42 protein-coding genes and 1 pseudogene are annotated in these 41,645 nt (G+C 66.7%); 15 read left to right on the top strand and 28 right to left on the bottom strand.

Annotated features, from left to right (window positions below; genetic code table 11):
* The 3 genes from ABE488_RS15845 to ABE488_RS15835 form a co-directional block, all read right to left on the bottom strand.
* A partial coding sequence (locus ABE488_RS15845; RefSeq protein ID WP_346449391.1) for a class II D-tagatose-bisphosphate aldolase, non-catalytic subunit occupies positions 1–915 on the bottom strand: 915 nt, incomplete at its 3' end.
* Between the two features lie 32 nt (positions 916–947).
* Positions 948–1,859: a DMT family transporter gene (locus ABE488_RS15840; protein WP_346449390.1), complete on the bottom strand. Its 912-nt coding sequence runs from the start codon at positions 1,857–1,859 to the stop codon at positions 948–950.
* Positions 1,856–3,952: a glycoside hydrolase family 36 protein gene (locus ABE488_RS15835; protein ID WP_346449388.1), complete on the bottom strand. Its 2,097-nt coding sequence runs from the start codon at positions 3,950–3,952 to the stop codon at positions 1,856–1,858. The genes ABE488_RS15840 and ABE488_RS15835 overlap by 4 nt, the downstream gene beginning before the upstream one ends.
* A 118-nt stretch (positions 3,953–4,070) precedes the next feature.
* Between ABE488_RS15835 and ABE488_RS15830 the strand changes: the two genes are divergently transcribed.
* On the top strand, positions 4,071–5,171 hold the full coding sequence (locus ABE488_RS15830; protein WP_346449387.1) for an amidohydrolase family protein: 1,101 nt from the start codon (positions 4,071–4,073) through the stop codon (positions 5,169–5,171).
* 15 nt (positions 5,172–5,186) lie between these two features.
* Here ABE488_RS15830 and ABE488_RS15825 read toward each other — a convergent pair whose 3' ends face one another.
* From ABE488_RS15825 to ABE488_RS15800, 6 genes and pseudogenes are all read right to left on the bottom strand, one after another.
* Positions 5,187–5,966, bottom strand: coding sequence for a DeoR/GlpR family DNA-binding transcription regulator (locus ABE488_RS15825; protein WP_346445593.1), 780 nt, complete (start codon positions 5,964–5,966; stop codon positions 5,187–5,189).
* A 166-nt stretch (positions 5,967–6,132) separates the two neighbouring features.
* Complete coding sequence (locus ABE488_RS15820) at positions 6,133–7,179, bottom strand: LD-carboxypeptidase (protein ID WP_346445594.1); 1,047 nt, start codon at positions 7,177–7,179, stop codon at positions 6,133–6,135.
* 70 nt (positions 7,180–7,249) lie between these two features.
* Positions 7,250–9,427, bottom strand: a complete 2,178-nt coding sequence (locus ABE488_RS15815; protein ID WP_346449385.1) for an EAL domain-containing protein — start codon at positions 9,425–9,427, stop codon at positions 7,250–7,252.
* Positions 9,428–9,549: 122 nt separating this feature from the next.
* Positions 9,550–9,648 (bottom strand): annotated as a pseudogene (locus ABE488_RS15810) (methyltransferase); the annotation flags it as partial.
* Positions 9,649–9,928: 280 nt separating this feature from the next.
* A complete protein-coding gene (locus ABE488_RS15805; RefSeq protein ID WP_346449383.1) occupies positions 9,929–10,804 on the bottom strand; it encodes an ABC transporter substrate-binding protein in 876 nt (291 codons plus the stop codon).
* Positions 10,805–11,047: 243 nt separating this feature from the next.
* Complete coding sequence (locus tag ABE488_RS15800; protein WP_183425521.1) at positions 11,048–11,320, bottom strand: hypothetical protein; 273 nt, start codon at positions 11,318–11,320, stop codon at positions 11,048–11,050.
* A gap of 550 nt (positions 11,321–11,870) precedes the next feature.
* On the opposite strand from ABE488_RS15800, the gene ABE488_RS15795 reads away from it, so the two are divergent.
* Positions 11,871–13,055, top strand: a complete 1,185-nt coding sequence (locus ABE488_RS15795) for a S1 family peptidase (protein ID WP_346449381.1) — start codon at positions 11,871–11,873, stop codon at positions 13,053–13,055.
* 60 nt (positions 13,056–13,115) lie between these two features.
* Here the strand turns inward: ABE488_RS15795 and ABE488_RS15790 are convergent, their stop codons facing one another.
* Positions 13,116–13,613, bottom strand: coding sequence for a hypothetical protein (locus ABE488_RS15790; protein ID WP_346449379.1), 498 nt, complete (start codon positions 13,611–13,613; stop codon positions 13,116–13,118).
* 115 nt (positions 13,614–13,728) lie between these two features.
* Between ABE488_RS15790 and ABE488_RS15785 the strand changes: the two genes are divergently transcribed.
* Positions 13,729–13,959 carry a helix-turn-helix transcriptional regulator gene (locus ABE488_RS15785; RefSeq protein ID WP_346449377.1) on the top strand — a complete coding sequence of 77 codons (231 nt, stop codon included), beginning with the start codon at positions 13,729–13,731 and terminating at the stop codon, positions 13,957–13,959.
* 69 nt (positions 13,960–14,028) lie between these two features.
* On the opposite strand, the gene ABE488_RS15780 is transcribed toward ABE488_RS15785, so the two are convergent.
* Positions 14,029–14,481: a lipocalin-like domain-containing protein gene (locus ABE488_RS15780; protein ID WP_346449375.1), complete on the bottom strand. Its 453-nt coding sequence runs from the start codon at positions 14,479–14,481 to the stop codon at positions 14,029–14,031.
* A gap of 48 nt (positions 14,482–14,529) precedes the next feature.
* Here ABE488_RS15780 and ABE488_RS15775 point away from each other — a divergent pair, with 48 nt between their 5' ends.
* From ABE488_RS15775 to ABE488_RS15755, 5 genes are all read left to right on the top strand, one after another.
* The gene (locus tag ABE488_RS15775; RefSeq protein ID WP_346449374.1) at positions 14,530–14,754 is read left to right on the top strand and encodes a hypothetical protein; all 225 of its coding nucleotides are present in this window, start codon (positions 14,530–14,532) and stop codon (positions 14,752–14,754) included.
* A gap of 30 nt (positions 14,755–14,784) precedes the next feature.
* The gene (gene rlmF / locus ABE488_RS15770) at positions 14,785–15,765 is read left to right on the top strand and encodes a 23S rRNA (adenine(1618)-N(6))-methyltransferase RlmF (protein WP_346449372.1); all 981 of its coding nucleotides are present in this window, start codon (positions 14,785–14,787) and stop codon (positions 15,763–15,765) included.
* Between the two features lie 140 nt (positions 15,766–15,905).
* On the top strand, positions 15,906–17,066 hold the full coding sequence (locus tag ABE488_RS15765; protein ID WP_346449370.1) for an SPFH domain-containing protein: 1,161 nt from the start codon (positions 15,906–15,908) through the stop codon (positions 17,064–17,066).
* Between the two features lie 20 nt (positions 17,067–17,086).
* A complete protein-coding gene (locus ABE488_RS15760) occupies positions 17,087–18,403 on the top strand; it encodes a TFIIB-type zinc ribbon-containing protein (protein WP_346449368.1) in 1,317 nt (438 codons plus the stop codon).
* Entirely contained in the window at positions 18,400–18,696 is a 297-nt protein-coding gene (locus tag ABE488_RS15755) for a hypothetical protein (RefSeq protein ID WP_346445608.1), read from the top strand. Before ABE488_RS15760 ends, ABE488_RS15755 begins: the two co-directional genes overlap by 4 nt.
* A gap of 133 nt (positions 18,697–18,829) precedes the next feature.
* On the opposite strand, the gene ABE488_RS15750 is transcribed toward ABE488_RS15755, so the two are convergent.
* The 5 genes from ABE488_RS15750 to ABE488_RS15730 form a co-directional block, all read right to left on the bottom strand.
* Positions 18,830–19,291: a hypothetical protein gene (locus ABE488_RS15750; RefSeq protein WP_346449367.1), complete on the bottom strand. Its 462-nt coding sequence runs from the start codon at positions 19,289–19,291 to the stop codon at positions 18,830–18,832.
* The gene (locus ABE488_RS15745; RefSeq protein ID WP_346449365.1) at positions 19,288–19,860 is read right to left on the bottom strand and encodes a UDP-N-acetylglucosamine acyltransferase; all 573 of its coding nucleotides are present in this window, start codon (positions 19,858–19,860) and stop codon (positions 19,288–19,290) included. The genes ABE488_RS15750 and ABE488_RS15745 overlap by 4 nt, the downstream gene beginning before the upstream one ends.
* A gap of 128 nt (positions 19,861–19,988) precedes the next feature.
* Positions 19,989–20,627: a hypothetical protein gene (locus ABE488_RS15740; RefSeq protein WP_346449363.1), complete on the bottom strand. Its 639-nt coding sequence runs from the start codon at positions 20,625–20,627 to the stop codon at positions 19,989–19,991.
* A 144-nt stretch (positions 20,628–20,771) separates the two neighbouring features.
* Entirely contained in the window at positions 20,772–21,752 is a 981-nt protein-coding gene (locus ABE488_RS15735; RefSeq protein ID WP_346449361.1) for an alpha/beta hydrolase, read from the bottom strand.
* Between the two features lie 142 nt (positions 21,753–21,894).
* On the bottom strand, positions 21,895–22,350 hold the full coding sequence (locus ABE488_RS15730; RefSeq protein WP_346449359.1) for a DNA methylase: 456 nt from the start codon (positions 22,348–22,350) through the stop codon (positions 21,895–21,897).
* A gap of 133 nt (positions 22,351–22,483) precedes the next feature.
* Between ABE488_RS15730 and ABE488_RS15725 the strand changes: the two genes are divergently transcribed.
* Positions 22,484–22,933 carry an FKBP-type peptidyl-prolyl cis-trans isomerase gene (locus tag ABE488_RS15725; RefSeq protein WP_346449358.1) on the top strand — a complete coding sequence of 150 codons (450 nt, stop codon included), beginning with the start codon at positions 22,484–22,486 and terminating at the stop codon, positions 22,931–22,933.
* Between the two features lie 230 nt (positions 22,934–23,163).
* On the opposite strand, the gene ABE488_RS15720 is transcribed toward ABE488_RS15725, so the two are convergent.
* The 8 genes from ABE488_RS15720 to ABE488_RS15685 form a co-directional block, all read right to left on the bottom strand.
* A complete protein-coding gene (locus tag ABE488_RS15720) occupies positions 23,164–23,535 on the bottom strand; it encodes a YajD family HNH nuclease (protein WP_346449356.1) in 372 nt (123 codons plus the stop codon).
* 61 nt (positions 23,536–23,596) lie between these two features.
* Positions 23,597–24,214, bottom strand: a complete 618-nt coding sequence (locus ABE488_RS15715; RefSeq protein ID WP_346449354.1) for a hypothetical protein — start codon at positions 24,212–24,214, stop codon at positions 23,597–23,599.
* 160 nt (positions 24,215–24,374) lie between these two features.
* Positions 24,375–24,644, bottom strand: a complete 270-nt coding sequence (locus ABE488_RS15710) for a hypothetical protein (protein WP_346449352.1) — start codon at positions 24,642–24,644, stop codon at positions 24,375–24,377.
* 366 nt (positions 24,645–25,010) lie between these two features.
* Positions 25,011–25,682 (bottom strand): hypothetical protein, encoded by a 672-nt coding sequence (locus ABE488_RS15705; RefSeq protein ID WP_346449351.1) that lies wholly within the window; start codon positions 25,680–25,682, stop codon positions 25,011–25,013.
* 321 nt (positions 25,683–26,003) lie between these two features.
* Positions 26,004–27,653 (bottom strand): DUF4041 domain-containing protein, encoded by a 1,650-nt coding sequence (locus tag ABE488_RS15700; protein WP_346449349.1) that lies wholly within the window; start codon positions 27,651–27,653, stop codon positions 26,004–26,006.
* Between the two features lie 106 nt (positions 27,654–27,759).
* The gene (locus tag ABE488_RS15695; RefSeq protein ID WP_346449347.1) at positions 27,760–28,659 is read right to left on the bottom strand and encodes a restriction endonuclease; all 900 of its coding nucleotides are present in this window, start codon (positions 28,657–28,659) and stop codon (positions 27,760–27,762) included.
* Between the two features lie 109 nt (positions 28,660–28,768).
* On the bottom strand, positions 28,769–29,611 hold the full coding sequence (locus ABE488_RS15690; protein WP_346449346.1) for a DUF4435 domain-containing protein: 843 nt from the start codon (positions 29,609–29,611) through the stop codon (positions 28,769–28,771).
* Positions 29,612–30,925, bottom strand: a complete 1,314-nt coding sequence (locus ABE488_RS15685; RefSeq protein ID WP_346449344.1) for an AAA family ATPase — start codon at positions 30,923–30,925, stop codon at positions 29,612–29,614.
* Positions 30,926–31,454: 529 nt separating this feature from the next.
* Between ABE488_RS15685 and ABE488_RS15680 the strand changes: the two genes are divergently transcribed.
* The 4 genes from ABE488_RS15680 to ABE488_RS15665 all read left to right on the top strand — a co-directional run bounded on the left by ABE488_RS15680 (position 31,455) and on the right by ABE488_RS15665 (position 33,976).
* On the top strand, positions 31,455–31,649 hold the full coding sequence (locus ABE488_RS15680) for a hypothetical protein (protein ID WP_346449342.1): 195 nt from the start codon (positions 31,455–31,457) through the stop codon (positions 31,647–31,649).
* Between the two features lie 66 nt (positions 31,650–31,715).
* Entirely contained in the window at positions 31,716–31,892 is a 177-nt protein-coding gene (locus ABE488_RS15675) for a type II toxin-antitoxin system HicA family toxin (protein WP_082132466.1), read from the top strand.
* Between the two features lie 9 nt (positions 31,893–31,901).
* Positions 31,902–32,294: a type II toxin-antitoxin system HicB family antitoxin gene (locus ABE488_RS15670; protein ID WP_346449340.1), complete on the top strand. Its 393-nt coding sequence runs from the start codon at positions 31,902–31,904 to the stop codon at positions 32,292–32,294.
* A gap of 530 nt (positions 32,295–32,824) precedes the next feature.
* Positions 32,825–33,976, top strand: a complete 1,152-nt coding sequence (locus tag ABE488_RS15665; protein WP_346449338.1) for a cytochrome P450 — start codon at positions 32,825–32,827, stop codon at positions 33,974–33,976.
* Between the two features lie 48 nt (positions 33,977–34,024).
* On the opposite strand, the gene ABE488_RS15660 is transcribed toward ABE488_RS15665, so the two are convergent.
* From ABE488_RS15660 to ABE488_RS15645, 4 genes are all read right to left on the bottom strand, one after another.
* Positions 34,025–36,103, bottom strand: a complete 2,079-nt coding sequence (locus ABE488_RS15660; protein ID WP_346449336.1) for a C1 family peptidase — start codon at positions 36,101–36,103, stop codon at positions 34,025–34,027.
* A gap of 137 nt (positions 36,104–36,240) precedes the next feature.
* Positions 36,241–37,023 (bottom strand): 3-oxoacyl-ACP reductase, encoded by a 783-nt coding sequence (locus ABE488_RS15655; RefSeq protein WP_346449393.1) that lies wholly within the window; start codon positions 37,021–37,023, stop codon positions 36,241–36,243.
* A 337-nt stretch (positions 37,024–37,360) separates the two neighbouring features.
* A complete protein-coding gene (locus ABE488_RS15650; protein WP_346449334.1) occupies positions 37,361–38,053 on the bottom strand; it encodes a DTW domain-containing protein in 693 nt (230 codons plus the stop codon).
* Position 38,054: 1 nt separating this feature from the next.
* Positions 38,055–38,546, bottom strand: coding sequence for an Lrp/AsnC ligand binding domain-containing protein (locus ABE488_RS15645; protein ID WP_346449333.1), 492 nt, complete (start codon positions 38,544–38,546; stop codon positions 38,055–38,057).
* 152 nt (positions 38,547–38,698) lie between these two features.
* On the opposite strand from ABE488_RS15645, the gene ABE488_RS15640 reads away from it, so the two are divergent.
* Positions 38,699–40,015: a D-amino acid dehydrogenase gene (locus tag ABE488_RS15640; protein ID WP_346449331.1), complete on the top strand. Its 1,317-nt coding sequence runs from the start codon at positions 38,699–38,701 to the stop codon at positions 40,013–40,015.
* Positions 40,016–40,040: 25 nt separating this feature from the next.
* Positions 40,041–41,117, top strand: a complete 1,077-nt coding sequence (gene alr / locus ABE488_RS15635; RefSeq protein ID WP_346449330.1) for an alanine racemase — start codon at positions 40,041–40,043, stop codon at positions 41,115–41,117.
* Positions 41,118–41,645 lie beyond the last annotated feature (528 nt).

The raw sequence follows: 41,645 nt of genomic DNA, 5'->3' as shown, positions 1-41,645 counted from the left end.
GCGCTCGATCGCATCCAGCGCCCACAACGCCTCGCGCAGCGCGAAGGTCAGGCCGGGGCCGACCTTGAGGATCGCGAAGTGGTCGCGCACCAGCGCGGCCAGCGCCTCGGGGGTCTGGTAGTCGGTCGAATGCGCCTCGAACACCAGGCCCGGGACCTGTTCGATCGCGGCGCTGAGGGCGCGTGCGGCGGCCGGCACGTAGTCGATGACCTGGTGGTGGTCGAACTCCACGCCCGGCTGTACCACCGAGGCGATCACCCGCGTCCACGCGGCTTGCAGGCCGGCGGCTGCGAACGCGTCCCGGTGGGCCTCGATCGTCGCCAGCGCCGCCGCGGGCGCAGTGACCGCCAGGCCGTCGATGGCCTCGGTCGCGCCACCGGGCACCGGCACCTCGGTGCCGATCACGTAGACCGGCGGCTCGCCGCCGGCCCGGGCATGCGCGGCTTCGGCCGCGCGGCACAGCCGCACCGCACGTTCGACGATCGTCGCCTCGGGCAGCGGTACCGGATCGCCCGCGCAGGCCATCGAGCAGTCGAGATGGAGCTTGCGGAAGCCCGCGGCGACGTAGGCGGCGACCATCGTCTCGGCCTTGGCCATCGCCGCCTCGGCCTTGAGCGCGGTCCAGGGATTGGGACCCAGGTGATCGCCGCCGAGCGCGATGCGCGCCGGATCGAAGCCGACTTGCCGGGCGATGTCGCCGACGAAGGCGACGAAGTCGGCCGGGGTCATGCCGGTGTAGCCGCCGTCCTGGTTGACCTGGTTGCAGGTCGCCTCGATGAGCACCAGCGGCAGGGCGTGGCGCTGGGCATGGCGCAGCGCGGCCTCCAGCACCAAGGGGTGGGCGCAGCAGAGGGAGGGGATACCGGCGCCGTCACCACGCGTGTGGCGGGCGATCAGCTCGAGCAGGGCGTGCATCGCGGTCCTCGTCGTATCTCGGAAAGAGGGCGTCAGTCGGCCGGGGTCGGGCGTTCGGGCTCGAGCGCCAGCAGCACCGAGGCGACCAGCGCCATCGCCAGCCCGACCAGCTTCAGCGGACCGGGCACCACACCGGCCAGCACCAGCGACAGCGCCGCGGTGATCAGCGGGCCGCCGGCATTGGTCAACGGCGCGACGACGATCGCCTTGCCGTAGCGGAACGCGTAGACCAGGCACAGCGCGCCGACCGCATTGAGCACCTGGATCGCGGCGACCAGCCACGGCCCCTGCAGACCGGTGGCGATCGGCTGGCCGAAGTCGGTCATGCGCCAGGCCACCGGCACCAGCGCCAATGCGCCGACGGTCATGTAGAAGAAGATGCTCTCGGCGCGCACGACGGTGTTGGCGCGCTTCATGAAGTAGGCCTGCACGCCCCAGGCCAGCATGATCAGCAGCGACAGCACGAACCAGCCCAGGCCCTCCCCCTCTGCGCTGCCCAGCGACAGATCCAGCAGCGGCAGCGCCAACAACGCGAGCACCACGCCGACCGCACCCACCCGCGTGGTGCGCTCGCGCAGCAGCGTGAACGACAGCGCGATCGTGATCACCGGCGACAGCGAGATGATCGGGAAGATGAAGTACGCCGGCCCGCCGGCCAACGCCTTGAACAGCAGCATCTGCCCACCGGCCCCGAGCAGGCCGATCAGCAGCCCGTAGACGATCGCCCGTGGACTGCGGTCCACACGCCAGCCGTTGCGCCACAGCACGAACAGCGCCGGCGGCACCATCGTCAGCGCCCACACGCAGTACACCAGCGTTTCGGGAAAGGCCGGGCTGGCGGTCAGGCCCGACAACGTGCCCCACACGCCCCACAGCACCACCGTGGCCATCGCAAAGCCCAGCCAGGCACGGCCACCGGGCAGCGCTGCGGCGACCGCGCTCATGCCGCGCCGTCCGGCGTAGCCTGCAACAGCGCGAAGGTCTCGAAGGGCACCGAGGCCAGCGTATCGCTGCGCGCGTCGACCGTGCCCAGGTCGGCACCGTCGAACAGGTTGCGCACCCGGTAGCGGCCGCGGCCGAGCCCACGCAACTGCAGCGGGCCGTCCCAACGCTCGGCGTAGAACGCGTAGTACAGCGCGCCGTCCTTGCCGATGACATGGGTCTCGGGTCGATCGAACCCGATGTCGTACAGCGTGCCCAGATAGTCGCCCTTGGGCAGCATGTGCGCGCGATACAGGTCGATCCACTTGCGCCACAAGGCTTCCTTGTCGGCGCCCAGCACCAGCCCGCCGGGCGGCATGTCCAGCTTCGGCTCGGGGATGTCGGCCGGCCAGGTGAACTTGGTCGAGATCACCGCGCCGATGCCGACACTGGATGCGAAATCCGCGCCGCCGTCGGCCAGTTCGACGTGATCGCCAGCGTAACTGCCGCGCTTGCCGATCAGCGCCTTGATCGTCTTGCCCTTGTGGCGCACCTGCCACGACGACAGCGGATCGGACGACGGGTACTGGTCGGTCGCCGGCAGGTTGTGGAACGCGAACGCGGTGCCGCAGGGACACAACTCGACCACCGCATCGGGATTGGCCGCATGCGCCGCGTCGTAGATCGCCTGCCAGAACGTCGCGACCGCTTCGCACGATTCCATCGGGTCGGCGTGGTGGTGCGCCGGGTTGTAGCAGGGCGCGACCGCATTGAGATGCTGGCCGTCGAGCTTGAGGCCCTCGAAACCCCATTCGCCGATGATCTTCGTCACCAGCGCCACGTAGAAGTCCACCGTCGGCTGGTAGCCGGGGCACTGGGTGAACGCGTTCCACCAGGTCACGTTCTGGCTGGCGCCATCGCGGTCGAGCAACAGCATGTCGGTGTGGCGATAGAGCACTTCGCTGCCAGGATCGGCGGCCAACGGCGCCAGCCACAGCCGCGGGCGCAGGCCCTGGGCCTTGATCGCCTGCACGAAGGCGATCATGTCCGCCTCGCCACGCGGGAACTTGCGCGTGTCGATCTGCCAGTCGCCCTCGTTGGTCTGCCAGCCATCGTCGAGCACCACCCACTCCAGGCCCAGCTCCTTCACCTTCGGCAACGTGCCCAGCACCTGCTCGGTGGTGAAGTCGCGCTCGTAGCCCCAGGCGCACCAGATCGGCGCGAACGCCGAGGCCGGGACGTCCGGGGCCGCGATGCCTTCGTCGGCCATCCAGCGGCTGTAATGCTGCAGCACGCCGAAGTAGTCGCCGGTATGGACGGCGAGGAAGCAGCGGTCGCTGTCCAGAACCTCGCCCGGCGCCAACGTGCCGGCGCGCGTGCTCTCGATCGCGATGCGTGCCCCGCCGTCGACATCGCGCGACACCGGCAGGTCGAGCAGCCGCGGCTTGGGCTCGACATGGCCCACCGCCAGCCCTACGTCACGGCGCCAGATGTTGGCGACCGGCGTGCCGCCGCCGTAGTCGGAGGAATCCATTGCCAGCGTGTTGCGCTGCGCGAACCCTTCGGTCAGCGGCTGTACCCAGTCGCGGCGGTCCGTATGCGTGGCACCCGAGAAGCTCCAGAAGCCGTCGCCGGCGTCGGCCATCGCGTGCGCCGCGTTGCGCCAGCCGGCGATTTCCAGCGGCGTCTGGCCGCCATTGCGGTAGCGCGTGCGCAGCACTGCCAGCCCCGGATGGCGTTCGTGGAACGTCAGTTCCACCGTCTTCTCGATGCCTTGCGCCGAGCGGCCACGCACCACGTGCCGCCGTCCGGGGCCATGGCGTGCACTGCGGACCCGCTCCACCCGCTCGTCGACGAATGCGAACTGCTCGATCGCGCTGCCATCGGCCAGCAACAAGGCCTCGCTGGCGTCGAAGCCGGTGATCGGTTCGCCACGCGCCAGCACCCGGCTGCGCATGGTCGCATCGAATTCGACCGACAGCAGGCTGTCGTGTGCGAGCGCGCGGGCCTGGGCGGCGATGGCCGGCGAGGCGGCCTGGACCAACGGCAGCGCAGCGGCGTAGGCCGCGGTGCCGGAGACGAGCTTGAGAACGGTGCGACGTCGGACGGGCAGCATGTGCCGGGCTCTCCCCTTTCGTTCGGTTTCGCCGAGTCTGCGTCAAATCCGGCGCACATCGCAACACATTTGTTTCGTTGTGTGCTAAAAAAGTTTCGATATCGAACTGGAGACCGGCATGCCCTTCCCGTCCCGGCTTGCGGCGCTCGTCGCCGCCTGCGTGCTCGGCGCCTGCGCCGCGCCCCGCGCCGACACCTCGTCAACGGCCCGCTATGCGATGGACGATTTCGCCACAGTCCGCAAGTTCGATGCCCATGTGCACGCCAATGCCGACTCGACCGCGTTTGTCGAGCAGGCGCGTGCCGACGGCTTCGAACTGCTGTCGATCAATGTCGACTATCCCGCATTCCCGCCGGTGGATACCCAGCACACGATCGCGCTGAAACAGGCCGCAGCCGATCCGGTCCGGTTCCACTGGGCGGCGACCTTCCGCATGACCGGCTTCGACAGCCCGGGCTGGTCGGAGGCGGTCGGCGATGCGCTGGCGGCCGAGGTCGCGCGCGGCGCGCTCGCGGTCAAGATCTGGAAGAACGTCGGGATGGTGGAGACCGACGCGCAGGGCCGGCCGATCATGCTCGACCACCCGGCGCTGGCCCCGATCGCCGAACGCATCCGCGCGCTCGACATTCCACTGATCGGCCATCAGGGCGAGCCGCACAACTGCTGGCTGCCGCTCGAGCAGATGACCACCGACAACGACCGCGAGTACTTCGGCAACCATCCCGAGTACCACATGTACCTACACCCCGATCAGCCCGGCTACGAGACCCACATGGCGGTCCGCGACCGCTTCCTGGACGCGCATCCGCAATTGCGCTTCGTCGGCGCGCACATGGCCAGCCTGGAATGGGATGTCGACCGGCTCGCCGCCTTCCTCGACCGCTACCCCGATGCCACGGTCGACCTGGCCGCGCGCATGGCCCAGGTGCAGTACCAGGCCGTCCGCGACCACGACAAGGTGCGCGCGTTCTTCATCGCCTACCAGGACCGCCTGCTCTACGGCACCGACCTGACCCAGGCGCCGGACACCGACCCCGAGGCATTCCGGCAGGCCGCGCATGCGACCTGGCGCTCGGACTGGATGTTCCTGGCGACAGCGCAGTCCCAGCGCATCGACACCATCCGTGCCGACGTGCGCGGGCTGGCGTTGCCGCGCGCGGTCGTCGACAAGGTGTACTACAGCAACGCAATGCGCGTGTTCGCCCCGCACCGGCGTTGAACGCCGGAGGCGACGTCAGGCCAGCAGCAGCTCGAAGCCGAGTTGCCGGCTGGCCTCGCGCACATCGTCGGGCGCGCCCGAATCGGTGATCAGCGAGTCCAGGTCCGCGACCGGCATGATGCGGTGCAGGCAGATGCGCCCGAACTTGGAGCTGTCGGTGATCGCCACCACCTTGCGCGCGGCCTCGATCATCTTGCGATTGAGCATCGCCTCGGGCTCGTAGTGAGTGGTGATCCCACGCTCCAGATCGAAACCGTCGACCCCGAGGAACACCACGTCCACGTGCAGCGCATCGATCGCGTCGACCGTCATGCCGCCGTAGAAGGCCATGTTCTTGCGGCGCAGTTCGCCGCCGAGCATGACGATGTCGACGTTGTTCTTGGGCGTCAACGCCGTCAGCACGCCGAAGTCGTTGGTGACCACGGTGACCTGGATGTTGGGCATCGCCTCGGCCAACTGGATGGCGGTGGTCCCCGAGTCGATCGCGATCGTGTCGCCGACCTTGATCAGCGTCGCGGCCAGCCGGCCGATGCGGCGCTTGGCGTCCAGGCGTTCGCTGCGTTTGACCTCGTAGGCCGGCTCGGCCGTCGGACCACCGACCACGCTGCTGTCGATGGCGCCGCCGTAGGCCCGCGCCATGACACCGCGCTCGGCGAGATAGCGCAGGTCCTTGCGGACCGTCTGCACGCTGACCCCGAACAGCTCGGCGAGCGAGGCGACCTGCACACTGCCGTGCTGACGCACCAGCTCGCTGATCCGCAACCTGCGCTGGCTGGTATCCCGGCTTCCTGTCATGGACGTTTTCACAATGCGGCGAAGTATGCCCGTTTTCGTTAAATTTCGCCATTGAGCGGATAACGAAACATCGGGCCGGAGCGGAGATGGCCGCATGCGCGGCAGGCTGCCGATCGGGGCGGCGGGTTCAACGGAAACTCGAGGCCTCGACGCCAGGAGGTGTCGCTCAGGCCAGCACAGGTCCCAGCAGGCGGAACTCGCCAGCATCGGCATCCATCGCGACGCGGCCACCCACCGGCACGATGAACTGCTCGCGCACATGACCGATCATCGCGCCGCGATAAGCCGGAATGCCCAGCGGCCGGACATGATCCTCGAGGATCTGCGCCAGCGTCAGCGATCCGTAGCCCGGGCCCGGGTCGCAGTCGGTGCACTGGCCGAAGATCAGGCCGGCGATCCGATCGAGCGCGCCCATCAGCTTGAGCGTACTGAGCATCCGGTCGATGCGGTACGGCGCTTCGTCCACGTCCTCCAGGAACAGGATCTTGCCGTCGAAATCGGGCAGGTACGGCGAGCCGGCGAGCGCGCTGAGCACAGTCAGGTTGCCGCCGACCAGCACGCCCTGCGCGCGCCCGCCGGTCATGGTCGTCGTGCGGTTGCGGCGCGGCACCAGTTCGTCGGCATCGTCCACCGCATTGCGATAGACCATCGCCTCGCGCGCGAAGAACAGCCGGCGGAACTGATCGGCGTTGAAGCGGTTCCAACTGCCGCTGCCGTTGGGGCCGTGGAAGGTCACCAGCCCAGTGCGTGCGTGGATCGCGCTGTGCAGCGCGGTGATGTCCGAGTAGCCCAGCAGCACCTTGGGATTGCGCGCGATCGTGTCGTAATCGAGCAGGGGCAGCAGCCGCGCCGCGCCCGAGCCGCCCCGCACGCAGATCACCGCCCGCACCTGGGGATCGGCGAACATCGCGTTGAGGTCCCCTGCCCGCTCGGCATCGCTGCCGGCCAGGTGGCCGCGTCGGCCGGCGAAATGCGCCCCGGTCTTGACCTTGAAGCCCAGCGCGCGCATCACCTCCTGCGCCAGTTCGAGATCGACCGGCTCATCCACCGGCGATGACGGACTGATCAGGCCGACGGTGTCGCCGGGCCGCAGCGCCGGTGCGAGCAGCGCGCCGGGCGACATGGCCCGTGCCTGTTGGGCGAGCGCGCCCAGCGGCAGCGCGGACGCCAGCGCAGTCAGTGCGGCATTGGAGAGGAACTGTCGCCGGTGCATGTCGCTCTGTCGATCGGGAGTTGCCGCAGCCTAGCAATCGCGACGCCCGACACCAATCCCCGCCGATCGCTCAGGGCAGGACCGCCGCACGCGCCAGTTCAGACGTGAACGCCTGCGCGGTCATCGGCCGTCCGAACAGATAGCCTTGCGCCTGCGTGCATTGGTTCGCGGCCAGGAAGTCGAGCTGCGCCTTCGTCTCCACGCCTTCGGCGATGACCTCCAGACCGAAGCTGCGCCCCAGGTAGATCACCGCGCGGACGATGGCCGCGTCCTCCGGATCGCTGATCAGGTCGCGCACGAACGAGCGGTCGATCTTCAGCCTGCTCACCGGAAAACGTTTGAGCAGGCTCAGCGATGCGAAGCCGGTGCCATAGTCGTCGAAGGCCAGGCCCAGGCCCATCGCACGCAGCGACTGCAGCAGCTTCAGCGTCGCGGCGTCGTTGCGCATCATGGTGTTCTCGAGCAGTTCCAGTTCCAGCGCCTCGGGCGCCAGGCCGGTCTCGCCCAGCACGCGCTCGACGACGTTGCGCAACTGCGCAGAGCGCAGCTGCGCCTCGAACAGGTTCACGCCGATCCGGAATCCCGGCACCCGTTCGCGCCAGGCACGCGCATGGCCGCAGGCCGTGCGCATGATCCATTCCCCCACCGCGGGCGCGATCGGCTTCTGCGCCAGCACATCGATGAACGAGACCGGCGACAACAGCCCGCGCGTGGGATGCTGCCAGCGCAGCAGCGCCTCGGCGCCGCAGATCCGGCCATCGCGCGTGACGACCTGCGGCTGATAGAGCAGCACGAACTGGTCCTGCTCGAAAGCCCGCCGCAGTTCGCGTTCGAACTCCCGGCGCGCCACCGCGACCTCGCGGAATGCGGGTTCGAACACCACGTAGCGGCCCTTGCCCGCCGCCTTGGCCCGGTACAGCGCCAGGTCCGCTGCGCCGAGCAGATCCTCGGCGCGCGTGCCATGCGCCGGGTACAGCGAGATCCCGACGCTGGCGCCAATCTCGAACGCGTGCCCCGGCAAGTCGTAGGGCCGCGACAAGGCATGCACCAGGCCACCGGCCAGCGCAGCGGCCGCGCGGCGGTCGTCACCGGCCAGCAGCAGCACGAACTCGTCGCCGCCCAGTCGCGCGATCATCCGCGCGTCGGGACATTCGGCCTTCAAGCGCGCGGCCACCAGCTTGAGGACGTGGTCGCCGGCCGAATGACCCAGGGTGTCGTTGACCTCCTTGAACCCGTCCAGGTCCAGCAGCAGCACCGAGACCGGCGTCCCCTGCTCGAGCGTCTCCTGGATACAGGCGCGCCACGCGGCGCGGTTGGGCAGTTCGGTCAGCGCATCGAGCGAGGCCAGGCGGTAGAGCCGGTCCTCGTTGCGCCGGCGCTCGGTGATGTCGCGCACGATCGCGCCGATGCTGCGCGTCCGCCCCTCCTGCCACGAGGACAACGAGATCTCGGCGGGAAACTCGCTGCCGTCGCGGCGCAGGCCCGAGCGCACGATCGTGCGCCCGATGGCCGCGATCTCGCCGCCATCGCGCAAGCGCGCCAGATCCCCGAAGTACGCGCTGCGCCAGCTCTCGGGCACGATCAGGCTGCCGCACCGGCCGGTCGCCTCCTCGGCGGCGTAGCCGAACAGCCGCTCGGCAGCGTGATTCCAGAAGGTGACCACGCCGGTGTCGGTCGTGCAGATGATCGCGTCGGGCGAGGTCGCGGCGATGTTCTCGAACCGCGCCTGGCCGATCGCCCGCACGTGCTCGAGTCGCAACAACTCCATGCGGTCCATGACCAGTTCGGCGATATCCGACAGGTTGTCGCGCTCGGCCTGGCTGAACTCTTGGTGCGGCTGGGTATCGATCAGGCACACGGTGCCCAGCCGCTGGCCGCCCGGCGTCACCAGCGGTTTGCCGGCGTAGAAACGGATGAACGGCGGGCCCAGCACCAATGGATTGTCCGCAAAGCGCGGATCCTCCAGCGCATCGGGCACCAGCATGACGTCGTCCTGCAGGATCGCGTGCGCGCAGAACGACACGTCGCGGTCGGTCTCGCACAGATCCAGGCCGACGCGCGCCTTGAACACCTGGCGGTCGCTGGCCACCAGCGAGATCAGCACGATCGGCACCGAGAACAGCCGCGAGGCCAGTTGCACCAGCCGATCGAACTCCAGCTCCGGCGGCGTGTCGAGCACGTGATACTCGGCCAGTGTGCTGGCCCGCAGCGCTTCGTCGGGCGGGATCGGGAACGGAACGGGGCCCATCGGCGAATACCTTGGCGATTGGCCATCAGATTAGTCTGTTCCCGGCCGGCGCACAGTGATCGTGACGCCGCCGGCCGTCCCCGGAATACCCCGCCTTGCCACCGCCCCGCATCGCGCTGAATTCAGGCGGTGGCGACCCAGCCGCGAAACGAGAACGCCGCATAGAACAGCGCCACGTCGTTGAAGCCGGCTTCGCGCAGCAGCGCCTCCTCCTCGTCCGGCGTTGGCCGGCGTCGTCGCGGCGTAGGACGCGACGGCCGTCGGATCATCGAACGGCGACGCGTCGACGCGTGCCATGCGCGGTCTGCCGCGCAGTGGAACATGCGGTCGGGCGTCATGGGGATCTGATCCGGGAACGGGGTCGCAGCAAGACGCCAATTCGTATCATTAAAAGATACATTTCAGGAGACACAGCGTCAATGCGCCCGATCCCACCCGGGCGCGCCGGATGCCAGTGCAATCAGAGGCCGGTACTCGCGCTCGCCCCAGCGCGCGGCGGTTTTATGCGTACAGCGCGGCGTAGCCGTCGCGATCGACCTGGCTCAGCCCCAGACGGTCGAACTGCGCCCACATGGCGTGCCAGCGCGTCGAATCGCGCACCACCGGGTCGATCAGTCGCGGGCAGGTGTCGGCAATGATCGCGTCCATCAGCGGCGTCGGCGCGGTGCCGCTGTAGGCGTACCACAGCGCGGCCGCCTGGCCGGGATCGTCGCGGCACAGCCGCGCGCCCTGCCCGATCAGCCGGGTCACGGTCGCGACCACCTCGGGGTGCTCGGCAAGAACGCCGTGCGAGGTGAACAGTTCCAGCGCCGAGAAGTTCGCCAGGCCCACCTCATCGGTGGTGATGAAGTCGGTGTCCAGCCCGGCTTGCCGTGCCTCGACACCCTCGAAGTTGGCGAAGCACAGCCAGGCACCATCGAAGCCGGCGCGCAGGTTGGCCAGATGCTCGAACCCGGCACTTTCGATCCGCACCTGTGCAGGGTCGAACGCGGCGCCCCGCGCCGTGCACCAGCGCGCCAGGATCTCCACGGCGATCGCATCGGTGACGCCGCCCGCGACCGGGGAGGCCAAACGCACGCTGCCGCCTTCGAGCAGGCGCCTGCCCGCATCGCGCTGCAGCACGATGCCGCCGTCGGTCTCGAAGAAACAGCCCAGCGCACGCAGGCCGGGCCGGTCGGCATCGATCATGTGCAACGGCTCGTTGCAGGCGAATGCGATCTCGCCGGCGGCCACCGCCGCCAAGCCGTCGTAATGGTCGTCGGGCACCCGCAGTTCGAGATCGAGGCCAGCGTCGCGATACCAGCCCAGCTCGATGCCGGCAATCAACGGCAGATGGTCGGGATTGAGGAACCACTCGAGGGACAGTTGCAGCTTCATGCGGACGACTTGCGCAGCGGGCGGCCGCACAGGGTAAAGGAATGCACCGATGCCGGCAGCGGTCGGCGGCCGTCGCGTGCATTCCGTGCATGCCCTGCGCCGCGGTCGGCACTAGCGGGCCGGCACCCGCTGTCGCTTCGACGCACCCATGCCCCGTCGTTCACGGGTGGCCTCGGGCATCGCGTCGATCTCGCCGGCCCCCGCGGAGCCGGCGATTGCCGAATCGATGATGCGGCGCCGCGATCAGTCGTCGACGGTGCAACCCAGCGACACGCGCATGTGGATGTAGCCGGTGGCCGGATCGACCCACTCCGCCAACACGGTGAGCTCCTGACCGGCCTGGCCCCAGTTGTTGTAGCACTGCTCGTAGGCGGCGCGCTCGGCGTACTCGAGCGCTTCCTGCTGGGTGCGTCCATAGCCTTCGCCGACGACGTCGTAATGATGGCGTGCGGCGAACGCCGCCGTGCTCGACAGGGCCGCCAGCAGCAGCACCCCGGTGATTGTCCGCGTCTTCATCGTGATCTCCATTCGCTGGGGGGAACCCGCATCATGCATGCGCCGCAAGACCAGGCGATTGAATGCGGGTGGCGCCCGTATGACAGCGTCTGCCGTATCGCGACCCGCTCGACACACCATTGCAGACCGAGCGCACAGTTTCCCGCCGGCCGGCGCAGCGCGACCGCACCAATGTCGAAAAAGGAGCGCTGGTTGGCATTCAGTCAGCGCCCACGCGCTTGACCGCAGTCGCTCGACCGCCCTAGGGTCGAAATGCGCCGGGAACACGCGGCACAGGCCTTGCAATCGCGGCGCGTCGTGTCAGCAAGCTCGTTCCGGATCAGGATGCCGGACGGCAATCGCAGTGTTGGACGCCCATCGTTTCGCCGCCATCGGGCCGTCGACATCGACCCCCGCGGTCGTGTCAGGTACTGCGGCGCGCCACGCCCACCCGTGCCGTCGACGGATGGACGCGGCGGCCGACGACCACGCACTGCGATGTGCCCTCGACGTCGGACCCGAGGCGGACCGCTGGGACGGCCCACTTCGAATGCACAAGGAGCAAGCACCCATGCACACCCTGCACGCAGCGGTCCGCCGCACCCTCGCCCTCGCCCTGCTCTCGGCCGCTGCCGCAGGCGGCGGCGCCCTGGCCGCGCAACCCGGCCTGCCGACCCTGGACCCCGGCATGGTCGCCGCACTGGAACGCGACCTGGGCATGACCCAGGACCAGTACCGCATGAGCGTGGATGCCGAGCGCAAGGTACCGGCGACCGAAGCCGCAGCGCGCCAGCGCTATGGCGACAGTTACGCCGGCACCTGGATCGAACACGACGCCGACGGGCATCCCCGCCTGATCGTCGGCACCGCGGTCCAGGGCGGCCAGCGGCTGCCTGCGGTCGAGGGCGCCGAGGTTCGCCAAGTGCGCTACAGCCTCTACGAACTCGAACAGGCCGTGCACGCGCTCGACCAGTCGGCCACCTCGCGCATCATGCGCCGGCTCGACGGCGTGCAATCCTGGGGCGTCGACCTGCCCAACAACCGCGTCGTCGTCACGCTGTCGCCGGGCGCCGGCCGCACCGACGCGGTGATGGACTTCCTGGCGCGCAGCGATGTCGATACCGGTGCGCTGCACTTCGAAGTCTCCGAGCAGATCCCGTCCACGCTGATCAACATCTACGGCGGCATCCAGTACAACGGCTGCTCGATCGGTTTCCCGGTGACCCGCGGCAGCACCAAGGGCTTCGTGACCGCCGGCCACTGCGGCAGTGCGGGCACGACGGTCCGCATCAATGGCACGACCGTCGGCAGCTTCCAATCCAGCACGTTCCCCGGCTCCGACGCCGCGTGGGCCACCGTGCGCCAGCAGGACACGCTGTTCGGCCGCGTGTGGCAGTACAGCGGCAGCAGCACCACGCCGGTGGTCGGCAGTACCGAGGCCGCCGTCGGTTCGGCCGTATGCCGCTCCGGCTATCGCACCGGCTGGCGTTGCGGCACGATCACCCGCACCAATGTCAGCGTGAACTACGCCCAGGGCACGGTGAACGGGCTGCGCGAGTCCAACGCCTGCGCCGGCCAGGGGGACTCAGGCGGCTCGTGGATCTCCTCGGCCGGCCACGCCCAGGGTGTGACCTCGGGCGGTGCACTCGGCAGCGACGGCACCAACTGCGGCATCGCGCAGAGCCAGCGCCGCAGTTGGTACCAGCGGCTGACGCCGATGCTCACCAGCTATGGCGTCAACCTTGTCACGAACTGAGCACTCCCTTGTCCTGTGACGCGGCACCCCGGATTGCAGGGGTGCCGCGCTGGCGACCCGCTACGCGCCTACAGCCTCGGCGACTCGCGCAGCGAGTTCGGGATGGTCGCGGTAGTAGATCGCATTCGATGCCAACGCCCGCCACCGCTCGTGATCAGACAGCGTCCGGAGCAGGTGGTAGCTCAGGCGATGCAATGAATCCCGGGACAGCGGCAGGGTGCCAAGCTCGAGCGCGCTGTCGAGCAATTCGAGCAGGCAACGCAACCGTCCCAAGCTGTCTTCCGATTCACGCTGCGCAGCGCGCTGCAGCATGCCCAATCGCGCCGCGTCGAAACCGGCAATCCCCGCATCCGCATCGTCGTCGCCAGCGTGACCAAGCAGCGCGCCTATCACCTCATCGAGCGAACTGCGGTCCAACTCGACGCCGGCCTGGGACCCCAGCGCCGTCAACCGGCGCGCCAAGGCGCGATGCGATACCGGTGCTTCCATGGCGTTTCTCCTGCTCATTGCCTGCGCTCGGCGCGGCCTGCCGGGTGGCGCTGCACCGAACCTCGTCATCGCACGAGACTAGCAACGGATGCGGCAATTGTCACTCATAGTGCGTGCTCTCATAGAGCGTGGCCCGATAGCGTCCACCTGCCTAGCCTCCCCCCATCCAACGAGGGCGATTTCAATGGAGGCAGACCCTAGAACGCTCTTCGGGCAGCGCCTTGCCGAGGTTCGTAAGGCCAAAGGCTTTTCGCAGGAGGGCCTGGCCCTGGAGAGTGGTCTCGCCCGAAGCTACCTGGGCGGCGTGGAGCGCGGCACGCGCAACATCTCGCTGCTCAACATCCACCGGCTTGCCCGTGCGCTGGGCGTCAGCGCCGCAGAACTGATGACGCCGCCCCGCGGGGGGGCGGCGTGAAGACCGGGACCAGCCAAAGGCGCAGCCGAGGCGGCGGCGCCTCATCCAGCGAGCAAGGGACCAAGGCGCCTATCGGGTGTCGTGCGCGCGCTCGAAGGTGATGATGCTGCGCGTCTCGCCCTTGTCGGCCCAGTTGGGCATCACCCGCCACGGCGTGAGCACCTGCAGCCGGTCGCCCTCGAGCTTGAATTGCCGCCGCTGCTCGGTGCCGACCCAGGCCGGGTTCCATGCGACATCCACGGCGGTGATCCAGGCATCGCCTTCGATCCGGTAGCGGCCGGTGTAGGCGATCACCGTTTCCAGCAGCCGCGCCTTCTCGCGCTCGCTATCGCCAGGCTCGCGGCCCTGCGCGGTGAGCATGAACCACACCCGCCCTTCAGGCGCGAAGATCGTGTACCCCGAGGGCGTCTCGCCCATCGGCGGGAAGGTCTCTCCGGTGGCCTTGACCTCCACCTCGTAGGACACCAGTCGCCACGTGCCTTCGACGGCCGATGCCGGATTCGCAGGACTGGCGTGAGGCATCGGGGGGGCTCCTGTGACGGGCAGCGACTGGGCGGGCTGCGACTGGGCATGAGCCGCCAGCGGCGCGGCGATCGCGAACAACAACGGCGCAAGGGATACGAAACGCATGGCCGGATTCTCCGTGACGACGTGATCGACGCCACGATTGTGGCATTTCCCCCGTCGCTGCCAGGTCGCGACCACGCCGCCCCTCGCGCGCATGGCACCACGGCAGGCGATGCGCCGTCCGCGGTTCTCGCGCCTGCTCCAGCGATGGAGGACGCATCATACTGACGCCCGCCGTCCGTCCCACCGAGTGTCCGCATGCCCGCTTCTTCCGGCGCCGCCCGCACCGCTGCGCGTGGCGCCCCCACCCTGCACCCGCGTAACCGCCATCAGGGCCGCTACGACTTTTCCCGGCTGGTCGCTGCCAGCCCGGACCTGGCCGACCACCTGCTGACCACCCCGCGCGGCGAGACCAGCATCGCCTTCGACGACCCCGCCGCGGTGCGCGCGCTCAACCGGGCGATCCTGCGCAGCGACTACGGCATCGCGCATTGGGACCTGCCCGACGGCGCGCTGTGTCCACCGATCCCCGGCCGCGCCGACTACCTGCATGGCCTGGCCGACCTGCTCGCCGCCTCTGGCGATGGCACGATCCCGCGCGGCGCCTCGGTGCGCGTGCTCGATGTCGGCGTCGGCGCCAGTTGCATCTACCCGCTGCTCGGCCACGCCGAGTACGGCTGGCGCTTCGTCGGCAGCGACGTCGACGCCACTTCGTTGCAGGTCGCGACCGCGATCGTCCACGCCAATCGTCTCGACAAGGCCATCGCGCTGCGCCACCAGCCGGCACGCAACCGCATCTTCCAGACCGTCGTGCGCGCGGACGAGCGTTTCGACCTCACGCTGTGCAATCCGCCCTTCCATGCCTCCGCCGCCGAAGCCGCCGGGGCGCATCAGCGCAAGCGCCGCCAACTCGGCAAGGCGCCGCCCGCTGGGCGCGCATCGCCGCCGGTCCCCAACTTCGGCGGCCACGACCACGAACTGTGGTGCCCGGGTGGCGAAGCCGAGTTCCTGCGCAAGATGGTCCGCGAAAGCGCCGGCATCGGCCGGCAGGTGCTGTGGTTCACCAGCCTCGTCGCCCGCGCCGAGCATCTTTCGGGCCTGCGCCGGCAACTGCGCCAGGCCGAGGCCGCCGAGGTGTGCGAAGTCGCGATGGCCCAAGGCAGCAAACAGAGCCGCTTCGTGGCCTGGACCTTCCACGATGCCCCTGCCCGTGCGCAGTGGCGAGCAGGCCAGCCCTGACGCCCTCGGCGGGGCCGCGCCGCGCCGACCTGCGGCCTCGCTGAACTTGCGGATGTCCCCAACGCGCGACAGCCACCAGCGCGGGTATAGTCCGACGACACGGCAGGCACAGGGCCCGCCGATCGAACGCAGGAGTGTCCATGGGTCTTGTGCAGGCAGTGAAAGGCGCGGTCGGCGGCGTGCTCGCGGACCAGTGGAAGGACTTCCTCACGGTGCCGGCGGGGCTGCCCCCGACCGCCGCCCTGTTCGCGGCCGTGCCCCAGGGCACCAACGCCGGGCGTGGGGCCAACACCCGTGGCTCGAGCAATATCATCACCAACGGCTCGAAGATCGTCGTGCCCGAAGGCTACGGCCTGCTGCTGTTCCAGGACGGCGCGATCACCGGCTTCGTGGCCGAACCCGGCGGCTACGAGTGGCGTTCCGATGACGTCAACTCGCAATCGATCTTCGCCGGCGACGGCATCGTCAGCCCGCTGATCCGCCAGAGCTGGGAGCGCTTCAAGTTCGGCGGCCAGCCCGGCGCCCAGCAGGCCGCGTTCTTCGTCTCGCTCAAGGAACTGCCGGACAACCGCTTCGGCACCCAGTCGGAGATCTACTGGGATGACGGCTTCCTCGGCACCCAGGTCGGCGCGATCACCCGCGGCTCGTACACGCTCAAGATCGTCGACCCGATCCTGTTCGTGAAGAACTTCGTGCCCGCCAGCTACCTGCAGCCGGGCCAGGTGTTCGACTTCACCGACATCGACAACGCCGCGGCCAGCCAGTTGTTCAACGAAGTCGTCGGCTCGCTCGCCCCGGCCTTCAGCCTGTACACCAACGATCCGGCCAAGGGCAATCGCATCACCAAGCTGCAGCAGGATTCGCTGGGCTTCGCCCAGAGCCTGTCGGCCGCCGTCGAACAGGGCTACCAGTGGAAGTCCGATCGCGGGCTTGCGATCGTCAAGACCGCGATCGTCTCGATCGAGTACGACGCCAACACCCGCGAACTGCTCAAGACCGTGCAGCGCGCCGACGCGCTGGCCGGCGCTCGCGGCAATTCCAACCTGCAGGCCAGCGTCGCGCAGGGCATGCAGTCGGCGGGCGAGAACGGCGGTGCCGCGGGCCTGGTCGGCCTGGGCATGGCCTCCGGCATGGCCGGCGGGCTCGGCAGCCTGCAGCAGCCCACCACACCGCCCGCAGCCGCGGCCCCTGCTGCCGACGACCCGGTCGCCAAGCTCACCAAGGCCAAGGAGATGCTCGACCTCGGCCTGATCACGCAGGCCGATTACGACGCGCTCAAGGCCAAGGCATTGGGTCTGTAAGGCCACCGGCAACCGCGCCCATGTCCGACTCCAAGCTGCCCCCGCCGTTGCCGGCCCGGCCCGTCGACGGCCCGGGCTCGCCGCGCGATGTCCCGCCGCTGCCCGGGACGCATCCCATCGACCCGGCCACGCTGCCGGGCGCGATCCGCGACGAGCTCGAGGCGCCCGACCCCGTCGCCATCGACACCGCGTCGGCCGAACTGCGCGACGGCCTCAACCGTTGCCCCAAGTGCGGCTCGACCGACATCCGCCACAAGCCCGGCACCGACCTGCTCGTCTGCCAGTACTGCCGCAACGAATGGCACGGCGAGCGCGTGGAGGAGGCGTTTGGCTTCGGCGAAGGCATCGACACACTGCGCGGGACGGTCATCGCCTCGGGCGCGCGTGACATCGACGCCGATGCCGCCAGCCTGATGACGTTCAAGTGCGCCGGTTGCGGCGCCGAGGTCACGGTCAACACCGAGAGCACCATGACCGCGCGCTGCCACTGGTGCCGCCACGTCTTCGGCATCAACGAGCAGGTGCCCAACGGCGCCGTGCCAGACGCCGTGCTGCCGTTCCACATCAAGAAGGATGACGCGGTCGCGCGTATCCGCCAGTTCGTCGACAAGCGTCGGCTGCTGGCGCTCGGGCGGTTCAAGAAGGAGTTCACTCCCGAGAACGTCGTTGGCGTCTACCTGCCCTATATGATCGTGGACGGTAACGCGAGCGCCTCGGTCGCAGGCCACGGGGAAATCAAGACCCGCGAGTACACCCACGGCACCGGCGACAAGAAGACCACGTACTACGATGCCGACGTCTACAGCGTGGAGCGCCACATCGACTTCACCGTCGACGACCTGCCCCTGGAGTCGTCCGCCGAGCGGGGCAATCTCGATACCACGGCCAACACCAACAACATCATCAATACCATCCTGCCGTTCGACACCAAGAACGCGGTGAAATGGAATGCGTCCTACTTGAACGGATTTACCTCCGAGAAGCGCAATCGCGATGTCGAACACCTTCGCCCACGGCTGGAGGACCAGCTGCTGTCGATCGCCCGCGCCCAGGTCGTGAAGTCGGTGCGCCGCTACAACCGCGGCGTGCGCTGGGAACAGGAACAGCTCGAGGTCCACGGGACGCGCTGGGTGTCGATGTACCTGCCGGTGTGGTTGTACTCCTACCACCAGCCCGGCAGGAACGGCGGCCTGCTGCACTACATCGCCGTCAACGGCCGCACCGGCGAAACCATGGGCAGCGTGCCGGTGCAGCAGTGGAAGCTGCTGCTGGCCGCGCTGGTCACCGGCACGATCATCGAATCGGCCGTCATCGCATTTCTGGTGAGCACCGTATGAGCGACGAAAACGGACTCTGGCTGCTGGCCGCCGGCCCCCTGGGCGCGACCGCCCTGTACTGGGGCCTGTACCGGTTCTATCGCAACACCGACAAGTCACACGCCTTCGAGCGCGAGACCACCGTGGAGGCCAAGCCCGTCACCGGCACCAACACCAAGGTCGGCACCGTGAAAGGCACGCAGGCGACCCGCATCCGCGGCGACAACGTGCACGACTACCGGGCGCGGGTACGGCGGGTGGCGAGTGTGGACGCTGGGACCGTGCAAGACGATCGACGCGACGCACCCGACTGATCCGAGACGGTCGGGACGATCGGCACAACCGCTGGCCCGACCGGTCGGAATGCGACCGGTCGGCCCCTCGTCCCCATCCGCACGCCTGGATGCGCGTTGCGCCCCAGCTCGCGATGACGGCACGGCCCTGCAGTCAGGGCTTTGATCGTTCGCGCGGGTCGGCGATGATCCTGGCCGGACTTCCGTACAGCACCAGGACCTTGCTACCCGGAGGCAAGGCGGGATCGGCGCCCTGGACCACCGTCATCAGGTTCCCGTTTCTGGTCTCGACAACGTACTCGATGCCGTGCTGCGTGGACGCACTGCGCTCGACAGCAGCGCCTGCGATGGCGCCCACGACAAGCCCTCCGATCGCGCCGACGGCGCCTGCGGCATCGCTGCCTCCGATCTGAGAACCAGCGACCGCACCGGCCGCGCCACCGGCAGCCGCACCGCCGCCACGCGAGCCGTCGATAGTGACCGTGCGCGCGCTGATGATGGTGCCTTCGGTCGTCCGGTTCACCTGTCCGACGCTACCGACCGAGTAACTGTCGGGTCTGACGTTGGGCACGCAACCTGCCGTCATCAGCGCCACCGCGATCCAGACCGCCTTCATGGCGACGTTTCGGTCCGGCCTGACGGGAACATCGGCCGCGAGGCATCCACCGTTTCCAGCGCCTGCAGGAATTGCGCGATGTTGTTCTGGACGGATCGATTGATCGACTCACGCGCCCGGATGACGCCCGCGAACGCATACCCGGCCGGCACGACGCCGTCCGCGCTGATGTCCTGGGTGTAGATGATCGCCCCGGTAGCGCGATCGATCAGCTCGTAGCGCGCAGTGGTGGAGGTCGTCATCGAGGCACCGAACATCGGGATGTCCAGTTCGAGCACCTTGACCGACAGACTGACCTTGCGAAGGGAGTTGTCGTCGAACACGGCCATCCGGTTCAGGGCTTCAGTGAGCGCGTTCTCCCACATCTGCGGAATTCCGTACTGCGCGTCCGCCGGGATCTTGCCCTTCGCTTCGTCCGGACGTGCAAGCGTCACCGTGAGCGAGCGCATGTCGGCATCGACCTTGTTCTGACTGACCCCGACATTCGGGACCGAGAAGTTGAGCGGCGGATTCGATGCACAACCCACGAGACCAAGCGCGATGAGCATCGCGCCGACGAACTTCTTCATTGTTTCCCCCTGATTGCCGTGACCGGCGTGATTGATGGACCTAACGAACGACGAGCGACAACAACGTCTCGCCGCCCACATCGAGCGTGTACTCGAAGTTCTGATGCATCCCGCCATAGCCCGTGTCGCTAGGCGCGTAGTTGGCACCGATGCTGAGCGTGTGCCGGCCACGCGGCAGCGGCGCGATCATCAACCAGTAGCCGTCTGACGCTGACAGCGCGGATGGCGTGTCGGGATCGAGCTGGAAGCAGCCATCGCTGGGCACGCGCAATGCCCGGACATCGCCGACGGGCCGACCATCGAGCATCGAGCATCGCCACCGCGCTGACCAGCTGATCGTTGTTCACCGCCACCCAGCCCTGCGCCGCCGCACAGACATCGGCTTCCACGGCACCGCTGCCCTGGAAGTACGTATTGATGACCGGAACCAGCAGATACTTGCCTTCAGGCACCACGCAGCGCCGCTTCGGCGTGAAGCTGCCATCGGTGCCGGCGAGGAACCAGACCGGGCTGTCGGGATTCTGGCCGATGGCGCACCAGCGCCCGTCCGGGTCGAGATACGGCGCGATCCATTGCCCCATTGCCCAGCGCCACCATCGAGCGGTCCACTCTGCCTGGCTTGTCCCCGCCACCGCGCCTTCCGCCAGCCGTGCATCACGCACCGGCGTCGGCTCGCCAACCGCGAACTCCGCAGGAGCCGCCGCCACGATACCCAGGCTGAAAATCGACGCGCACAGCGTCGCGAGCAGCCCCCCTAAATCCCGCATTCCCTTGCCCCCCCCCCGGCGTCTGCCGGAATGCGAAGTTTATCGCGTGGGTGCCGGCTTGACGAGAGCGCTCGCAGACGCTCGGAAGGTATGCAATGTACGTCCCTGCTCCAGTCGATTTGCCGGCATTGCGGTAAGAGCGAGCTAGCGGAGTAAACCGATTTCGTCCAACCAGCGCAGTGCATCCTGCGTCCAACGGTCGCTGTCGGTACCCTGTGGGCGCATGCCGAACGCATGTCCGCCCGTCTCATACCGAATCAGCGTCACATTCGCACCCGCGTCGCGCAAAGCCGCTGCGTAGACCTCGGAGTATTCGACGGGATCGACCGAATCGTCCTTTGCATGGATGAGCAATGTCGGCGGCACCGCCGCGGACACCACGATGTCCGTATTGAGTTCACGTGCTGCCGGCGAATCCGAGGGGCGCAGGTTCTTGTGCGCCATGGTCAGGTGCCCGGGATAGACCGGGATCGCGAAATCTGGGCGGAGGCGCGTCCGGTCCGCCGCATCGACGGGTTCGTAGGTGCGCGAGACATACGCCGTACTCGCCAACACTGCCAGATGACCGCCCGCGGAAAATCCCATGACGCCGATGCGATGGGGATCGACCCCCCATACGTCGGCGTTGTGGCGCACCAGAGACATCGCCCGCTGCGCGTCTTGTAGCGCCATGGGAATAGCGGGCGACTCATGCCGCTTCGTTTCGGGATTCCAGTTGCAGCCCGTGTTGGGCACACGGTACTTGACCAGCACGCAGGTGATGCCGGCATCGGTCAACCACTTGCAGACATCCGACCCATACAGGCCCAGTGTGCTTGCTGGTCCGATCCCCAGCGCCTTGTAGCCACCGCCCGGGAAGACCAGTACTGCGGCGCTCGCTGAACGGCCCGTCGGCCGGTAAACCAGCATGCTGGGATGCGTGAGCGCCCATGCCTCGTGCGCCAGCGCTTGGATGCCCGCCTGCAGCACCTGAGAGTCCTCCGGCCAAAGGGGGATCTCTCGCCAGTAAACCATCGAAGCCTGGGCTGTCGGTGCATCGTCCGATGGCGGTGCTTCGAGGGTGGACTGCCTCGGTGCCGGCTGGGCGATCACGACCACCGGCAGCACGCCAGAGGCGAACAGCATGGAAAGTCCTAGCAAGCGACCCATCGTTCGACGCATTGTTCCGCCCTGCCGCTCCTCAGAGCGAAGATCGTGAGTAAACACACTAGCGCGGTTTGGTGACGCACCCAATGGTCGGATTTCGGCATGAGGCGCCCCGGGACCATCACTCCGAGTCGTGCTCCCCATCTCCGATGACAGCCGCCCCCGCCTCCCGCATGAAGATCCCCAGCGTCACTGGCCCCGCGCCCTTGAACGCGAGCAGGCGACGCTCGAAGTCTTCGCGGCTGCCGGCGGCTTCGGCGATGCCGAGGATGCGGCCGTCGTAGTCGTCGATCAGCGTCCGGCACAGCAGAGAGAGGCGGGTCGCGGTGGACTCGTCGTAACGTCGGTAGCCGCCTTCGCCGAGCATTCGCACCAGTTGCGCATGGCTGCAGGCGCCAAGCTTGCGCGGCGTGTCGCGGCCATGCACCTCCACGATCACCCGCCACGTCTCGGCCGCGATGGTCTGCGAGATGCGGTTGCCGAACAGGAAACTGGCCAGGAACCACTTGAACAGGGTCGACTCGTCATGGGGCTTGATCTCGAAGCCGAGATCGCGCGGCAGCAACTGGCGACGCATGCGTCCTCTTCTCCGTACGCGCACTGGACAGGCCCAGGCGCTTGCTCACAGTTCGCCATGGCCGCTGTGAACCCGGCGCGGTGAGCGGCGCTTGGCGCTATGCTGCCCCGCCCCTTCGCCGTTCTTTTTTGCCATGTCCCTTCGAACGCACCGCCATGCCGCCCTGCTCGCTGTCCTGCTGCTCGCCGCGTGCGGCGGTCCAGCGCCCTACACTGGAGGCGACGTTGCCGAGTTGCAGCGCAACGATATGACCGTGGGCGAAGGCGCCCCCGCAGCAGCCGGCGACGAAGTGGCGGTGCACTACACCGGCTGGCTCTACGACGAGCACGCGCCCGACAAGCGCGGGGCCAAGTTCGACAGTTCGCGCGACCGCGGCCAGCCCTTCGTGTTCGAACTGGGCGCCGGCCGTGTGATCCGCGGCTGGGACGAGGGCGTGGCCGGCATGCGGCCCGGAGGCACGCGGGAACTGCACATTCCCGCCTGGCTCGGCTACGGCAGCAGCGGTGCCGGCAAGGTGATCCCGCCGGGCGCATCACTGGTGTTCGAGGTGGAGCTGTTGGAGGTCCGGCCGCACCGACAATGACGGTGCGAGTCGCGGTTGCTGAGGTTGACCGGACGAACGATTCCTTCAGCAAGCAGGTTGTTGAGCGCCGCCTTCACCGCAGACTAAAAGGAAATGCGAGAAACCTTATAGAGCTGGCGCCGCATCATAAGGTTCTTATCGGCTCGCCATCGAGACTATTCCCACCTGAGCTAAACGAGCGGCGCCCAGCGGTCGCCGCAGCGAGCCATCACGACGCTGCACGATGCCACTCATGACCGCGCCTTCTCAAGCCGCGCCTTCAGATCCGCAAACGGGTTGGACGTGGCCGCGGCCGGCACGTCCTCGGCGTTGCGCGCGCTCACGCCGGTGTGGTCGAGTTGGCGGGCATGCTCGTTGTCGTGGCAGTAGATGCACAGCAACTCCCAATTGCTGCCATCGGCCGGATTGTCGTCGTGGTTGTGGTTGCGGTGGTGCACCGTCAACTCGCGCAGGTTGGCGCGGGTGAACTCACGCGCGCAGCGGCCGCAGATCCACGGGTACAGCTTCAACGCCCGCTCGCGGTATCCGTTGTTGCGCTGCTCAGCGCTCCGGCGCGCCTCGGCAACGATGCTGTCGAGCCTGGTCTGGTCGGGTGTCGACATGGTCGGAGTGTAGCGCCACGTGACGGCGCCAGGCGCATGCCCAGGGCGCCGCGACTTCGAATCAATCGGCGCCCTTCGCCGCGTGGCTTGCCGCGAAGTCCGGAAAGGTCTCGGCAATCGAATCCTTGTCCGGCAGGATGTAGAACACGCCCCCCTTCTCGAACGTCGAGCGGACAACCTGCTCATAGAAGTCCGATGCGACGTTGATACAACCGTGGGTGACGCGATTGTCGTCCGGTGACGGCGATGCCAGACGTTCGGCGCGTCGCTCGGCCGGCGTGCCGCTCGCAGTCGGGTGCAGCGAGACCGCGGAGTCGTAGTCCACCCAAAGCACGCGCCCGGCATCGATCGACGGCCCATAGCCGCCCACGAAGCGACCGGCCGGCGTGGTGCGATCGCGCCCCGGAATCTCGCGAAGCGCAAGGCCGGCGATGCCAGGCGCTGCGTGGTCGCCGACCGCAGACCCGAACAGCCCGGGGGCTGCGCCACGCAGCTTGCCGTCGCCACCGAACACCAGGATCTGCGCGGCGGCCTTGTCCATCACCGCGAACGGATAGCCGTGATTGTCGTTGGCCGCGATGACCCAGCCCGCCAGCTCGATCACCGTGTCGGACACCTCTTGCCCCGGCGGAAGCTGGTCGACCGAAGCGGCAGGCAGCGCCGCGGCATCTTCGGCCATCGCCACGCCCACACTCGCGGAAGCCAACGCAAGCAACAGGGCACCGTGAAAGACCCGCCTCGCAGCGTGTGTGGACTGAACCATGCAACAACTCCTCGACAAAACGGATGAAACACCGGGACCCGTGGCCGGCAGGCCCGCAGGTCCCGGTTCGATCAGATCAACCGCGCGGCGTACGGCGCGGCGCCGTTTCGAGCTGCTGGACGCGACGCTCCATCTGATCCAGGCGCTGGTTGGCCTGCGTCGCGGACTGGTTGGCGGATTCCGCACTCTGGGCCGCACCCTGCACACGCGAGTCGAGGGAGTCCAGGCGCGAGTCGATGCGTGCGAAGTCTTCCTTGTAGGTGGCACAGCCACCAAGAGCCACAGAGGCGACAAGCGCCACGCCGATCATTTGCGCCGCTCTACGGCGCTGAGGGGTGAGCAACATTCGGGTTCTCCTGCTTCGGGGGAGTCAGGAATATAGCGGCGTTCTTGCAGTCGCCTCCATGCGCCTTCAGGCGAGATTGGACTACGTAAATGGCAGGTGAAAGACCGCTCATTTCCCTATCTAGGGCAGCCCCTAGATGGCAGAAAGACGTTTGTATGCTGCGCCCATCAAGCGGTCGCTGGCGGGCAAAGCTTACGCCGACATCCGCGTCGTCAACGTACCGGCACCGGTGTACGCGCGGCGGCGCATCACCCTTTTCGTTGGAGCGTGCGGCGGGCCAGCAAAAACCACTCCTGCAAATCGTGCGAGCGAACGCAGACACCGATGCGACCCGCAGCACGCAACGCGGCTGCGGGCCGCGCTCGCTCAATGCAGATCGCTGCGATGGTCGCGCTGCGGCTTGGCGGCTCCACCCGCATGCACGTTGTACAGCGGCGGCACCTCCCGAACCCGAAGGCCTGGCGAGGGCTCGTCGTCGAGAGGTTGCGAGCTCACCTGCCGCATGATCGTGTGCGCGGCATCGGCGTCATTGAAGATGGTGGTGCCCGTGACAATCAGCGTGCCCAGCGCGAGCTCCCCGCCTTCACTGGCCATCAAGAGATCGCCTTGCGCCGTCAACTGATCGAGCAGCCGGTTCACTTCGTCGAGCTGATCGAGCGTCACGCCGAACGCATAATCGTGGTCTACGGACGCGCCCGGAGCGTCCGAGCCGACGGGGAACGCCGCATCCGAACTGCCGGCTTCATCGCCGTCCTCGGCTTCCTCCGTCGCAGCCGCCGTCCCGCTTGGCCTTTGCAAGGAGTTCGGCTCGGACACCTCATCCATCACCAACTGCACCTGCTCCGCCAGCATTTCGAAGTAACTAGACAGCGCCGGGGTATCGATCGGCGGCCCGCTTTCCTGCTCACCTATGCGGGGCTCCGACAGACGCGCCAGCAACTCAAGGTGCTGGTACAGCTTGCGCAGCCGCAGCCCACCATCCTCGGACAGCAGATAGGCAAACGCCCCATGATCTTCCGTCTCGAACTTCGCCATCATCGCCGCCTCATTCCATGAAGTGCCCGTCCGCCAGACGGAGGACGGGAAGTCGGGAGGTTCGAAACCGCTTAGAGCCGGCGGGCGTATTTCCCCGAAGGGTGTTGTATTAGCCGCCCTCCCGACGCAGACATCGCGTCGGTCCATGCCCGCGAACAAGCGCACGGGCACAAAAAACCCACCGGTTTGACGGAGGTGGGGACCGCTCTAAGAGGAGTTTCGACGCTCCTTAAAAACGAGTCTGCTACGGCCGCGCTCAAAGATCAAGTCACGCGAGAAACAACCGAAAGATCTGCTCGGTCGCAGCTCGCGATGCGCCTCACGTCAGGCCTCATCCGCAACAAGCTCTTCTGGCGGAACTTCCATTTGCAGTTGGAGCCAACGCTGCGCATCCGCGTTTCTCTGTTCGAGATCTTCTTCAATCGCCCGAGTTTCCCGGTACTGAGCGGCTTCCGCAGCCAGCGTCCACATTGCTTTGATTCCGGTGCTCTCGACGACATTACGAAGTTCTCCGATCGATACGCGGAAGAACTCCTTACGCGGATTGACCTTGTTGACCTGCGCCGTGACAAAGCTCTTATGCAGAACGTTCTCCAAGGCAGGCGCGTCGTCGGTCCATATCATGGCGTGAACATCGAAAGGAAACGGCACACTGGCGTCGCTCAGCTCGCGGACCCGATCCCAAGGCTCCAGTCGCCGCGTCATTCCGATCTTGAAGAAGTGCTCACCGAACGATCCGACATTGGAGATCACGTACACATGGCCAGCTTTCGTCTGCTGCGCCATCGAAAGCGCCCTTCGATTTCGAACTTCGGCCTCAGCGAGCTTCAACTGCAACTCAGCCAGTTGCTTCTCGAGCTGGACGCGCTGCGCCTCGCTGGCCTTAGCCACCTGCGCTTCGGCACGAGCGACGGCCTTCTGCAACGCGTCCTCTTCCTTGGCAGCCTCGCGAAGTGCACGCTCGATCTCACGCCGAGCACGTTCCTCCTCACGGATTTGCTCCCGGATTCGGCGCTGTTCGTCTCGCTCGCGCTCCTTCAGCGCAGTCGCTGCCGCCGCCCACTTCAACTCTGACAACCGGCTGTCACGAAACTCGGGTGTGATACGGGCTGCGCGGAATGCATTGCCATTGTGATTCACCAACGCAAACGCATCGTGGATCTGCTGTTCGAGCGTGCCTGCGTTGTCTGACTTCACTCGGCTAAGGATGGTGTCTACCTTTCCGTTGAAAGCGTCCAGTACGAATCGCACAGCGGTCTCGCGACGATTCCTCTCAACGTACTCGCAAACTGCCGCACGATCAGACTCGATCATGCTCCGGGTATTGGCACGAGCTTTCTTCAACTCTCGACCTGCCTCGTCAAAGCTCAGATCGTCTGCCAGTTCATCCAGCAAACTGTACGTGGGCCGTAGGTATCGGTCTCCATACCCCTCAATCACGTTCCGCATCGCGATCGCGGCTTGCTCGATCTTCTGGACGTCCTTCAATGCCCTATAAGCATCGCCCGCAATTTCATCGGCGCGCACCTCTGCGTCGATGATCAAACGAGCAGCGCGATCGTTTGCATCCTTGATCAGTGCTTCCGCCTTCTGCCGAGCCTCGGCGTTACCCTGACGGGCGACGCGTCGTAGCTCTTCAGATTCCCGACTTGCCTCGTCCCGAACTGACTGCGCATCTGCGAGCGCCTTGTCTCGAATATTGCCAGCCTCCTGTTCAGCGGCCGCGAGCGCCGCACTTGCCTCGCTGCGAAGTCGAGAAGCTTCAACTGAGGCATCCCGTACATCCCGAAAAATCTGCAGGCTGCTGTTCTCAGCCATCAGTGCTTCGTTGGCGAGTCGCCAAGCTGCCTCGGCAGACCTGTATCGAGCATCAACTTCTCGTGCAGACTGAGCGGCCTGTGCGGATTCACGCCTTCGCATCAGCATCAGAACTGCCAGAGCGATCAGAGCCAACAAGAACATCATCCATCCCATAAAACCTCCTTCCTCATTGGCGCGCTAAAGCGCTAGGGGCAGAGCAAACGCAAAACGTATCGGTCACAGCGTTTCGACCTAGCCGACGCGCTACCAAGCGAGGCACTCACATCTCCGGCGTGGAATGTCGCAGCACATCCATTGCGGCATCCGCCTTACGTTGTGACTCACGGACTTCTGCGGCCGTCGGCTTCGAACGCGTAGCGTGTTCGACGCAGCGATCGACGGTCATGCCTGTGCGAGGGTCGCGTTCGATACAGAAGTTGGGAACTGCAGGCACCGACGTAGCCACTGCCCGAGATGGCACCTTCGGTGGCGACGCTTCGTAACGCGCCGGCCCGACGACGGCAGATCGCTCGACGTTCTGGAGGCTCAGGTTCAAGTTCCGGCTCAGGCCTTGGATCACTTGATGTCCAACCAGCAAGAGGAAGCACAACGCTGCGAACTTAAGCAAAAGCGCCATGCCGGTGGCTTTGGCATACGACGTCGCGGCCTTACGGCCAGCAGGCACAGCGCGACTTAGTGCGGCATTCAGTAGGTGCTCGCCGACCTGGGCGGCCTGCGTGCCGACGGCGCGGGTTGCGGCAGGCGCTGCGTCCGGCAGTGGGCCGAGCATGGCGCGGAGTTCGTCGCCGTCGATCAGTTGCACATGCCCGTTGCGGGCGGCGGCTTCAATCGCGGCACGGGTGAACTCACCGCTGGTCACGACAATGGCCCCATCGGCCCTGGCGTTGACCATCACGCCGATCAGTTGATGCACGTCGTTGTGCGGCACCTTGTAGGCGTTCCAGTGCTTGACCTGCACCAGCAGCAGTCGCCCATTACGCCGCAACTCCAGATCGACACCGCCATCGAACCGGCCAACCGCCGCGCCCGTCCCCACGTGTGCGACCTGATAACCCGCGTGGCGATAGTGCGCGGCGAGCAGATGCTCCAGCCGGTCCCACCGCACCCCTGCCAGCGCATCGTCCCGACGATGCGCCACCCGCCTAAGCCCCTGTCGCATGCCGCCCCCTGACTGGCCTACGTTGCCGCTGGCGCGGCTTCATCTTAGACAAGTGAAACTTACCCCGTTTATTGACGACAATCAAACGCGACGCCGTTATCGCTCACATTTAAATATCAACATAATTCCGAATTGACTCAAGATCATCTACAGGACAGCGCTGCGCAAGGCGAAAGCCAATTGATGCGCTCGTCGAATTTATTTTAGATAAAGTTCTGGAACGAAGAAGAAGAAGCGGTAAAAGATAATCTTTTCCAGAAACTCCATCGGAAAATTTTGGCTTAGAAAGCGAAGCTGAGATTTCGCCAAAGGCACGATCAAAGAACCCAACCCCATGAACGATATCCACTCGATCACGAATTTCACTTACCACCCTATCTACCTTGACCTCATCCAGCAACGCCGAACCATCCCTAACAAAGTCCTTCACCGACCGACCAGTCGTTGGCAATTCCGGCGCAAATCGGTGAGAAACCGAGTAGGAGATAAAGAGCTTTTCCAGCAGCGGGGCAATAGCCGCAGCCCAAGAATCAAAATCAAGAAGCAGCCTCAGCTGCTCTTCATCTTTCCCGGAAATCTCGTCAAATAAAACAGAAACAATTGCGTTGTGATCAAAAAGAAAGTTTTCCACACAGTAACGAGGCAGTACAAATAATCTCTTTAATCGCACATAGCTATAACAGCTCCAGATGGAAAAATCTCCATCAACCACAAACACCCTCCTCCTACCCTCCTCATCCTGATCCTGCCAGCACTTGTCAATGAGAGCAGCCTTACCGCCAAGTGGAAATACTTGAGAGAGCCGAACCTGTCCACCTAAAGCACGCCCCAACAAGATAGAAATTATTTTTATTGTTGCATCGCACGTATCTTCAACATAAACGTCAATATCATTAATATGTTCATAGAATGCCGCCTTGGCGAACTTAGCATTCGCGCTCCTCTCAAGCATTTATTTAATCCCCAGATTAATCGATCTTGATTTCATTGACGATATTATTTCCGGCGAATGCGTCGCGAGCACCAGCTGTGCGTTAGGGCTGGCTCGAACCGCCCTTTCGACAAACATTTCCTGCCAACGAAGGTGAAGTGAAAGCTCTGGTTCGTCAATAATAAATACGTTACTACGCGCTCCAAATCGATTAAAAAACAGATGGCCAAATATCACTAGAAGCTGCTTTTCACCCGATGAAAGCCCTTCGATCCCCACCCTAACTTTATCAGGCCTTACAACTTTCAGAGCACCCACCTGATCGACCTCTATCTCTTTCCGCGTATCAGAAAGAAAAGAATTTATTGTGGTAATAAAGCTGTTTATCTGAGAATAAGCCTGCTCTGTTGATGACTTATGCTCATCGATTAATCTTATTAGCTGCTCAATCCGCTCAATCTGCGCTTTATTCGTCAGCATCTCGACTTCGAAACCACCAGAATCCGATTTCTTCCGAAAAAGCTTCTCTAAGCGACTAAAAAAGTCATTAAGCTGCTTGGTGACCTCAGGACCGCTAATACCCAAGTTCTCCAAGGCATGTCCAATTTCCTCACGCCTACCAAGAAGAACGCGAGAGTCGAAGTTCAGCATCCGTCCAAAGTCGTTAACTTCCGTGTACTTGAAGGCGGACAGCATTACTTCCCGACGAAGCCGGCCAGTCATAGTTTCCTGAGAGCGCCGAAATCTTCGGTAAGCCTCTTGCGCCAAGCTATGCACATCATAAATACCACCTCCGGCTGAATTCCGATAACCTCGACGATCCATCGGATTTCTTACGTGCCGCTGCCGCTCATAATCTAAGAATTCATCTTCACCCTCACCCGCCAGAAGCCTGCGGTCAAGGCCCAAGAACATTGGCGAAGTTAGTTTATGCAGATACTCAAAAACACGAGATGACATAAGCTTCGACCTAGTCATCTCCATAATGCTTCCAGAGCGCGATGAAGACGGTCGCAATGAATCAATCCTATCCACGTCTATTTCAGGCAGTTCAAGTGACTCATCAATCCCATCAACAGTAATTACAATTCCTTTCTTTCTCCTAACTTCAATATTACGCGTTCTACTCCCATCATCCAGCATAATATTTGCCGCTTCAAAAGATATTGAGTAAAGATCTTCAAAAGCAGGGCCAAGAATTGCATGAATTATTCTGAGCGCAGTGGTCTTTCCGCTACCATTGGGCCCCACTAGGAAGGTCACGTCCTCATTGAAATCCACCCTAATGGGCAGATACCCGAATGCTTTCGTAACCCTAAGCGATATCAGCTTCATTAACTCTCCGTTACCATATTAATTATCTCGCTGATGCTCTCCCGCCAACATAGATAGATCGAATCAGCTCGATCCCGGTAGCGACTTCGCCATAGCGTTCTCTAGGCAGGAACATTTCACTTCCACCAGAAGCAAAGCGCCGTGTTGCTTCTAATGCTCGCAGACCATAGACGCTTCTGGATCTTGCAGCGCTGGACCACAGTGCCTAAGACGCCCAGCAGGCCGCCCCGCTCGCTGATGGTCTCGAACTCCTCTATAGGCCGCCTCCTCCCCACGAGGCGGATGAGAGTGTCGACAGCGAAGCTGCCCGGCCCAGGGTTGGCAATGAAGTTTGCTCCCCGCTCTGGCCGATACGTATGAATGACGCACGCGTTCTTCCTTGGGCGTGGTGATGGTTAAGTCTAAAGTAAGAACTGTCTCAATGCGCCGCCGTAAAGGCATTTCCCTGAGACTGTCCGGCCCGGCCATCCCTGTCCGTTGAGGCTGCGCGCCGTAGCGTCGGGAGTCGATATCCCCATTGGAGTCCGCCATGACCCCACTCGACAAGCCCATCAAGCGCGAAGTGCAGATCGACGACGCGCCCTACGTGCTGACCATCGACCCGGACGGCCTGAAGCTGGTGCCCAAGGGCAAGCGCAATGGGCTGCTGCTGCGCTGGACCGATCTGGTTAGCGGCGACGCGGCGCTGGCGACGGCGTTGCGGGCGTCGTTGGAGGCTCGCTGAATGCGCAGGCGGCCCATCGGCTGTTGCTGATTGACCGAAGCGTTGCAGTGTGTAGGATACACATCCATGAAGAGCGGAGACCTCATCAAGGCGGTGGAAGCTGCGGGCTGGACGCTGGATCGGATCAGCGGTTCGCACCACATCTTCACCAAGCCGGGTCATTACCCCCTCTCGATCCCACACCCCAAGAAAGACCTCGGCCGGGGACTGGTGGCGAAACTGAAGAAGGCCGCAGGTATCTGAGGAGGCCCTATGCGCTATCCAATCGCAATCGAACCGGGCGATGACAGCACGGCGTTTGGCGTTGTCGTTCCCGATCTCCCCGGCTGTTTTTCGGCCGGCGACACCATCGACGACGCCATGACCCATGCTGAAGAGGCGATCCATCACTGGATCGAGGCCGCCATCGATCAGGGCATGGAGATTCCTGCCCCCTCCACAGTGGCGCGCTGGGCGAACGAGGACGATTACTCGGGCTGGACGTTCGGCTTCGTCAAGGTCGATCCCGCCGCGCTCGACGATCGAATCGAGCGGGTGAATATCAGTATTCCGCGCCGCGTGCTGCATCGGCTCGACGAGCGGGCCCGGGCGGCCGGCGAAAGCCGGTCGGGTTACATCGCCCGGATGGCGCTTGGCGCCCCCTGACGGGCAAGCACTCCGGCAAGTGAGCAGCCCCGCTTCGTGCGGGGCTTCTTTGTAAGACCTTCGAATGTCCCGCGACTCGTCCGTCTCGACGCCGCTGCGCGCATTGTCCGCCCGGCGCACTGCCATGGCGGGGCTGCCCCCTTTAGACCAACAGCGCGGCCAGCGATTGCACGCAACCAAAAACTGTGCCTAGACTGCCGGCGCGGATCGCGGCGCTTGTGGGGGAAGATGCGCAGACGCATCGGTTCGCGCTAGGACAGTAGGAACGCAACGGGTGTCGGTCTGTTCCGCGGTCGGTTTGCGGTCGTATCGGCGGTTTTCCCCGTTGTTCTCGATCTCATGACGACACAAGGAGACAGGATCATGAAGCGTTTCGTGCGTTCGGTGCTGCGTACCGGGTCTGGCCGCCAGAAGGCCGTGTGGAAGTACGCCTACCTCTGGCCGAATATCTATCTGGGCTGAGTCGCGCGTCGACACTGCGCCGCGCAGCTTCGTGCTGCGCGGCGTTTGTTTTATGGAGAAGGACATCCATGCTCGACAAGCTCCCCGTCGTGGGCCGATTCCTGGGCGGCCGCGTCGCCGACGACGCCGGTTGGCGGCGCATGGAGGCGTTGCTGCGCAAGTGCGAACGCCGCCCGGTCTACCGCGCCTGGATCGGTGATGTGGTGGTCTGCGATGCCGCGCTGGCGCGTCGGGCCTTGCTCGACAGCGACAACTGCCTGGCGCGCGAGCCGAGCGTGTGGCAGTTCGGCGACAAGCAGCGGGTGCCGGCCGCCACCGTCACCGAACTCAACCGCTGGCTGCACGGCGTCGCTGCCCGGCACGATGTCGATGCGGCAGCGCGTGTGGCGGTCGTGGCGCTCGCGGCGGCCTCGGGGGATCTGCATCGCGCTGCCCTGCTGGCGGCGCTCGATTCGGTCGCCAGCATGCTGGGCTTCGACTGCAATCCCGAACTGGCGGCCGCGGTCCGGGCGTACATCGGCGATGTCTTCCACGCCAAGCTCGTCGGCGGGCAACTCGATGCTGCCCAGCGTGCACGCGCCGAAGGACTGGCGTCGCGGGTCGCGGCGATGCTCACGACCTGCGATGCCGAGCTGCCGGCGGTGTTGCGCGCCGATGGTGTGCTGACGGGAGCCGCGCGCGGCGAGGTCTATCTGCACGCCGTGCTGTCGGTGGTCGGCGCGTCGGGCGTCATGCTGGCGTGGCTCGCGTGCGTGTTGCACATGGACGCGGTGGCCGGCATCGACACCTCCGCCGAGGCGCGTGCCCGTGTGTTCACTTGCAAGCCCGAGCATGTCGCACTGGAACTGCTGCGGCTGTGGCCGCCGGCCTCGGCGCATGGCCGGCGCGTGCTCAAGGACCATCAGGTCGGGCCGGTCAAGGCGCTGCGCGATGACGACCTGGTGATTCCGGTGTTCGTCCTGCATCGGCATCGTGACGCCTGGCCCGATGCACGCGCCTTCGCGCCACAGCGCTGGCAGGAGGACCCGCGGCCGGCGGCGTTCATGCCCTTTTCGGCGGGCCCCGGCGCGTGCATCGGCTCGCAGTTCGAGATCCGTTGGCTGGCGGCCGTGGTGCGGCACGCCGCGGCTCTGGGCAGCCTGCAACTCGTCCAGCTCGGCAGGTCGCCGTGCGCGAACACGATGTTCTCGCCGCCGCGATCCCAGCTCGAGGCGCCTTGAGCATCGCCGGCCTCCGAGGAGCGACGCGGTGATGCGCCCCGCTCTCGTCTAGCGCCGCACCGGCGCAGTATCCAACGCCTCGCACAGCCGGTTGCGGGTGTCCTCCAGCCCGGACTCGGTCCGATGGATGCGCACCGGGGCGCGGCCGTCGCGGCGGCCGAGGATGCGGCACACGGTGGCCTGCAGGGTTTCGGGGTCGTTGTCGAAGTCGCCGTGCCGGGTCGCCGCACTGCCGTCGGCGACGCTGGCGGGCGGCTCGCGGGCCGGGGACTGGATCCAGTCCAGCCGATCGGTGGCCAGCAGGTCGCGGATGCCCGAATGGGCCTCGATGAAGCGAGCCATGCCCAGCAATGGCGTGCCATGGCGATGCTCGCTGCGCACCCAACTGCGCGCACGCACCTCGAAGGCATGGGCCACGAGGTACAACAGGGACTTGTTGTAGATGCGTGCGCAATGGTCATCCTGCTCGGCACGGTCGGTCAGCGTGAACAGCGCGGCGTGGCCAATGCGTTCGTTCCGCAGCGCCGGCAGGAAGGTCTGCTCGAACAGGGCCATGGTCATCGCCGGCGCCCATAGCGTGAGGCTGGCGATGCGCTGGTCGATGCCCTGCATCGCGGCCGCCGGGCCGTCTTCGACGCGGCCGTCGCTGGTCAGCAGTTGCGCCAGCGGCGCCAGCAGCACGGCCCCGGCGCTGTGGCCGACCAGGTGCAGTTCGACGTCGGGGTCGGCCTGCATCCATTCGCCCAGGAGGCGGGCGACCTGGGCCGCGCCGCCGGCTTCGGTGATCGCATCGCCACTGCGCACAACGGCGTTGGTCGCCAGCAGGGCGTTCTCCTTCATCTCGTCCCACAGCGCCTTGCCGCCCAGGGCGCGGGCCAGCGGCTCGATGGTGTCGTCGACGCGGTCGAGCAGCAGGCCCTTGGCACGGTCCATCAGGCCCTCGGTGCGCGGGCGCACGGCATCGCGCAGCAGGTTGCCCAGCGTGCTCCAGAAGCCGGTCTTCCAGACGAAGCACAGCGGGTAGACCTGCTGCGGCAGCATCAGCTCGCGCAGGTCGGCGACGCGCTGGATGGCGGCCTCCTCGGGTACCAGGCCGCCGTGCGCATAGAGCGCGATGCGCTTCTTGGGCCAGTCGCGGGTGATGCGCGGCAGGTCGTCGCGCACGAGGTTGCGCACCGCCTCCTGGCCGGTGCCGAAGCGGCCGGTCGTGCGCAGGCGGCCGTCGTTCCCGAGGCCGACGATGTGCGGGCGCAGGTCGGCCTGGGCATAGCTGTTGGACTGGCGGGCCAGGAACGAATTGCTGGTGGCCGTGGCCTGGACGCGTTGCAGGCGCACCGGCACGGCCAGCCGCGCCACCCAGACGTCGGTGCCGCGCTGCAGCCACTCGTCGTAGCTCACCCAGCCGTAGCCGCGCCGGCCCCAACGCGTGCCCCAGGAGTTCTGCAGCCAGAAGCCGTCACGGTCGTAACCGACGATCGCGAACGCATGCCAGCCGGCGATCGGTTGCTCGGCCCACGTGATGACGCCGGTGGCCGGCGGCGCCAGCCAGCCGTCGTGCACGGCCGCCGAGGCGTAGAGCACGCCGGCCTCGGCAAAGGCGGCGTGCATCGCCACCAGGTCCTTGTGGTTGACGCGGTAGTAGGCGCCGAGCGGGTGCTCCTGCGCGGCCCGGGCGCGTTCCTCGGTGTAGACCTCGTGCAGCGGCCCGGGGCGGGCCGGCCAGCACTCTTCGGCGCAGACGCCGTGGCGGTGCCAGCCCTTCATCGCGCCCCGGCAGCTCGAGCCGGTGTAGTCCTCGCCCTCCCATTCGTCGTAGCGGCGTGCCATGTCGTAGAGCATGCGCGTGCTCACCCGCCGGGTGACCGGCTCGGGCCGGCGGCGGCGCAGCAGCGTGTGGGCCACGGTGGCCAGGCCGTAGGCGGTGCAGGCGCCGTCGCTGCGCTGGTCGAGCACGGGGACCTTCAGCGCGAGGAAGTGCGCGAGCGGCATCTCCGAGGGCACGTCGACCAGCGTGGGCTCGAACATGCGGTCGCGGAAGTCGGCGGTGTCGGGCCGGGCGTCGAACAGCCGCGGCGTCGCCGCTGTCGTCCGAGGCGCCTTGCCGGCGCGGGTCGTCGTGGTCGCCATGCTGCCTCCTGCGTGCCTGCGTCGAACGCGGCCGATGCCTGCCACCGGCCTTGGCGGATCCCCGGCTGCAGTGTGCACCGGTTGTGTGTCGCCGTCGCGGCAGCGTGCGCGAGGGCGGTCGCATCGGCCGCGACCGATCAGTCCTTGACCAGGCCGCCGTCGACGACGAGGTTCTGGCCGGTGACAGCACGCGCCCACGGCGAGGCGAAGAACAGCACCGCGTCGGCGAATTCGCCCGGCGTGGTCACGCGGCGCAACGGCGTGCTGGCCGCGATCAGGTCGAACACCGCCTCGGGGGTTGCGGCGCTCGCATCGGTGGTCCGCAGCAGGCCGCCGGAGAGCATGTTCACGGTGATGCCGTGCGGGCCGAGATCGGCGGCCATCGTGCGCGTGAGCGAGAGCAGCGCGGCCTTGGCGGCTGTGTAGTCGTGGTACGGCACGACCGGGTTCTGGAACAGGTTGGTGCCGATGTTGATCACACGCCCGAACCCACGCGCGCGCATGCCGGGCACGGCGGCCTGGAGGGTATTGAGCGCCCCGCGCACGCTGCCTTCGAACTGGGCAGAGAACCGCGTCCAATCGATCGACTCGCCGTGCGGGCGGGCATCGCCGTCGAACGCGAAATCGACGAGCGCGTTGTTGACCACGGTGGTCACCGGCGCACCGAACCGGACGCGCGCTTGCTCGAACAACGTGGCGACCTGCATGGGATCGGTGACATCGGCCCGCAGCGCCAGCGCGCGCTCGGGGCCGAATTCGTCCTGCAGCGCCTGCGCGGCCGCAGCGCTGCGGAAATGATTGACCACCACGCGCGCGCCCTGGCCCAGGAACGCGCGCACGATCGCGGCCCCCAGGCCGCGGGCGCCACCGGTGACGAGGACGATCTGGTCGGAGAGCGGGAGGGACATCGGCGGATCCATCAAGGCGAGAACAGTCGGCAAGCATGCCATTGCTGCGCGGTTTCAAGGCGTGCGCGAACCGTGCAGCGAAGAGCGAAAAGCCCCCCCATCCCAACCTTCCCCCGCAAGCGGGGGAAGGACTAGTCGTGCGCGCCTTAAGTAAGCCGCGGGTCGGCGCATTGTTCGTCCCAGCGCGCGGTAAGACGTCAGCGACGCCGCGTCGCATGGTCACCTCCCCCACGCGTGGGGGAGGTCGACACGCGCAGCGTGGCGGGTGGGGGCACGGGGCTGGCGCGATGACGTCTCCGCATCAATACGCGTGCGGGCAGAACGCCCCACGTCATGCGCCGTCCACGACTTATCTTTCCGGAGCCCCGGCTTCGCCCGTAGCCTCGGTATCCGCCGACACCCCCGCCCCGCCCGCCTCCCGCGTTGCCTGCGCCGCGATCTGCCCGTCGACCATCGCGTCGAACGGTGCGAGCAGCGCCTCGAAGCCGCCGCCAGGCTCGAGCAGGTCGAGCGCGGCGGCGATCGCCTCGACGGTTGCGAGGGCATGCGGTTCGCGGGCGCGGCGCACGCGATAACGCGAGCGCCGGTCCGGCGCGAGGGCCAGCCGCGGCAGCGCGGCGAGCGCAGGGTTCAGGCGCAGCAGGCGACGGGCGGTGCGCCAGGTGCCGTCCGGAACGACGAGCAGTGTCTGCGTGCCCTCGCCTGCCGCTGTCCAGGCCTCGGGATCGACGGCGGCCTCGCCCGGAAACAGCAGCAGCGCACGCACGCCGGGCGTCTCGAGCCAGGCCGGCAGTTCGGCGAAGCGCTCGCCCACCCACAGCGTGGCTTGGCGCAAGCCAAGCGCGGCCAGCCGCGCGGTGTTGAGCGGATGCGCGGCCTCGTCGGGATGCTGCAGTACGAGAACCCGGCTGCGACTGGGCAGATCAGGGATCCACGCACACAGGCAATGCGAGACCGGGCGCAGGCAGCGGGGGCAGCGGAGGCGGGCCATGGCGCGCGGTGCGGCGTCCGTGAAATGGTGGGCGGACGCGCCGCCTGCCATCTCAGTCGGGGATCGCCAGCGCCAGTGTCTCCTTGATTTCCTCCATTACGATGTAGCTGCGCGATTCGCGCACATGCGGCAGCGTCAGCAGGCTGTTGCCGAGCAGTTCGCGATAAGCGGCCATCTCCGGGATGCGGGCCTTGATCAGGTAGTCGAAATCGCCCGACATCAGGTGGCATTCGAGCACGTTGGGCACGCGCAGGGCCGCGCGGCGGAACTCCTCGAAGATGTCGGCCGACTTGTAGGCCAGGCCGATCTGCACGAACACCAGCAGGCCAGCCTTCAACCGCGCCGGATCGAGCCGGGCGTGGTAGCCCTGGATCACACCCTCGCGCTCGAGCCGGCGGACGCGTTCGGTGCACGGCGTCGTCGACAGGCCGACCCGTTCGCCGAGCTCGGTAAACGAGATGCGCGCATCCGCCTGCAGGATGCGCAGGATGCGCGCGTCGATGCGGTCGAGCGGGCGGCTGCGGGGGGTGCGCGGGACGGGCATGAAAACTCCGGGCAAGAGCGATGCGCGACAGGACAATCCGCCATGAACCACGCCTCAAAACAGCGGAATCGCCTATCGGGCCGCCACTATACTGCGCGGATTGCGTGCCGGTCGCGCCCTGCGTCGGCGAAATGTCTTGCGGAGTGGCGCACATGCGCGTGGTGGTGCTGGGGAGCGGTGTGATCGGCGTGACGAGCGCCTGGTATCTGGCGCGTGCCGGATTCGAGGTGACGGTGGTCGACCGGGCGCATGGTCCGGCCTGCGAGACCAGCCATGCCAACGCCGGACAGCTCTCGCCCGGCTATGCGTCGCCATGGGCGGCGCCGGGCGTGCCGTTCAAGGCGATCCGGTGGCTGATGCAACGTCACGCGCCGCTCGCGATCCGGCTCACCTCCGATCCCCAGCAGTATCTGTGGCTGGCGCAGATGCTGCGCAACTGCACTGCCGCGCGCTACGCGGTGAACAAGGAACGGATGGTGCGGCTGGCCGAGTACAGCCGCGACTGCCTGGACGCGCTGCGCGCCGAGACCGGCATCGCCTACGAGGAACGCCAGCTGGGGACGCTGCAGGTCTTCCGCACCCAGGCGCAGCTCGACCACGCCGGGCGCGACACCGCGGTGCTCGACCAGGCCGGCGTGCCCTACGAGCTGCTCGACCGCGCCGGCATCGCGCGCGTGGAACCGGCGTTGGCCAGCGTCGCCGACCGCCTGACCGGCGCGCTGCGCCTGCCCGACGACCAGACCGGCGACTGCCGGCTGTTCACCGAGCGGCTGACCGAACTGGCCCGGGACGCGGGCGTGACATTCCGCTTCGGGCAGACGATCGAGCGCATCGAGGGCAGCGGCGACCGGATCGACGGCGTGCGCATCGATGGCCGCCTGGAACGCTTCGACCGCTATGTCATGGCGCTGGGCAGTTGGTCGCCGGCCCTGCTGCGGCCCCTGGGCCTGGACGTGCCGGTGTATCCGCTCAAGGGCTATTCGCTGACGATCCCCATCCGCGACCCGGCGATGGCGCCGGTCTCCACGGTGCTCGACGAAAGCTACAAGGTCGCGATCACCCGCTTCGACACCCGCATCCGCGTCGGCGGCATGGCCGAGGTCGCCGGTTTCGACATGCGCCTGGATCCGCGCCGGCGCGCGACGCTGGAAAAAGTGGTCGGCGACCTGTACCCGCACGGCGGCGACCTCGCGGCAGCCGACTTCTGGACCGGCCTGCGACCGGCCACGCCCGACGGCACGCCGGTGGTCGGCGCCACCCGCTATCGCAACCTGTTCCTCAATACCGGGCACGGCACGCTGGGCTGGACGATGGCCTGCGGCTCGGGCCGCTACCTGGCCGACCTGATGGCGATGCAACCGACCGCGATCCGCGGCGACGGACTCGACCTCTCCCGCTACGGACACGCGCGGGACACTGCGTCGCGGTCGGACACGCGCAGCGTCGCAGGCGCGACAATGGCGCGCTGATTTCCCCCGCAGCAAGGACACCGCAATGCGCCCCGCTCGCGCGCTGATCGACCTCGACGCCCTGCGCCACAACTACCGACTCGCCCGCCGCCTCAGTGGCGGCAAGACCTTGGCGGTGATCAAGGCCGATGCCTACGGCCATGGCGCGGTGCGCTGCGCGCAGGCACTGTCGAGCGACGCCGACGGGTTCGCGGTCGCGTTCCTCGAAGAAGCGCTGGCGTTGCGCGAAGCCGGCATCACCGCGCCGATCCTGCTGCTGGAGGGCGTGCTCGCCGCCGACGAGCTGCCGCTGGTCGCGAAGCACGATCTATGGATGGTCGTCCACGCGTCCTGGCAGGTCGAGGCACTCGCGCGCACCTCGCTGCCGCGGCCGCTGGACGTGTGGCTCAAGCTCGACTCGGGCATGCATCGGGTCGGCATCGATCCGGCCGCCTATGCCGCCACCTGGCAGCAGCTGCACGCCCTGCCGCAGGTCGGCCGCCTGGTGAAGATGACCCACTTCTCGCGCGCCGACGAACCCGACCAGCGGCGCACGCGTGAGCAGATCGCGACGTTCGCCGCGGTCACCGCCGGCCTGCCGGGCGAGACCAGCCTGTGCAACTCCCCCGCCCTGCTCGCCTGGCCGCAGGCACGCGGCGACTGGGCGCGTGCGGGGCTGATGCTGTATGGCGCGTCGCCGTTCGCGCCCGGCCATCCGGCCGCGGCGCAGCTGCAGCCGGTGATGACGCTCGAATCGCAGGTCATCGCCGTGCGCGAGCTGCCAGCCGGCGAGCCCGTGGGCTACGGCGGCACGTTCGTCACACCGCAGCCCACGCGTGTGGGCGTGGTGGCAATGGGCTATGCGGACGGCTATCCGCAGTTCGCCGTCGCCGGCACGCCGGTCGCGATCGACGGGCGGCCGGGCCGGCTGATCGGCCGAGTGTCGATGGACATGCTCACCGTCGACCTGACCGAGCATCCGCAAGCCGGCGTCGGCAGTCGTGTCGAACTGTGGGGCCGCCAGGTCCCGGCCGGCGAGGTCGTCGCGCGCAGCCAGACGAGTGCGTACCGGCTGCTGTGCGGCGTCAAGCGCGTGCCGCTGGTGTCGATCGCGGAACGCTGACGGCGCTTGCCCCCACCCGGCGCGCGCTGCGCGCCGACCTCCCCCGCGAGCGGGGGAGGTGATTCCGCGCTTGGCCCCTTCCCCCGTTTTTTACGGAGGAAGGCTGGGATGGGGGCCGCGTTCCGCGACAAGCACTTACCCCCACCCGGCGCCTTCGGCACCGACCTCCCCTCGAGCGGAGGAGGTGATTCCGCGCATCCTCTCAGGCGGTCGAGGTGTTCTCGTGCAATGAAGGCTTTTGGCCCCTTCCCCCGTTTTTACGGGGGAAGGCTGGGATGGGGGCCCTGTCCGCGACAAGCGCTTGCCCCCACCCGGCGCGCAGTGCGCACCGACCTCCCCGCGAGCGGGGGAGGTGATTCCGCGCACCGCCTCAGGCGGGGATGTGTTTTCGCGCGATGAGGGCTTTTGGCCCCTTCCCCCGTTTTTTACGGGGGAAGGCTGGGATGGGGGCCGCGTTCCGCGACAAGCGCTTGCCCCCACCCGGCGCGCGGTGCGCACAGACCTCCCCACGAGCGGGGGAGGTGATTC

The sequence above is a fragment of the Luteimonas sp. TWI662 genome (assembly GCF_039673825.1).
In the GTDB taxonomy this organism is placed as follows: Bacteria; Pseudomonadota; Gammaproteobacteria; order Xanthomonadales; family Xanthomonadaceae; genus Luteimonas.
The sequence above is the reverse complement of the archived record's forward strand: the minus strand, read 5'-3'. Positions and strand labels throughout refer to the sequence as shown.

Coding starts and splice junctions, on each gene's coding strand:
- ABE488_RS15840 (WP_346449390.1), bottom strand. CDS start 1,859: ATGAGCGCGGTCGCCGCAGCGCTGCCCGGTGGCCGTGCCTGGCTGGGC.
- ABE488_RS15835 (WP_346449388.1), bottom strand. CDS start 3,952: ATGCTGCCCGTCCGACGTCGCACCGTTCTCAAGCTCGTCTCCGGCACC.
- ABE488_RS15830 (WP_346449387.1), top strand. CDS start 4,071: ATGCCCTTCCCGTCCCGGCTTGCGGCGCTCGTCGCCGCCTGCGTGCTC.
- ABE488_RS15825 (WP_346445593.1), bottom strand. CDS start 5,966: ATGACAGGAAGCCGGGATACCAGCCAGCGCAGGTTGCGGATCAGCGAG.
- ABE488_RS15820 (WP_346445594.1), bottom strand. CDS start 7,179: ATGCACCGGCGACAGTTCCTCTCCAATGCCGCACTGACTGCGCTGGCG.
- ABE488_RS15815 (WP_346449385.1), bottom strand. CDS start 9,427: ATGGGCCCCGTTCCGTTCCCGATCCCGCCCGACGAAGCGCTGCGGGCC.
- ABE488_RS15805 (WP_346449383.1), bottom strand. CDS start 10,804: ATGAAGCTGCAACTGTCCCTCGAGTGGTTCCTCAATCCCGACCATCTG.
- ABE488_RS15800 (WP_183425521.1), bottom strand. CDS start 11,320: ATGAAGACGCGGACAATCACCGGGGTGCTGCTGCTGGCGGCCCTGTCG.
- ABE488_RS15795 (WP_346449381.1), top strand. CDS start 11,871: ATGCACACCCTGCACGCAGCGGTCCGCCGCACCCTCGCCCTCGCCCTG.
- ABE488_RS15790 (WP_346449379.1), bottom strand. CDS start 13,613: ATGACGAGGTTCGGTGCAGCGCCACCCGGCAGGCCGCGCCGAGCGCAG.
- ABE488_RS15785 (WP_346449377.1), top strand. CDS start 13,729: ATGGAGGCAGACCCTAGAACGCTCTTCGGGCAGCGCCTTGCCGAGGTT.
- ABE488_RS15780 (WP_346449375.1), bottom strand. CDS start 14,481: ATGCCTCACGCCAGTCCTGCGAATCCGGCATCGGCCGTCGAAGGCACG.
- ABE488_RS15775 (WP_346449374.1), top strand. CDS start 14,530: ATGAGCCGCCAGCGGCGCGGCGATCGCGAACAACAACGGCGCAAGGGA.
- rlmF (WP_346449372.1), top strand. CDS start 14,785: ATGCCCGCTTCTTCCGGCGCCGCCCGCACCGCTGCGCGTGGCGCCCCC.
- ABE488_RS15765 (WP_346449370.1), top strand. CDS start 15,906: ATGGGTCTTGTGCAGGCAGTGAAAGGCGCGGTCGGCGGCGTGCTCGCG.
- ABE488_RS15760 (WP_346449368.1), top strand. CDS start 17,087: ATGTCCGACTCCAAGCTGCCCCCGCCGTTGCCGGCCCGGCCCGTCGAC.
- ABE488_RS15755 (WP_346445608.1), top strand. CDS start 18,400: ATGAGCGACGAAAACGGACTCTGGCTGCTGGCCGCCGGCCCCCTGGGC.
- ABE488_RS15750 (WP_346449367.1), bottom strand. CDS start 19,291: ATGAAGGCGGTCTGGATCGCGGTGGCGCTGATGACGGCAGGTTGCGTG.
- ABE488_RS15745 (WP_346449365.1), bottom strand. CDS start 19,860: ATGAAGAAGTTCGTCGGCGCGATGCTCATCGCGCTTGGTCTCGTGGGT.
- ABE488_RS15740 (WP_346449363.1), bottom strand. CDS start 20,627: ATGCGGGATTTAGGGGGGCTGCTCGCGACGCTGTGCGCGTCGATTTTC.
- ABE488_RS15735 (WP_346449361.1), bottom strand. CDS start 21,752: ATGCTGTTCGCCTCTGGCGTGCTGCCGGTGGTCGTGATCGCCCAGCCG.
- ABE488_RS15730 (WP_346449359.1), bottom strand. CDS start 22,350: ATGCGTCGCCAGTTGCTGCCGCGCGATCTCGGCTTCGAGATCAAGCCC.
- ABE488_RS15725 (WP_346449358.1), top strand. CDS start 22,484: ATGTCCCTTCGAACGCACCGCCATGCCGCCCTGCTCGCTGTCCTGCTG.
- ABE488_RS15720 (WP_346449356.1), bottom strand. CDS start 23,535: ATGTCGACACCCGACCAGACCAGGCTCGACAGCATCGTTGCCGAGGCG.
- ABE488_RS15715 (WP_346449354.1), bottom strand. CDS start 24,214: ATGGCCGAAGATGCCGCGGCGCTGCCTGCCGCTTCGGTCGACCAGCTT.
- ABE488_RS15710 (WP_346449352.1), bottom strand. CDS start 24,644: ATGTTGCTCACCCCTCAGCGCCGTAGAGCGGCGCAAATGATCGGCGTG.
- ABE488_RS15705 (WP_346449351.1), bottom strand. CDS start 25,682: ATGATGGCGAAGTTCGAGACGGAAGATCATGGGGCGTTTGCCTATCTG.
- ABE488_RS15700 (WP_346449349.1), bottom strand. CDS start 27,653: ATGGGATGGATGATGTTCTTGTTGGCTCTGATCGCTCTGGCAGTTCTG.
- ABE488_RS15695 (WP_346449347.1), bottom strand. CDS start 28,659: ATGCGACAGGGGCTTAGGCGGGTGGCGCATCGTCGGGACGATGCGCTG.
- ABE488_RS15690 (WP_346449346.1), bottom strand. CDS start 29,611: ATGCTTGAGAGGAGCGCGAATGCTAAGTTCGCCAAGGCGGCATTCTAT.
- ABE488_RS15685 (WP_346449344.1), bottom strand. CDS start 30,925: ATGAAGCTGATATCGCTTAGGGTTACGAAAGCATTCGGGTATCTGCCC.
- ABE488_RS15680 (WP_346449342.1), top strand. CDS start 31,455: ATGACCCCACTCGACAAGCCCATCAAGCGCGAAGTGCAGATCGACGAC.
- ABE488_RS15675 (WP_082132466.1), top strand. CDS start 31,716: ATGAAGAGCGGAGACCTCATCAAGGCGGTGGAAGCTGCGGGCTGGACG.
- ABE488_RS15670 (WP_346449340.1), top strand. CDS start 31,902: ATGCGCTATCCAATCGCAATCGAACCGGGCGATGACAGCACGGCGTTT.
- ABE488_RS15665 (WP_346449338.1), top strand. CDS start 32,825: ATGCTCGACAAGCTCCCCGTCGTGGGCCGATTCCTGGGCGGCCGCGTC.
- ABE488_RS15660 (WP_346449336.1), bottom strand. CDS start 36,103: ATGGCGACCACGACGACCCGCGCCGGCAAGGCGCCTCGGACGACAGCG.
- ABE488_RS15655 (WP_346449393.1), bottom strand. CDS start 37,023: ATGGATCCGCCGATGTCCCTCCCGCTCTCCGACCAGATCGTCCTCGTC.
- ABE488_RS15650 (WP_346449334.1), bottom strand. CDS start 38,053: ATGGCAGGCGGCGCGTCCGCCCACCATTTCACGGACGCCGCACCGCGC.
- ABE488_RS15645 (WP_346449333.1), bottom strand. CDS start 38,546: ATGCCCGTCCCGCGCACCCCCCGCAGCCGCCCGCTCGACCGCATCGAC.
- ABE488_RS15640 (WP_346449331.1), top strand. CDS start 38,699: ATGCGCGTGGTGGTGCTGGGGAGCGGTGTGATCGGCGTGACGAGCGCC.
- alr (WP_346449330.1), top strand. CDS start 40,041: ATGCGCCCCGCTCGCGCGCTGATCGACCTCGACGCCCTGCGCCACAAC.